The organism is Bacillus pinisoli, from assembly GCF_023036475.1.
In the GTDB taxonomy this organism is placed as follows: domain Bacteria; phylum Bacillota; class Bacilli; order Bacillales; family SA4; genus Bacillus_BS; species Bacillus_BS pinisoli.
In genome coordinates, this window is sequence record NZ_JAJQKI010000004.1 from 346,028 (window position 1) to 403,698 (window position 57,671).

The window sequence follows — 57,671 nt, forward strand, 5'->3', positions numbered from 1 at the left end:
ATCCCATTTTTCCTCGGGATGTGGAGAGCGATATACTTTAGTGCCTGAAATCTCTTGGTACTGCTCATTTTGCATAGCATACTTCGTTAACATTGCCATATCATAAGCAGTTGAGTAATGTTCTTCATGATCATCTAACCCATGTGGATTAGAGAATATCGTATTTTTCATTCCAATTTCTTCTGCTTTTTGATTCATCATATAAACAAAGCCGTCTATACTACCCCCAACATGTTCCGCAATGGCCACAGCTGCATCATTACCTGATCTCAGCATGAGTCCATAAACGAGGTCTTCAAGGGGAATTTTTTCTCCTGCAACTAAGTAAAGAGAAGAACCTTCCGTCCCTTCTGCATTTTTGCTTACTTTTACTTTTTCTTCCATTTTTCCTGATTCAATGGCTAGAATTGCCGTCATGATTTTCGTAATACTGGCAATTCTTCTCACCTCATGCTCCCGCTTCCCAAACAGAACTCTACCTGACTCCTGCTCAATTACAATCGCACTTCTAGCACTCACTCCAGGTGCCGCCAGCGCGTTATTTGCTGGTAAAATCATCACAAAAAAACACAAAATTAGTATGTATACGAGCGATGTTCGCAGCCTCATCTGTAATCCCCCCGCTTTTTTCCCTGTTTTTGTACAAGTTTATGCATGACCTGTCCAGTTATGATGAAAAGTTTAAAAGAAAGAGGGTTTTCATATATATTGTTGCTTGGGTCAATATTCATGGAAGAGGGTACTCGTATATATTGTTGCTTGGGTCAAAATTCATGGAACCGGATTTCACATATTAATATTAGTGATTATGCTTGAGAAGCTCGCTCGCCCAATCAAGCAGTGTCAGGAAGGCTAATATAGGGTTTTGTGCAGTTATTCTTGATTTGTGTGCAAATCCCTAGAGTTTCTGTACAATCCCCTAATCTAGCATCTACGCTGATCTGGTTTTATGCGTAACTACCTTCTTTTAAGGTTGGATCATATATTAATAGCTTTGTTCAACTAATAGATGCCTAAATTTTTGCTCAAAACCAAAAAACGCGACTGAGTCGCGCAAATTCCTTATCAAAATGGCTTCCACTTTAATTTTGAAGCTTGATCAAATCTATCTTCTACCTCATCCCAGTTTACAACATTCCACCAATTCTTGATGTACTCGTTACGGTCTGCTTGATATTGAAGATAATAAGCATGCTCCCATACGTCTAAAACTAGTAAAGGAATTGTATCCCACTGAGTCATCAACTGATGTTTCTCAGTCTGAAGAATTTCTAAGCGATGTGATCTTGGAGACCAGACGAGTAGTGTCCAACCAACACCCTCCACCTTACTCGCAGCTTCAGTAAAATGCTCTTTAAATCGATCAAAGCTTCCAAAATCCTTTTTTATTTGATTTAGCAAACCTCCAACTGGCAGGCCTCCACCATTTGGTTTCATAATAAACCAAAAAATGGAATGCAAATAATGCCCGGACCCATGAAAGGCAGCCTCTCTTTCCCAGTGCTTTAACAGGTCATAATTATTCGTATATCTCGCCTTTTCCATCATTTTTTCCGCTTTGTTTAGACCATCAACATAGCTTTGATGATGAGTATCATGATGAAGCTTCATAATCTCTTCTGATATATATGGTTCTAGTGCATCATATGGATAGGGGAGTGGTGGTAACACATGCTCGCCAATCGGAACACGTCTATTAACTACATTTCGTTCTGCACCAAATAGAACTTGTGCCTTCTGAAACAATGTCACAACCATTCCCTTGACTTCATCTATCCCCTCTGTTGAGACTTCACCCTCGGAACTTAAATCTTCTACTTTTGCGGTAAGGATAGAAAGCTCTTGATCTAGCTGTAAATAAGGCTCTGCGGTTAGATTAAACTCTACTAACAATCCTTTTAGTTGGACTGCCCACTGAGCTACCTCTTGAAAGTACTCCATATATTTTTGATGTTCCATTTTATCCCTCCTGTTACGTTCACCCACTATCATATGGCCCCTTTCATCCAAAAGTGCTACACGGACAAATGAAATCTACAGGCAGGAAATAAAGGATCTCCTTTTATATAGAGCTAGTAAACACAAAAAAAAGGATTGATTCCTGTTTATTCAGGAGTCAATCCTTAACTTTTTTATGATTGCATCATCTTTGTACGATAATCAGTTTCATAATATTCAAGCTCTTCTCTAACTTTTTGAAATTGACCCTCAAGCTTAGAGAATAAAACTGCTAAGGAAGCAGGAGCTTCGTCTGAGAATTTAATTGCATTTTTGCCTGTATAAGCTGAACGACTATTTTCAAACCAGACATCGTTTTTGGGTGAGAAAAACTCTTCAATACATTGATGATAGATCTTGTATAAGGTTTTCTCCGCAGCTGGCTTTCTGAAAGGAGTCGTATTTAGTACAACATGACAAGCATCAAGTCCTTCTTCACAAAAAACCACTAAACGTCTCAATCCAGATAAAAGCTGCTTATAATACTCTTCCTTATCTTCACTGCCTTCACTTTTTAGTGCATCAATCGTTACTCCGTTTAAATAATCTGAAACAACTGTTACCGTTTCATCAAGGAATGCCTCAACTTGCTCTATTTGACTTAATACTATATCGTTTCCCATTGTTGCTTTCCTCCAAATTATCCAATTTTTTTATTTATATGTAGAAATCTACGGTTGTTCAATAAACAAAAGTGGAGATTCCAATTGATAGCTTCCTTTATCAGCAAGAACCTGGAAGAGTTCTTTCACCTTATTGTAATCTATGTCTTTAAAGTATTGTGAGAACTCTTTTTGTGTATTTACGTATACTCTCTTCCTGTTGCGAAATCCTGGATTCTTCAATAAGCATACAAGAGCAACGATGTCTTTAAACAAAACATCTCTTCCTGATACTTGAAAAACAGGGTCTTCTGTAAAAGGAGTAAACTCTGGAAATACTTCATCAAAGTAACGGATATATAGGAGATGAAACGTTTTTTCTTCTCCATCTTCAACAAATGTTACTTCTGATTGATTAAAGAAGTCTTCAGAGGTATTAGGCTGTGCCTTTTCTAACTCAAACCCAGAACAATCAATAATTTGCATAGTCTCACCTTTCTATCTGCTGTTTGTTCCATCTTACCATAACTTTACGTTAGATCTTCAAAAGCTTCTGCAAATTTTTCAAAAAATAAGTCAGCTTCTTCTTGAACAAACTCATCTGAGGTCTGTTCAGGTAATTTTGGTAATTCCTCAATAGACTTCAATCCAAAATAATCTAAAAATTCTTTAGTTGTACCATATAAAATGGCACGACCTGTTCCTTCTACTCTTCCAACTTCTTTGATTAACAGCTTTCCAACAAGGGTCTGAATGGGTCTATCCGTTTTCACCCCTCGGATATCTTCAATCTCGGCTCTTGTGATTGGTTGCTTATAAGCCACAATGGCTAGTGTTTCAAGAGCAGCTTGTGAAAGAGTGTTGTTGGATGGATTTTCCATTAACTTTTTAAAATAAGGGGCATGTTCTTTCTTTGTTGCTAATTGATACGCACCAGCAATCTCAATTATGCGTATCCCTCTATCCTCTTGATCATATTCTTTTTTCATTTCAGTTAAAATATCTTCTACTGTGTCTGCATGGAGCTCAAGAACTAACGAAATTTGTTTAATACTTAGCCCTTCGTCCCCTGCTGCAAAGAGTAGGCCTTCAATAATCGCTTTCCATTTATGAATGTCCAATAGTAGATTCTCCTTTCTTTAGCGAAAGAAAAATGGCCGAAAAATTCTGTGTCTGTTCTATAAGAATCGTATCGGTTTTCATCAATTCAAGTAATGCTAGAAACGTAACAACAATATGTTCTTTATCCTCATAAGGAAAAAGGTCTAAAAAGTTCTTTCTTTCATTAACTTGTAATGAAGACAGCTCAGACATAATCTGTTCCATTCTTATTTCAATAGGTATTTCCTGACGAGTAATACGGGTTTGCAAAGGTCTCTGTAACTTCTTACGGCGAAGAAGCTTTTGGAATGCCCCAAGCATGTCATATATATTTACATCAAGATTAACCTTTTCTTCTTCTCCGCTTATAAATTCACTAAGATCACTAGGTGCTCTTGTAAACATTTGCCCACGTTCTTCTTCTAAATTCTTAAGGTCTTCCGCGGCTTCTTTATACTTACGATATTCAATTAATCGATTCATTAACTCATCACGAGGATCTTCTTCCATGTCAAATTCCATATCCTCGTCAAATAACTCCTCCTCTTGTTTAGGAAGGAGTAGTTTACTCTTTATTTCTAAAAGCGTGGCCGCCATCACTAAATACTCACTTGCAACATCCAGCTGCAATTCCTGCATGGCATATATGTATAATAAGTATTGCTCAGTAAGCTCAGCCATAGGTATATCATATACATCAATCTCATATCGATTTATTAAATGCAACAAAAGGTCTAATGGACCTTCAAATGCATCAAGCTTAACACTATATTGTTGCACGATCATCCCACCATTATTATCCTTTACACGCGTTTCTACGCGTAAAAATAAGCTATACTAAGTATAGACGATATTAAAAGCTAGTCCAATAAAATTTTATTAGAAAAACTTGGTTTTGTCCGTGTCATACCAAATATTCATGATACACTACTAATAAAGTTTTTTAAATTTAAGGTGAGGTGAAGGGATGTTTCCGCAAGCCTATATTAATTATTTGGTACACTTCCATGGAGATCGTGATTATTTCGAATGTCATGAGGAACTAGAAGAATATTGGAAAGAAGATGATAGGGATCATCGAAAGGATTATTGGGTAGCATTTATACAAGTGGCCGTCTCTTTATACCATCAAAGACGAAACAATTTCAAAGGGTCTTTACGAATGATGAATAATGCAAGAACGATCCTTCAAAATGAAAAGGAAAACGTCACAAAACTGGGCCTTCATTTTGAAAAGCTATTGTCCATTCTCGACCAAAGAATTGCTGCTATTGAGTTGGAACAACCATATGCAAGTATATCTCTTCCCATTACAAATCAGACTCTCTTGACATTGTGTCAAAAAGAATGCGAAAAAAGAGGACTAATTTGGAACTCTGCTAGTAATTTAAATGATGAGTATCTTGTCCATAAACATAAGCTTAGAGATCGTGCGGATGTCATACAAGAACGTCTGAAACAAAAAGAACTAAAGAAGAATCGGACACAATAAAAAGGCTGTCGAACGAATCGACAAGCCTTTTATTATTCTACATGATGAGTTTTATCATCTCTATCTTGGTCACATTTCTCAAAAAACGGTTTGGTATGTTCTGTCGGGACTATCGATTTATCTGGAAGCATTTCTTTCAATGCTCTTACCATCTTCTTTCCAATCCCTTGATGTCGGTGTGATGGATTGACACATATGTGATGAATTTCAAGATTTTGTTCGTCAATGAAGGATATCCCTATGATCCCGATAATATCGTCTTCTTTCCAAAGAAACAATTGCCAGTTCTCTTCGTTCTCATACTGTTTCATAGATATCTGGAGCTTTTTCAATTCCTTCTCTGTCGGCATAAAAGAAAGAAGACCCATTGCAATTTTCTCAAAATTTTTCTTATATCGAATTAGCATAGTAACCCCTCATTACTGAAATAACGTTCTAATGGATAGATTATAACAAAATTCTTCAGGAATTTGTTAATAAAAATCTATAACACCTAAAATCTATTATTACTTAAGTCCTATATCTTTAAACATTAAGCTTGAAATGAGCGTGCTAAATTAGCCATTTCGATAGCTGAAGCAGCTGCTTCCCAGCCTTTATTACCAGCTTTTGTCCCAGCTCTCTCTACAGCTTGCTCAATTGTATCTGTTGTTAAAACACCAAATATAACCGGTACACCTGATTGCATGGAAGTCGTAGCAACTCCTTTTGCTACTTCGTTACAAACATAGTCAAAATGTGGAGTAGATCCACGGATGACTGTACCTAGAGTAATGACAGCATCATACTTATTTGTTTCTACCATTTTTTTTGCGATTAAAGGAATTTCAAATGCACCTGGCACCCATGCAACATCTACATCTTCTTCATTAATACCATGTCTTCTTAACGCATCTTGCGCTCCACCAAGAAGCTTGCTTGTAATAAATTCATTAAAACGCCCTACAACAATTCCTACTTTTAAACCTGTACCTACTAAATGTCCTTCAAATACCTTACCCATCTATACTCATCTCCTGTTATCTATACTTTGTTTAGCTTTATAAAATTTAGAACAACACAGTTAAATTCATTATGTATGCTGTAATCATACATAATTCGCTATTGTGACGCAATCATAACGAGCTTTAAAAATGAAGCATATGTCCCAGTTTTTCATGCTTTGTCTTCAAATAGCTTTCATTTTCTTTCTTCGTTGGAAGCTGAATAGGAATTCGGTCCACTACCTCTAAGCCATATCCTTCTAGACCGGCGATTTTTCTTGGATTGTTCGTTAAAAGCTTCATTTTCTTGATCCCTAGATCCCTTAGTATTTGCGCGCCAATCCCATAATCACGCAAATCCGGAGCAAAGCCTAACTGCTCATTAGCTTCAACCGTATCATACCCTTTTTCTTGAAGCTTATAGGCACGCATTTTATTGATTAAACCAATGCCTCTTCCTTCTTGACGCATGTATAATAGAACACCGTTACCTTCCTTCTCGATTTGGGACAAAGCTGCATGAAGTTGTGGTCCACAATCACATCTAAACGAACCAAATACATCACCAGTTAAACACTCTGAATGAACACGTACTAAAACAGGCTCATCTTCAAGTATTTCACCTTTAACTAACGCTACATGTTCTTGACGGTCTACTACATTTGAATAACCAACTGCTTTAAAATCACCGAACTCACTTGGTAACTGTATTTCCACTTCTCTTGTGACTAGTTTTTCTTTCTTTCTTCGATAAGAAATTAAATCTTTGATGGTAATCATCTTTAAGTCGAACTCATCTGCTATAACTCGAAGATCTGGTACACGTGCCATTGTCCCGTCTTCTTTAATAATTTCACAAATTACACCAGCAGGTTCTGAACCACATAACCTAGCTAAATCAACAGCTGCCTCTGTATGCCCCGCTCTTCTGAGAACCCCTCCATCCTTTGCAATTAAAGGGAAAATATGTCCTGGTCGTTTAAAATCCCCTGCTCTTGCTTCTGGATCAATCAGTCGTTTAATGGTCTCTGAACGCTCATACGCGCTTATTCCTGTTGTCGTGGTCTTATAGTCAACACTTACCGTAAAAGCTGTGCCGTGAGGGTCCGTATTCTGCCCAACCATTGGTGCCAAGTCTAAGCGAAATGCAGTTTCTTGTGTAATCGGTGCACATACTAGTCCTCTACCATGTTTGATCATGAAGTTAATAACTTCTGGGCTTGCTTTGTCAGCTAAAGCGACAAAGTCACCTTCATTCTCCCTATCTTCGTCGTCACAGACAATGACCACATTTCCCTGCATTAATTCATATATAGCTTCTTCTATTCGGTCGAACATTTATGTCATCCCCAATCATCATAAAATTGTATTACAAATAGCCATGCTCTCGTAAGAAGCTCTCTGACACACCTTGGGATTTTGATTCTTTTTCTCTCAGCATGACAAACTGTTCAATATATTTTGCTAATATATCACATTCTAAATTAACGATTTCTCCTATACCTTTTCCACCTAATATGGTTTCCGCCATTGTATGTGGAATGAGCGATATGGTAAAGCTTTGATCGGTTGTTCCAAATACAGTGAGACTCGTACCATCTACACAAATGGATCCCTTAAGTAAAATAAAGCGTCTCAATTCTTCAGGTATTTCAATTTCGTAATAAACAGCGTTAGACACTCTCGTTTTTTTAATGATTTTGCCTATTCCATCTACGTGTCCAGAAACGAAATGGCCACCAAACCGTCCATTTGCTGCCATCGCTCTTTCTAGGTTAACGTGCGAACCCGCTTTTAAGGTTTGAAGTGAAGTAGCTCTAACCGTTTCAGGCATAATATCAACAGTAAATTTATTATTTGTAAAAGAGGTAACTGTTAAGCATACCCCGTTTACTGAAATACTATCTCCTAGATGAACATCGCTTACTACTTTTTGTGCCTGTATGGTCAGGACAATTGCTTCCCCATGTTGTACCATACGATCGACTGTACCAATTTCTTCAACTATTCCAGTAAACAAGTCATCACCCCTTTTCAATCGGCACTGAAATTATTTTTATATCTTGACCAAGTTGAGTAATAGATTTAAACGTCAAAGGATGGGCATCACTCATATTAATAATCCCTTCACCTCCGATAAAACCTGGAGCCTCTCGTCCACCTACTAGCTTAGGAGCGATGTATGTGACAACCTGGTTAAACGCTTTCTCCATTAAGAAGCTGCCATTCACTTCTGAACCACCTTCCACCAAAATAGATGTAATAGCGTGCTCTCCCAGTTTAGATAAAAGGTCTGTTATTGTTATTTTTTCACTTTCAAGTTCAATAAGCTTTACACCCTGATTTATATAGGCTTGTTTTTTCTCATCTGAATGATTCGATAAGGTAACAATCCACGTCTCTGCTATTTGATCAGTCACCACTTTTGCATCTAGCGGAGTTCTTAGATGGTGATCCAGGATTATCCTGATTGGATGTAAGCCACCAGCTTGTAATCTTGTGGTGAGACTTGGATTATCAGCGATAACTGTGTTCACTCCAACTAAAATGGCGTCATGAAGATGACGGTATTTGTGTACATCTTCTCTTGCCTCACTACCCGTAATCCATTTACTACTACCAGATACAGTAGCTGTTTTCCCATCTAATGTAGTAGCAGTTTTTAGGGTGACATATGGTTTTTTAGTTGAGATATAGTAGAAGAACATATCATAAAGTTCATTAGCTTCTTTCTCAAGAATGCCCACTTCAACATCTATTCCTGCGCGTCTTAATCTCTCAATTCCTTTCCCACCTACTAGGGGGTTAGGATCCTTCGTCGCAATAACCACTCTTTTTACATGATGATCAATCAGTAAATTAGCACAAGGTGGAGTCTTACCAAAATGACTACAAGGTTCTAACGTGACATAAACAGTCGAGTTTTCAGCATGAGTTCCTGCCATTTTAATGGCCTGAACTTCTGCATGCCCTTCCCCTGCTTTCAGATGTGCTCCCATCCCGACAATGCGTCCGTCTTTCACAATAACTGACCCCACAGGAGGATTTGGACTCGTTTGGCCTTTTACACTTTGAGCCAAGTTAAGGGCTATTCTCATGTAATCAAGATCATTCATTTAAGATCCTCCTTTCATGATGTGGACATTATAAAAGGCTCTTTTCTAAAACTTTGTTGCTTTTCAAGCCCATATCTCTAAAAACCTACCCTTTTTTGTTGGTAAAACCGAAGTGATCAGTGTTAGAAAAGAGCAACTCACTATATTTAAAGCACTGGTCACTGTACTACCTAGTAAAAATCCGGCTTCCTGAGATTTTTACGAAAGCAACAATCTTTACGAAAACAGCCTTATAAAAACAAAAAACCCTAGGACTACAATCCTAAGGGTGATGTATGTATATACGAATTAAGAGGAGATTGATGCGCAACCCTAATAACCCTAATTTGACTATAAAAATGTCGAAAAAGGGTATAAGGACAGAATTTTTCTAATAAGAAAAAAACGCCTCTTACGTATTCCTACATCCTTCTCCCATCCAGACTATACTGTCGGCTTTGGAATTTCACCAAATCAGCCAAATTATTGTTATAAAAAGGCTCACGGGCTCTGAATCATTAGATTCTTACCGCCGGTAGGGAATTTCACCCTGCCCCGAAGGATTGATATTACTTGATATATGTAATTTTCATTATTATACCATATATGAAAGGTGTATTGTCTAGTAAAGGAAATTGAAAGCTTTTTCTGTAGTCACCTGTTTTGTGATATTCCAAGTCTATAGTGTGAAATTATTGATTTTTTAATGGAATTAACTAAAGAAAACTGGAATAATAGAAAATTTCGTGGAATAAGTTAATTTTTTCGTGAAATACGTTTAACACGGATAACAAACAGGTTCAAACATGAAAAGATGTGGCTTTGACACCACACCTTTACCAATTTTAGCTTGAAAAGAAACAAAGTTTTAGAAAAAGCATTACTTATTATTGTTTTGACACACCCGTCGGTCCAACATGTCGAATATGCTCATTTTCTTTATTTGCTTTTTCATTTACTAATGCTTTTTGATCTACCTCATTTGACGTTTTCTCATTGCGTTTTGCCATAATAGAATCTCTCCTTTACATTGAAATCCTATATAGTTTTCTTCAGAAACAATAAAATATCCCCTCAAATCCATGAGGGGATAACTAGTAAGCTTACGCTTCTACTACTTTTACTTCTTTCATTTTGTCGCCTTGTTGAATGTCGTCAACAAACTCCATTCCTTCTACTACTTTTCCAAATACAGTATGAACACCGTTTAAGTGTGGTTGTGGTTCATATACGATAAAGAACTGACTTCCTCCAGTATCTTTACCAGCATGAGCCATTGAAAGAGAACCGCGTTCATGCTTATGTGGATTTCCTGCTGTTTCACACTTAATTGTGTAACCTGGTCCACCAGTTCCTCTACCTTCAGGGCAACCACCTTGTGCTACGAAACCAGGAATTACACGATGGAATGATAATCCATTATAAAACCCTTTATTAATTAGAGATTCAAAATTCTCTACTGTTCCAGGTGCTTCGTTTGGAAACAATTCAATTTTAACTTGTCCACCATTTTCTAAATCAATAACTGCATACTTACTCATATGTAGTAATCTCCTTTCAAAACTATGTATTCTTAAGTATTATAACTGTTCATACTAAAAAATGAAAATTTCTAGAAAGAATAACTATTTACTTTTACTCTAAAGTACAGTTTCCGCTTCTTTTAATAGAGAGAGTTACTCTTTACAAACAGTAATCACTTCAAATTTATCGTTTTAGATAGGATTACTATTAGTAATATCAGCTTAAAAAATAAATTTTCAGCAAAGAATCTTCTATTTTTACTAATTTGTAGAAAAATAAAGGTTTATATTTTTTGCAATTCAGTGTATATACTATATAGGCGCTATTATATGAAAAGGAGTGATTTCCTTGAAGAAGCATTTTTCAATCCTACTTGTGTTAGTATCTCTACTTACTCTTCCAATCGTTGCATTAGCAGATGCAGCTGTGGGAGATCAAATTGTCACATTAGGAGAAAGTTTAACGGAAGAACAAAAGCAAGCTCTATTAACTGAAATGGAAGCACCAGAAGATGTACAAATTGTCACTGTATCCAACGAAGAAGAGCATAATTATTTAGGAGAATATATACCAAAAGCCCAGATTGGGACAAAGGCCATTTCTTCATCAATCATTACCATTGCAGAACCTGAAGCAGGTTTGCAGGTTACAACCAATAATATTACGTGGGTAACAGAAGAGATGTATACCAATGCTCTTATCACTGCGGGTGTAAAGGATGCTACCATTTACATAACTGCACCTTTCCAAGTATCAGGTACAGCAGCTCTAACCGGCCTATTAAAAGCCTACGAGCTATCATCTGATCAGGCAATTCCTGAAGATGTAAAAAAAGTAGCTAATGAAGAGATGGTAAAGACAGCTGAGCTTGGAGATAAGCTGGGAACAGAAGAAGCGGCAGCATTAATGGCAAGAATTAAAGAAGAAATAGCAAAAAATGCGCCACAAACAGATGAAGAACTTCGTGCAATCATTGAAGCCGCAGCTGCTGAACTAGGACTAACTTTAACAGATGAAGATATCAACAGCTTAATTGCACTATTTAATAAAATGAAAGAGCTTAATATTGACTGGAATCAAGTCGGTGAACAGCTTAATATTGCGAAAGAAAAGCTAACTAACTTCTTACAATCAGAAGAAGGTCAAACCTTCCTAACGAAGCTACAAGAGTTTATTGTAAGTGTATTTGATGCCATTCGCGCATTGTTTAGTTAGGCTCTAGCCTATTTAAAAAGAAGAGGGGAATCCTCTTCTTTTTTTAGTTATTAGGGCAAGTTTTGACACTAATACTTGAATTCTTTTCTAAACTCACCCTTCCACTAAGGCCTGATAAACTAGTAATTCATCATGCAGCTCCACTAAAATAATGTACGGAGCATCCCCTTCCTCATACGTTTGACCATTCACAGAAAAAAGTTTTGTTCCCTTTGGAAGTTTGAAAGCATAGAAATTTCTAAACCACCATGTGTTCGTGGTTTGTTTTTTTATTATTCCTATTTTTTGAGATTTCTCATATTCGTTCTCTTTAACCCAATCGGCATTTGTAACATTGGAGAACACAATCCCGTCTAACAATAGGATATCCGCATTCGGATTGTTCTTTACTATTTCTTTTACCGTAAGATTTCCAAAACCGAAACTTAGATTAAAAGTGCCGGTTACCACTCCCAAAAACAACAAACTAAAAACTAAGATAATAACTATCGGTACTGCAGATCTTGTTTTCAAGCTTACTAGATTCTCCTTTGTAAAAGGCTCTTTTATATTACTTAAATTTCTATATTCTTGTATCTTCTCCTGCCTGTATTTTCGTAAACTTATGAGATATCGTTATTGTTGAACAAAAAAACATACCAATTCGTCTGAATTGATATGTTTTCTTTAGATCTTTGCTATCTATTTTTGCGTTAGTACCTGTTTTAAAGGAAGATCTAATTTAATTAAATCCTCATAGCTTTCTCTTTTTACAACCAGTTCCGCTTTGCCGTTCTCTACAAATACGACTGCCGGACGAGGAATACGGTTATAGTTATTCGCCATGGAATATCCATATGCACCTGTACAGAATACAGCTAGAATGTCATCGGCAGAAGCTTTCGGTAGATCTATGTCCCAAATTAACATATCACCTGATTCACAGCATTTCCCTGCAATAGATACTGTTTCTTCCTTTTCGTCTTTCATTCGGTTAGCCAGTACTGCCTCATATTTTGCTTCGTAGAGAGCTGGACGGATATTGTCACTCATTCCACCATCAACTGCTACATATTTTCTAACGTTAGGCACATTTTTCTGTGACCCTACCGTATAGAGCGTTGTACCAGCATCACCTACAAGAGAACGACCTGGCTCAATCCAGATTTCTGGCATATCTATATTTAATTCTTCTACTTTTTTCTTTACAGCTTCTACTATTTCAATTACATATTGCGACACTGGAATTGGGTCATCTTCAGCTGTATAACGAATGCCAAAGCCTCCACCAAGGTTGACTACCTTTGGAACATATTGCAGCTCTTTCTTCCAACTTTCCATCTTTTCGAACAGCTTTTCAGCGGCCATTACAAACCCTTTCGTTTCAAAGATTTGAGAACCGATGTGGGAATGAATACCAAGTAACTCTACAAACTCAAAGGTTTGAATAAGTTGGATGGCTTCGTCTGCTTGACCACTTTGAAGGTCAAAGCCAAACTTAGAATCTTCTTGACCTGTTAAAATATAGTCGTGAGTGTGTGCTTCAATACCCGGAGTCACACGAATTAAGATTTGTGTCTTCTTCTGTAACTGACGGCAAATGTCTTCTAGTAAGGATAGTTCATAGAAATTATCGACTACAAAACAACCGATTTCTGCATTTAATGCCATTTCAATTTCATATGGACTTTTATTATTTCCATGAAAGTGAATTCGCTCAGCAGGGAATCCAGCAGCTAAGGCGGTATACAATTCTCCACCAGATACAACGTCTAGACTTAAACCTTCCTCTTCTACAAGTTGGAACATAGCGATAGATGAGAAAGCCTTACTTGCGTAGGCAACCTGTGCTTTTATATTTAACTCTTCAAATGTTTTACGAAACCCACGAGCACGTTCTTTAATTAATGCTACATCGTACACATATAAAGGTGTCCCGAACTCTTTTGCGAGAGTAGCTGTATCTACCCCGCCAATTTCCAAGTGGCCTTTTTCATTTACTGCACTCGTTCCGTGTAGAAACATATCCTTCTCCTCATTCCTGTTCAATTTACGTATACTATATGTTATTAAAAAAAACAGTTAATAGCAATAGCTATTAACTGTTAAATACTTAGTTTGTTAAAACAAACTCTAACATAATTAAGTTACCTTCGCAATTATTGTGCTGGTGTTCTTCGCTTATTTTGCGGATGCACAATACTTGGTCGTAATTTTGAACCTGGAACGGAGGATCTTACTAAAATTTTTAGAAAAGCAATCGGTTCAAAAGGTAAGAATGGCCATAAGTACGGTGTATTTAATGACTTTATACTCGCTAGGAATAACAAGTGAATGGTCATACCTACTACAAGTCCAGGAACATGGAAAATCGCTACTAATATGAGCATAAAGAGTTTAGAGATTTTGTTAGCTATACTAAGCTCATAACTTGGTGTAGCAAATGAGCCTATCGCTGAAATTGCTACATACAAGATTACTTCCGGAACGAATAAACCAACATCAATAGCAATCTGTCCAATTAGGGCTGCCGCAATTAAACCCATTGCAGTAGAAAGTGGGGTCGGCGTATGAATGGCCGCCATTCTTAGAAACTCTATCCCTATCTCAGCCAAGAACAGCTGCACTACTACAGGAATATTGGTCAATTCGTTTGGACCGATAAAATCTAAAGGCTTTGGCAATAGATGTGGCTCTAGAACAAATAGAAACCATAATGGTAACAAGAATAATGAAGCAAATATTCCTAAGAATCGAACCCACCTTACAAATGTACCTACTGCCGGAGCTTGTCTATATTCTTCAGCATGTTGGACATGATGGAACATAGTGGTTGGTGTAATGATGACACTTGGAGAAGTATCAACAATAATGACAACATGACCTTCTAGTAAGTGTGCTGCTACGACATCTGGTCTTTCCGTATAACGGACTAACGGATATGGATTATAACCTTGTTTCACCATGAACTCTTCAACCGTCTTATCAGCCATGGTTAAGCCATCTGTATCAATTGACTTAATCTCTTTTTTTACAACCTCGACTAAACCTGGGTCTGCAACATCTTCAATATATCCAATACATATATCCGTTTTCGACCTTTCTCCTACTTGCATGATCTCATTACGGAGACGTTCATCACGTATTCTTCTTCTTATCAGCGCTGTATTGACAATAATGTTTTCTGTAAATCCGTCTCTGGACCCTCTTATTACTTTTTCTGTATCTGGTTCCTGAGGAGTACGTCCAGGGTAACTTCTCACATCGACAGTAAGCCCTTCATTCTCTCCTTCAACTAAGAACACAACAAGTCCAGATAATAATTTATCTACGACCTCATCAAGATTTTTAACTTTTTCAACCTGTTGGTGGTTAATATGGTTTTCAATCAACTTAAACGGATCTTTCCCATTACCTTTATCTGTTTCGTTTACGAATAACAACTCTCTCACTATTGAAAGGATAAAGCTGGTATCACATAGTCCGGTTAGAAAAAGTAAATATACTTCCGTATCAAGGATTTTTAATTTCCGGATACCAATATCAAAGCTAGTACCCATTCCAATCCGCTCTTTAAAATATCTTTCATTCTCCTCGAGTACGGGTGAAATAGGTTTCTTCTTCTGAGTTTGCTCCGTCATAAAATCCACTCCTTTCTAAAATAACTTCTACTGCTTTCAACGTAATGGGACAACCTTTCTTTACGTCATCTCGACCTGCCATTTTTCCTATATCACCTATACCGACAACAATAGGAACATCAAGTTGATCTAAACAGTAAACCGTGTCACCATTTATTCTCCCAACTTCCAGTTCTCGTAGTCCATATTTATCAATGCCAAACTCTGTTAATTCCCCGAATCGGTCAATACATACATCCACCTTTGTCCATTCAACTTGATGTGAATTTGAAGCCACAGCTATGACACCAAGTACTTCAATTTGTTTGTGGTTAGCTACATAAATAAGCGCCCGCTCTCCTGCACCTTCACCTATATATCCACAGTCATCAAATAGAACAAACACTGGATCATAAGGAGTTTCCAAAATTAACTCTACAAGTTTTTTACCCGTTAAAAGAGAGGGATTCCCTTGAGATTGTGAAATACACCGCCCCCCTACATGGTTAGACGCATACTGAACAGCTTTTAACGCATATTCATCTCCATCTGTCACTAGAATGACCCTTCTCTTTTTTTCCATAAATCCTTATCCTTTCGGTTTGAATAGTAAAGCAATGATAAATGCGAACAAAATGGCAGAAGAGATACCAGCAGAAGTTAACTCAAAAATGCCAATTCCAATCCCTATAAATCCGTGGTCCTCCGCTTGCTGCATTGCACCATGAAGGAGGGAGTGACCAAAGCTTGTAATCGGAACGGTTGCACCTGCACCAGCAAACTCAATTAAACGGTCATATAAACCAAATCCGTCTAAAACAGCTCCTGCTAAAACAAAATAACTCATGACATGCGCAGGTGTTAATTTGGCAAAGTCTAATAAAATTTGACCTACAACACAGATTAATCCCCCTACAACAAAGGCTGTAATATATTCCATTACTAAGCATCACCTTCTTGTACAGCTTCAAATACAACACCATGAGCAATGGTAGGGATGGTTTCTTTTTGCTGAATCATAACTGGACTTAGTAGTGCACCTGTCGCAACGACTAAAACTCTTTTATATTTACGTTCTCTTAGTTTATCTATTAAGTAACTGTACGTAACGACCGCTGAGCATGCACACCCGCTTCCACCAGCAAAGACCTCTTGTTCAGGTCGGTAAATCATCAACCCACAATCATTATGAAGACCTGAAATATTAATATCTTCTTCTTTTAAAAGCTCTTTTACAATGGGAGAACCAATGCCTGATAGATCTCCCGTTATGATTAAATCGTAGTCTTCTGGAGTCCGGTTTAAATCCTTTAAATGCTGTTGGATTGTGTCTGCTGCAGCAGGTGCCATGGCAGCCCCCATATCATATGGATTTTTCACACCGTAATCCACCACTCTTCCAATCGTTGCACTCGTAATCTTTACTGAGCTCGGTTCTTTTCCTACAAGGATCGCTCCTCCACCTGTCACTGTGAAGGTTGCGGTATCAGGCTTTTGCCCTCCATATTCTGTTGGGTTTCGGAATTGACGTTCTGCCGTTGCATTATGACTGCTCGTAGCGGCTAGTATCTTATTCGCATAACCACCATCTAACAGAGCAGAACCGACTGCCAATGTCTCCATGGAGGTGGAACAAGCTCCAAACATACATAAAAACGGAATACCTTGCTTCCTCGCGACATAATTAGCTGTAATATTCTGGTTTAATAAATCGCCTGCTAAAAATAAATCAATATCTTCTGGTTTCGTATCTACTTTAGTTAAACAGGCTTCAATAGCTTGTGACATGAGGTGTCGCTCCGCCATCTCCCAGTTCTCTTGCTCACAGTATAAATCCTTAAAGCAGTGATCAAAGTAATCACCTAATGGTCCGTCTGCTTCCATTGGACCAACGGCTGTACCTGTTGATTGTACATAAAGGGCGTTTTGAAATTTCCACGTTTGTCCACCAGTTAGTCTCATACATACCCTCCTTGCTTTCTCACTTTGATTTACACCAACTATATAGATAATTGAAAAGTCTATTCACTGTTAATTATTGCTCTCGAATATTTTAAGCTAGAATCTTACTTACATCGCTAGTGAATATAGTTAGAGGAAAATGACTTTTATTCCATAACGAATGATTCCAATCACATAAGCCCCTACTACTCCGAAGACAATGACACTCCCCGCTAATTTGAACATGTTAGTCGCAATTCCAAGCACTATTCCTTCACTTCGATGCTCAAGCGCAGCGCTTGTCATAGAATTCGCAAAGCCTGTAACTGGAACGGCGGAGCCTGCTCCGGCAAACTGTCCAATTCTGTCATAGACCCCAAAGCCTGTAAGTAAAGCAGATAGTAGAACAAGTGTGGCAATGGTAGGACTACCTGCCGTTTTCTCGGTAAAATTAAAATAATGAATAAAGAAGTTTTGAATCAATTGGCCAAGCATACATATTAATCCACCCACAAGAAACGCTTTGACACAATTTGAAATATAAGGAGGTTTCGGTTGAAAGTTTTTAATCTCTTTTAAATAATTCTTCTTAAGCTTTGACTCTGATGCCATTTTTGTTCGCTCCCTTCTATAAGTCAACGAAATAGATCCAATGGAATAAAGAGCCTAACACCTTTCCTAATACAATCGCCATGACTAATACTAAAATCTTTTCAAATACACCGATTCTTTTCATCAGAATCGGCAGTACATTAAGTACTTCCGTTAAAGCAGCTGCAAGCATTCCTACAAAAACACCACAAAGAAGTCCGATTGGAATGGACCAGTAACCAGTAATATGAAAGCTATGATCTCGAAGACTTAATCCCCCACCTGTAATGGCTCCAAACACAATTGCCCATTCATACGCTTGAATAAATCCAGTTGTTTTCGTCAATTGTGTTAATCTTGGAATGATTCCTAACACGGTTAAAAACGCGACCAACCCTGCTCCGACTGCAAGCCCCCCAGCAAGCCCTATTAAGAGTAAAAACATAAACTTAATGATCATGAAGTTTTTTGGTACTTTCTTTATTTTCATTCATTATCACGTAGCGGTCTAAATCCTGCTGGTAGTTGAACATCTCCACTTCTAGAGGGCTAGGTTCTTCATTAAGACGTTTTCTAAATAGGTGATTAAAAAACAACACCATTCCAAGACCAAGACCGATCGAGTATGGGATTTGCAAAAGCAACGGCTTTTTTACTGTTTCCCCCGTAATAATGTAATAAATTCTCTGATGAACCTCACGCATGCTAACGTCTTCATGAAAATTCATAATAGCTAACGCAGCACCAAAGAAAAGCAACAACCAAACAGCCACGAAGAAAACAGGTGAAAAATTCCGCTTTTTGTACTCAATTTCTACTATCGTTTGGGAGGCACCTGTAATCTGAATATCAACATGTGGAAATAAGGAATAAATTTTCTCAATCACAGTCATCACATCAATAATAACGATGTTTTTATCACTCATATTAATGTGATATACAATCTTGTCCTGAATGATCTTCTTTAACGAATCATTAGAAATAATTTGAGCAAGATCACCGATGGTAACCGTATGATTCGGCATAACCTTTATCTTGTGGCGCATCCTTATATATAGCGTTTCTTCCATCGATATCACATCCTACACAAGAATTTCCTTGTAACCAATAGTATGCTTGACCGGCGTCGCTCTAATGCTTGGGTAATTGTACCAACTCCAGGTGACAGGCACCACCCGAATTTTGTCGAAACCCACTTGGTGACAGGCACCACCCGAATTTTGTCGATTAAACACAAAAAAGACCGTGACGGGCTAAACGCCCATCCGGTCTTTCATTTGTTGTAGTATTTTCTTTTCAAGTCTAGATACTTGAACTTGTGATATACCTAATCTTGTTGCTACTTCAGATTGTGTTTGATCCTTATAGTAACGGAGAAAGACAATGAGTCTCTCGCGTTCGTCTAAGTCTCGAATGGCTTCCTGAAGTGCAATTTTATCAAACCAGCCGGTTTCTGTGTCATCAGCAATTTGGTCAAGAAGTGTGATAGGGTCTCCATCATTTTCATAAACCGTTTCATGAATAGAGGATGGTGCTCTACTTGCTTCTTGTGCGAGAACGACATCTTCAGGGGATATCTCTAAGCGTTCAGCAATTTCAGTAATGGTTGGTACTCTTCCGTGAATTTTCGAAAGCTCATCCTTAGCTTTTCGAATTTTATTTCCCATTTCCTTTAAAGATCTGCTTACCTTTACAGTACCATCATCTCTAATGAAACGCTGAATTTCACCGATAATCATTGGCACCGCGTATGTTGAAAACTTAACATCATAGGATAAGTCAAATTTATCAACCGACTTCAGTAAACCAATGCAACCAATTTGAAATAAATCATCGGGTTCGTATCCTCTGTTTAAGAAGCGTTGGACCACGGACCAGACTAGACGCATATTCTTTTGGACAATTAAGTCCCGAGCTCCCTGCTCGCCAAGCTGACTTCTTTTTATTAAATCCTTGACCTCATGATCCTTTAAGTATGCCTCGTTCTTTTCTTTTTTGACCTCCACATCCATATGCAGTTCTCCTTAGTTACAAAGCGCTTTGCTCTTCGTTAAATGCTTAGTTAAGCGGATGGTTGTACCATGTGTTTCATGAGATTCAAGTTCAAAATCGTCCATAAAGTTTTCCATTATGGTGAAGCCCATTCCAGAACGTTCAAGCTCTGGTTTTGTGGTAAACAACGGCTGACGTGCTTCTTCAATATCACAAATACCAATTCCGTTATCGCGGATTGTTAAATGTACGGTATGATCATCTAATACCACGGAAATGTAGACGATACCCTCTGGGTTATTTTCATAGCCATGAATAATTGCATTTGTAACAGCTTCTGAAACGACTGTTTTAATTTCCGTCAATTCATCCATCGTCGGATCTAATTGAGTAATAAACGCTGCCACGGTTACACGGGCAAATGACTCATTTTGACTTAGCGCAGAAAATTGAAGGTGCATTTCATTTCTCACGTTATGCCACCCCCAAAGTCTCAAGTGCAAACTGTTCATTTTCCTCAAGACGGATAATTTTAAACAAGCCTGACATATCAAATAATCGTTTCACTGCTGGTGATATTGCACATACAACCATTTCTCCACCAGCATTTTTAATTTGTTTATATCTACCCAGAATAACTCCTAGTCCAGAGCTATCCATGAATGATAGTTGCTCTAAATTTAAGACGATATGATTGATATTATTTTTTTCTAATGATGCTGTTACTTTTGCTCGCAATTCTTCCGCTGTATGGTGATCTAGTTCACCTGTTAGACGGATGCAAAGTACGCTATGTTTGATTTCTAAGTCAATCGAAAGACTCACTTTTATTCCTCCTTAATTTAGGCTAATGAGTCATTTCGATATTTACATTTAGAATTCCTTCAAGGTGACAAAACTAGTGCTTATTCGTCTAAATTAGTCAACATACTACCCTGTCTTCGTGAATAGACCGAAGGAGCGCTTGAATAATTGCCACCAATTAGCCATTTCTACATCTTCAGCAGCTAATATAGGACTTTCGACAATCGTTTTATCACTTCTCTTAATAATTAATGTACCTAGTTCGTCTCCTTTTGTAATAGGAGCTTTCACATTTTCATTAAGTACTACTTCTTGTGAAACATCATCAATGTTTTCGCCTTTTTTGGTTAACACAGAGATGCTCTCAGATGTTACGACATCCACATATTTCTGACTTCCTTTGCTCACCTTCGTTTTTCCAACCACAGCCGAACGATCTAACATTGGGTGTGTTTTATATTGACTAAAGGCGAAATCAAGCATTTTGGTTACTTGAGCATTACGATCTTTTGGAGTGGGAGCCCCCATTACAACCGCGATTACACGCATATCATCTTTTTTCGCTGTAGCAGTTAAGCAATATTTTGCTTCACTTGTGTAACCTGTCTTTAACCCATCTACTCCAGGATAAAATTTAACGAGTCGATTTGTATTGACTAACCAGAATTTCTTTTCCGTATCTTGACGGAGATAATCCTCATATAAGCTTGTAAACTTCGTTATTAGATCATACTTTAATAATTCCTTTGCCATAATGGCCATATCATGGGCCGTACTATAATGGTTTTCTGCTGGAAGACCAGTTGGATTCACAAAATTCGTGTTACCCAGTTCAAGCTCTTTCACCTTATCGTTCATCATCTTAACGAAAGCTTCCTCTGATCCTGCAATTCTTTCAGCCATTGCAACAGAAGCATCATTACCAGACGCGATTGCAATTCCTTTTAACATTTCTTCTACAGTCATTTCTTCGCCTGGTTCAAGGAAGATTTGAGAACCTCCCATTGAGGCAGCATATTCACTTGTTCTAATTTTTTCATCTAACGTAAGACTTCCACGATCAATTGCTTCCATAATTAGAATCATGGTCATTATTTTCGTCATACTTGCTGGCGGTAGCTTTTCATTACTGTTTTTGTCATAAAGAATTGTGCCAGTATCTCTTTCAATTAATATTGCTGATTTTGCCTTGTCTGCTAGTTCTACTTGTGATTCTTCAGCCATCGTTATTGCTGGAAATATCAATGATAAAGCTAATGACATGTATACGACGCGTTGTAAAATTGGTTTTATCATTTACAGAACCCCTCCATTCTTTATAGATGACATTTTTACCAATAAAAGGACATTTATACAACTTTATGAAAAAATAACCAGTTTTTTTATAAAGGTGACTTCCACGAGATTCCTGATAAACAAACCGTTTTTACTGATAAACCAATTAAAATTCCTGATATAGCTTGGAATTTACTGATATGCTTGAAAAATTCATGATAAAGTGTAAATTTTTCCAGATAAACATAAAAAAGGTAGAGTGATCATCACTTTACCTTTTTGCTCGCCCGAAGCTAACTACTATTTTATTTTTGATACAGGACGCTCGCGGCGCTTCTCGCCTGCGGGGTCTCGCATCCCTCCACTACAATCAACTGTTCAAAAAAATCAACACTATTCTTTAACACAGCTATGTTTTATAAGCATTTCTGCTAATAAAGCGGCTCTATAAGGAAGGTTAGAAATAGATACGTGTTCACTTTCTTGATGAGCCCCTCCCCCTAAAGGACCTAACCCATCAATAGTGGGGATACCGATACCAGCTGTTAAATTACCATCACTAGCACCACCAGAGGCTCCTTCTTCTAATTCATATCCATGTACACGAGCGATCTCACGGAGTTCTTCATATAGTTGTATTACTTGCTCCGTTCTCTCTAGTGGAAACCTCTCCATTGAACCAGCAACCTCCACTTTGGTACCTGTTATATAATGAGGTCGATTTAGAATAGCATGTTGAAGCTTCTCCGCTTGTTCCTTCTTCGTTATGCGTACATCAATTTCTGCATAAGCTTCTTTTGCTATTACATTTGATCTTGTTCCTCCGTGAATAACGCCAATATTTATGGAAATTCCTTCTTCTTGGTTAGACAGCTTTTTTAAGTCAATAATTTGGTGGGCTAACTCCTCAATCGCACTTGCTCCATCCCAAGCATTGATTCCAGCGTGAGCAGCAATCCCCTCTACTTTCATCGTAAATTTACCCACCCCTTTTCTTGCTGTCTTGACAGCACCATTAGGTTCTATACTAGATTCTGGAATAAATACGACCTTACTTTTTTGTGCTTCTTCCAAAATTAATCCTTTTGATTCATTACTTCCAATCTCTTCATCTGTTGTTACTAATAAGACGATATTACAATTCCCTTTAACGTTTAGTTCCTTTACAGCTTTTATCGCCCAAAGGGAGATTGTTAGTCCACCCTTCATATCAAAAACGCCAGGACCATATAAAAAATCTCCTTCTTCCTTTAAAGGAAGCACACCTTCATCCCAAACTGTATCCAAATGACCGATGATTAGTATCTGTTCCGAATTTTCATGATTTCCATATGTAAATTTGTACTGATTTCCGACTGTTTCTTTTTCAATTATGGTAATGTCTCCACCAATAAGTTGCGTAAATTCACGTTTTAGTTCTTTTCCACACAGGTCAACTAATTGCTTGTTCAGAGAAGGTGATTCCGCTTTTGTAAGTCGTATAAGCGTATCTTTTATATTTGTTTTATTTGCTTTTAAATAATCTAATACTTGTGACAAAACGATACTCCCTTTCTTCCATTAATCTCTATATTTCTCTCACGGTCTGTATCAACCAAGGAGGAATAAATACTTAAAATATGGTAAATGAAAAAGAATCTTACGGTCAAGTGAATTAAGAAATTTCAGAAAATAACATATAAAAATATACCTCCCTTTATTTCCTAGAGAGGTATATTACAAATTGTTGTTCATTTCAGTACGAAAGACGCTCACTTAACACAGGCTAGAGATTAGGAGGGTATTTTCAGTGTTCTCCTGTGGTGTCTCCCTTACAAATCCTTAAAAATGCATTATACTAAGCATCTATCGTCTCGTAAATAAGAGTTGGAGCAGCAACAGGGTGATCAACTAGCTTGATCGCAGTACGAATGCTCTCCATAATTTCTTGAATGTCTTCTTGGTTACTATGGATTGTTACGAGTGAATCCCCTACTTGAACACGGTCACCTATTTTTTTATTTAACTCGAGACCTACTGCTAAATCAATCTCCGACTCTTTAGTTGCGCGTCCAGCCCCTAATTTCATCGCGGCAGTGCCTATTTCATCCGCAATTATTTCTGACACATACCCTTCTTTATCGGCAGTTAGCTCGATAATATAGGTGGCAGTCGGAAGTTTTGTGGGATCATCTACAACGGTTTCATCGCCACCTTGGTTTCGTAAAAATGTCTTAAACGAAGCGAGTGCTTGGCCTGATTGCATGGATTGAATAAGTAATTCTCTAGCTTCTTCAATTGTACTAGCTTTCTCTGCAAGACAAACCATTTGACTACCCAGTACAAGACACAACTCCTCTAAGTCCTTTGGCCCTTTACCTTGTAATGTATCAATGGCTTCTTTTACTTCTAACGCGTTTCCTATAGCAAATCCTAGTGGCTGACTCATATCTGAAATGATGGCCATTGTTTTACGACCTACATTATTACCGATCTCAACCATTGCCTTAGCTAAGACCTTGGCATCTTCTAGATCTTTCATAAATGCCCCAGCCCCAGTTTTGACATCGAGTACGATAGCATCTGCACCTGCAGCAATTTTTTTACTCATGATTGAGCTCGCAATAAGAGGTACAGTGTTAACAGTAGCTGTAACATCTCGAAGAGCGTATAGCTTTTTATCCGCAGGGGTCAAATTACCACTTTGACCGATTACAGCTAGCTTATGCTGATTGACTAAAGATACAAATTGCTCATTTGTGATTTCCACATTAAAGCCTTCTACCGCTTCAAGTTTGTCAATGGTTCCCCCAGTATGCCCAAGGCCTCTACCAGACATTTTTGCAACCGGCACACCGACTGAAGCAACTAATGGGCCTAATACAAGAGTGGTCGTATCACCGACACCTCCCGTACTATGCTTATCCACTTTAATTCCCTCAATCATGGACAAATCAATTTGATCTCCAGATTCAACCATTGCCATCGTTAAGTCCGCACGCTCTTGGCTTGTCATATCTTTAAAATAGACGGCCATCGCAAATGCACTCATCTGGTAATCTGGTATATCACCTTTTGTATAGCCTTGGATAATAAAATGAATTTCTTCTTTCGTTAAAGCGATTCCATCACGCTTTTTCTGTATTAAGTCTACCATTCTCATTCTTCATCATCCTTTAGGTTCATTATCTACCCGAATCTTTGGAAAGTTTGGGTTTGCAAAGGTTCTCTCACCTAAATTTCTTAAGTAAATTCGAAAAAGAAAGGGTCACCGAAGACCCTTCCAATTGTTATACTGCTGCAAGAAATTCTTTTACAAGCTGAATAAATTTCGGCTTTGTACGGTTTGCTACTTCTACTACTTGTTCATGTGTTAATGGCTCTAACTCTTCTCCGATTGCCATATCTGTAATACAAGAAATTCCTAGTACTTTTACGCCCATATGACTAGCGACAATGACTTCTGGTACCGTTGACATTCCAATCGTATCAGCACCAAGGTTACGAAGCATAATGAGTTCTGCAGGTGTCATATAAGTTGGCCCTGTAATACCCGCATAAACGCCTTGTTGCACTTTAATAGAAAGGTTGTTTGCTACTTCCTTTGCTTTTTCAATGTATTCTTTTGTATATGCACGGCTCATATCTGGGAAACGTGGTCCTAGTTCAGATTCGTTAGGTCCAATTAAAGGGTTTTGTCCTGTCATATTTAAGTGATCCTCAATAAGCATCAAATCACCTGGTTCGAACTCTTTATTCATACCACCACAAGCATTTGTCACTACGATTGAATGAACACCTAACCCTTTCATTACACGCACTGGGAATGTAACTTCTTGCATGGAATATCCCTCGTAGAAATGAAATCTACCTTGCATCGCAATAACAGCTTTACCTTTTAACTTACCGATTACAAGCTTTCCAGCATGACCTTCAACTGTTGAGACTGGGAAATTAGGAATTTGCTCATAGTCAATTTTTACAGCATCTTCTATTTCATCTGCCAATTCACCTAATCCAGAACCAAGGATTAGACCGAATTCAGGCTTTACTTTTGCTTGTTCTTCTATGTATGCTACTGCTTCGTTCATTTTTACTAATACGTTATCCATTATTGATTTCCTCCCATTTCCTTTACAACCTCTTTCACAAGTGAAAGGAAGCTTGCTTTTGCCATAGCTGTTGTTTCCATAACTTCATCATGCGTAAGTGGTTGATCTAAAATCCCTGCTGCCATATTTGAGATACATGAAATGCCAAGAACTCGTAATCCTGAATGTCTTGCTACAATTACTTCTGGTACTGTTGACATCCCTACAGCATCTCCACCAAGTTTACGAATCATTCTAATTTCTGCAGGCGTTTCATATGATGGCCCTGTATTTCCAAGATAGACACCTTGTTGTAAATCAACACCAATACGTCCTGCTACCGTTTTAGCCAGTTCTTGAAGTTTTGGACAGTAAGCATTAGACATATCTGGGAAACGAACACCAAAGGCTGGATCATTTTTACCAATCAATGGGTTTTGACTCATATTATTAATATGATCTGTAATTAGCATTAAGTCTCCAGGCTTAAATGCCGTATTAACCCCTCCTGCAGCATTCGTGACAATGACCATTTCTACGCCTATTTCTTTCATAACTCTTACAGGAAACGTTACTTTATTTAGACTGTAGCCTTCATAAAAATGAAAGCGCCCTTGCATAGCTACTACCTGAACACCTTCAAGCTCACCTATCACTAACTGCCCTGCGTGCCCCTCTACAGTGGAAACTGGGAATTCTGGTATTTCGTGATAAGGAATCTGAACAGGATTTGAAATTTCGTCCGCTAACACACCTAGACCAGACCCTAAAATTAATCCAATTTTCGGTGTAGCTTGCATTTTCTCCTTTATATACTGAGCAGATTTTTCAATAATTGCTTTTTCCATATTATGACCCCTTTTTTAATTCTTTTAAAAAGCTTTTTCCGAATTCCGGCATTGTTACTTGGAAATTTTCTGATATAGTCGCACCCACATCTGCAAATGTAGACCTTATACTTAGTTCTTCTGTTTGACTAAATGAAGGACTGTAGACTAATAACGGAACATACTCCCTTGTGTGATCTGTACCTTGATGTGTAGGGTCGTTACCATGATCTGCAGTAATAATGAGTAAATCGTCTTCGTTTAAGTTATTTAATACTTCTGGAAGTCGAGTGTCATACTCTTCTAGTGCCTGACCGTACCCAGCAGGATCTCGTCGGTGACCATAAATGGCATCAAAATCAACAAGATTTAAAAAGCTTAAACCAGTAAATTCAGCCTTAGTCGTATTAACCAATTGATCCATCCCGTCCATATTCGATTTCGTTCGAATGGACTGTGTCACTCCCTCACCATCATATATATCAGAGATTTTCCCGATAGCAATCACATCTAGCTTTTGATCTGCTAATTCATTCATGACCGTTCTTCCAAAAGGCTTTAGGGCATAATCGTGACGGTTCGTTGTTCTTTTAAAGTCTCCAGGTTCACCAATAAACGGTCTTGCGATAATTCGTCCGACCATGTATTTTTCATCTAGTGTAATTTTTCTTGCAAATTCGCAAATTTTATATTGTTCCTCAATCGGAATAATTTCTTCATGAGCCGCTATTTGTAAAACGGAATCAGCTGAGGTATATACAATAAGTGCACCTGTATCCATATGTTCTTTACCAAGTTCATCTAATATTTCAGTTCCTGAAGCCGGTTTATTCCCTATTATTTTTCTACCTGTAAACTCTTCTAGCTGTTGGATAAGTTCAGATGGAAAGCCGTCTGGAAAAGTTTTGAATGGCGTTTCAATATGTAACCCCATAAGCTCCCAGTGACCAGTCATCGTATCCTTACCATTTGAAGCTTCTTGCATCTTCGTATAGTAGGCAAGAGGTTGCTCCGCCTTATCAATTCCCTTTATTTCTCGAATATTACTTAAGCCAAGCTTTGCCATATGTGGCATATGTAATCCGTTCATGTGCTCTGCAATATGACCTAAGGTATCAGAACCAACGTCATCATATTCCTTCGCATCTGGGGCTTCCCCAATCCCTACAGAATCCATCACAATTAAAAAAATACGTTTAAAAGGATATTTGGTTGACAAACCCTTCCCTCCTTAAATCAATCATTTATCTTTAATATACCACTAATTACTATACTTAATCGTCCACCTTTTTATTAATTGTCAGAGGTCAGACAACTTAAAGTATACCGTTAGTGCTCTTTGGCATCAATCTATAATTTTATGAAACTATAAAAACCTAGAAAAGAAACAAACTCTTTTCTAGGCTCTTGGATGAAATGTTTTATAAATATCTTTCATTCTAGCTTTTGTCACATGCGTATAAATCTGAGTGGTCGATATATCTGCATGCCCCAGCATCTCTTGAACAGCTCGTAAGTCTGCTCCATTTTCAAGTAAATGGGTAGCAAAAGAGTGTCTTAGTGTATGTGGGGTGAGCTCTTTTTTTATATTCGCATCTTTAGTCAATTTCTTAAGTATTTTCCAAAATCCTTGTCGAGACATTCGATTACCATGATGATTTAAAAACAGGGCATCTGTCGTCTTTTTACCAACTAACTCTTTTCTCCCTGTATTTATATAGAGTTCAAGTGCTTCTGTAGCAGCTCGTCCAATCGGGATAATTCGCTCTTTATTTCCTTTACCGATGCACCTTAAAAAGCCCATCGTTAAATGAATATCTCCCAAATCCAACCCCATTAATTCTGAGACTCGGATCCCCGTAGCATATAGTACTTCAAGCATTGCTTTATCTCTTAAACCAAAAGCTGTCTCACGTTTTGGTGATTCTAGTAAAATCTCAACCTCCGTCATGGATAGCACTTTTGGTAGCGCTCGTTCCGGCTGTGGGGTGTCAATATGAACAGTAGGGTCATGAGATACAGCTTTATCTCTTAATAAGAATTGATGAAAAGACCGAATGGATGCGATGTGCCTAGCTAGAGTTCTAGAAGACAACCCCATCTCCTTCATCTGTTTCAAAAAGCCCAAAATATGAGTTCTTGTGACAGTCTCTAGACTGCCAAGTTTCTCTTTCTCTATTAAATAATGCAAGTACTTCTTCAAGTCACGCTCATAGGATTGTATAGTGTTCGTTGCCAATCCACGCTCTACCGTTAAATAATGTAGGAAATCCTGTAATTGATCATTCAACTTCTTCTACTCCCCGAAGTGATAAAATAGCCATAATCGATCAACTAAACTTTTATTAGAATCTGAAACCATGGCTGTCACTTTAATGGCGGATCCTTCAGGTTCATCATATCGATGGTAACTCTGATATTCTTCATTAATCCACATAAGTCCATAATAAAATAAAATCGTACAGCCAGTAAATAAAATAAAAACCTTCATTGTATTTAAAGCCAATTTAAGCCATCCAGTCATGAGTTTTCCCCCTAAGACACTATTCCTATTCGAAAAATACATTCTTCATTAGAAGGTATATGCCAGATGGGACAATCTTTATACGTTAAAAAGAAAAAAACCCTTCATATTTTGAAAGGTTATTCCTCTACGGGTTCTTCTTCTTTACCGTTGCATCGATGACAGATCCCGTGGAATGTCAATCGATGATCTTTAATTTTAAAGTTCCAATCACGCTCTACAATTTCTTCAACGTCTCCAAGAAGATCCTCTTGAATTTCATCAACGGCTCCACACTCTATACACACAAGATGGTGATGAAAGTGTGCTGCTCCTTCTTGTCTGAGATCATATCTAGAAACTCCATCTCCAAAATTAATTTTATCTACAACCTTTAACTCTGTTAAAAGCTCTAAAGTACGATACACAGTTGCTAATCCAATTTCAGGAGATTTTTCCTTAACGAGGAGGTAGACATCTTCAGCACTCAAATGGTCTTCCTCATGTTCAAGAAGCACTCTAACTGTGGCCTCTCGTTGAGGAGTAAGTTTATAACTTGAAGAGTGTAGATGCTTCTTTATACGATCAATGCGATTTTCCATGTAATTTTCCCTCCCTCGCCATTCACTATCTAATTATAGCAAAAGTAAGGGAACTGTCAAAATAAAATCATTATCATATAATATAAATAAATATTGTTAATTAATAATTATTATTTATTAATAATATTTACAACTTGCTTCATGAGTAACGGTGAACTGTATGCTTCAAATGCTGATGCGAGAGCAACAAGACAACAAATTATAACTGCAACACCAGTGTAACGGGTAAAAATCTGCATAAACGGTAAACTGCCTCTTTTTGAAATGATCTGTCCAATTAATCGTAGTGAGAATGAAACAGCTATCGTTCCTATTATGATAAAGGCTGGGATAATAATTAGGTTTTGAGGAAGCACTGAAACGAATGATAGTAAAAATCCCTTAAACCCTAGTTGATTGACTAAAAAACCAACTGTAAATCCAACAACAATTCCTTTTAAAAATAGCAATATTAATATGATTGGTAAACCGATTATTGAGATTCCTAATATCCACATTAACCCGATGTATTTAATATGATGTGAATAACTCTGGAGAAAGAGATCATGTGCATTTGCAAATTCACCTTGTACAACCTGTCCAAAAAAACGGCTGAGATACATATATAGATCTGTTTTCTGAGTTACACTTAAACTGTTAACAACGATGGCGCCAAATACAATCCCCATCATAAATAATATCGTAATAAAAAGATAAATAGATGAATGTTCTTTTATATGAATAGATATCGTATGTTTCCATGATTGGTTCTTCATCGTAATCCCCCTATTAAAAGTTCTAATGGTCCATATTTGATTTTATGAATCATTTTCAAATCTATGACAATTTACTAGAAGAAAAATATTCCAGATAACAAAGGGGTTATGGTATACTCCTAAAAATGATCTTGTGAGGTGTGATGATGAAACCTATTTTACTAGACTTCCCTTCTGAATTTACCACTGAAAGACTTCTTATTAGAATGCCTTTACCCGGTGACGGAAAAGCGGTTCACCATGCAATTAAAAATTCTCGCAATGAACTAGAGCCTTGGCTACCTTTTGCAAGGAATGAACAAACGGAAGAACAACTAGAAGAAAACATACGCGAAGCTCATGCGAAGTTTCTGTTAAGAAAAGATTTGCGTTTCCATGTTTACCACAGAGAAACTGGGGAGTTTATCGCTTCGACCGGGTTACACCGCATCAATTGGGATGTACCTAAATTCGAGATTGGTTATTGGATTGATAGTCGTTACAGCGGAAAAGGCTATGTAACAGAAACTGTAGAGGGGCTTACTCAATTCGCTTTTGAAAAACTAGGCGCGCGTCGAGTGGAAATTAGGATGGATACTCGAAATATTAAAAGTAAGGCTGTACCCGAAAGGCTTGGGTTCACATTAGAAGGTATATTACGTCAGGATGATCTGGCTGTAGACGGATCTGGCGTTCGAGACACTTACGTGTATTCTAAGATACGATTAACTTGAATGAAAGATTGTTCAAGTAGATAAACCCAAACTCACTAGTTTGGGTTTATTTCTCTTATAAGTTTAACGTGAGACCGAACTGTTCAAGAATTCCTTTAAGCGAATTTGATACTCTTCTTCAGCAACGGTATATGCCTCTGTATGACCGGCACCTTCGACAATCCAAAGTTCCTTCTTATCTGTAACCGCTCCATCATATAACTCATACGCCATGCTTGTTGGAACCAATTGATCGATATCACCATGAATGATAAAAAGCGGTAATCTATTCTTCTTTACACTCTCTAATGCTGAAGCCTCTTCAAATGAATACCCTGCTCTTATTTTTGTTACAAGACTGGTGACTTCCATAATTGGAAAAGGAGGAAGATGATATAAATAGCGTAATTGATGAGATAACTCATCCATCACAGAGGTGTAGCCGCTATCTGCAATAATTCCTTTTACCTGCTCAGGAAGCGTTTCACCGCTTGTCATTAAGACGGTAGCAGCACCCATTGAGAATCCATGAAGAAAAATTTGATTCTCATTCTCTTGGTCTATTAGATAATTTACCCAACTTACATAATCCTTTCGATCATGCCAGCCATACCCAATATAATCTCCTTCACTATCTCCATGACCTCTTGCATCTGGCTTTAATACATCAAAGCCCAGTTCGTAATAATACTTCGTTACTCCAGGCATTTGTTCACTGCTTCCTTTATATCCATGTGCGAGGATTACCGCTTTTCCATTTGAATGTTCATTTTTTAAGAAACGTCCCTTTAATCGCAAACCATCATACGTTGTTATTTCAACTATTTCAAAGTCTTGATTGTTGGTCCACTCCATGACTTCAAGAAGCTTTGCTTGTTTTTCGTCCGTTTCCATCAAACTTGCGGCAGTCACACTTTCTCCTCCACCATGAAGTGCTGGCCCTTCCTTACTACGATTTATTGCAATATGATAAAAATAGTTACCAGCGATTATGAGTAACACTGTCATTACTACAAGAGTCACCGCACTTACTTTAATGATTTTATTTCGCAAGACCCTTCATTCCCCTTTACTCTATATATATAAATAATAGTTTACCAGAAAACCATCCCTATCACGGAAAAACCTTCTAATCTTTTATTTCTATTTATATCCAATGAACAAACCAATACGCCCTAGCAAAGCGGATTTTCCAAAAAGAAAAAAGCCCAAATCCCCCTAAAGATTTGAGCCTTTGATTCTTATTGTTCTACCTTACCATAACGTCCACCGCCACCGGACTGCAAGAGTAGTGTTCCTTTTCTTGCCTTAATAATGAATTCAGCAACGGCTGAAGGAACAATTTCATGTAATGCAGCTTCTGGAGCCTCGTGTATAATTGCCATCTCTGTTTTAAAATAGTTTCTTAATTTTTCTAATGTTTTCGGACCTAATCCCGGAATAAACTCTAGTGGGACTTGATGGATGTATGGTGGTCGATTTTTATACGTACCTTCAAATGATTTTAATTCTACTAATCGATCGTAGACCCCTTTTACTATCTTGGAGCTTCCGCAAGATGGGCAAGGCTCCTCTGACCTTTCAAGTAAGGTTAAGCACTGATCACAAGTTGTCCGATGATATTTACCAAGCTTAGGATCTAACCCATAGTTGGCTACAATTTCTCTTCCATCCTTACGATGAAGAGCTTTTCTTAACTCCTCAAAGGTAGGCTGTACCATTCGAATAATTTGGTGTTCACGTCCAATTTTTGGAAGCGAGTGCGCATCTGAATTCGTTACGTAACTATAAGAATGAAGTTCCTCGATTTGGTCTGCCATCATTGTGTCAGAGCTTAAGCCTAATTCAACAGCATCAATTAATTCAGGATTAAATACTTCCTTAAGAGTCGAGTGAACGCCCTTACCATAAAGACTTTTATATGGGGTAAAAATATGGGCCGGAATAAACAGCCCATCTAATTGACGAACCTTCGTCTGAAGTTCCACCGCTTGTACGTACATTCGTTGAGAGCTCAGGGTAATGTTTTTCATACGCTGGCTCATCCAAGCTGAAAATTCTTTCATCTTAGCTATAGTTGGTATAAACGCGAGTACATGGATGGGTCCCTTACAGTTTTCATCATAGATTTCAATCTCTGTCCCTAGAATAAGTGTCACATGTTGAAAACGCAAGCCACCTTCTTCTAGTTCTACCACTTCACCTTTTTGAATAAATGTTTCGAGTTCATGGAGAACTTCAGGTACATGACAATCTATAACCCCAATCATATCCAAGCCTTTTCTTTCAGTTGATTCTATTAAGATATTTTCAATTGTTAAAGAACGGGCTCCCGTAATCTTTACCGGTTTACCCGTAGCTGTCCCACCAATGTGAATATGTAAATCTACATAATACTCTTCCATTTATTTACGTTCCATCGCCTTTTTTAGTTCTAAATATTGTACGGCATAAGCTGTTTTTGCGTCATATATTTTTTTCTCTTCAATATATTGTCTTGCTTCTTCTAAAGTTAATGCTATAACCTCAACAAATTCATCTTCATCTAATTCTAGCTTATTTCCCTTTTCTGAGAGACCTTCAGCTACATATAGGTGTACAATCTCGTCAGCAAAACCAGGAGAAGTATAAAAGGAGATGAGATGCGTTAAATTCTTACATGTAAAGCCAGTCTCCTCTTCTAACTCTCTTCTTGCTGTCAACTCTGGCTGTTCGCCTTTTTCAAGCTTCCCTGCAGGAATTTCTATTAACTCTCTTTCTAGCGCTTTACGAAATTGTCTAACCATAATAATTTTTCCATCTTCCGTTATAGGAATAACGGCAACAGCACCAGGATGCTTAATTATTTCTCTCGTACTCTGTTTACCATTTGGTAAAAGTACCTCTTCAAATACTAGATCTATTACTCTTCCTTCAAACAAGGTTTTGGATGAAAGAGTCTTTTCTTCAAAGGATTCCATTTGATTCTCTCCTCGTTCTAACTAATTTTTATCCTTCATACATTTTAACATAACGAAATGGGGGAATTAAAAATGAAAATTCATATACACAAACAAGGTATATACATGGCAGGTAAAGCCTGGGAAATCCAGCAAAAACTGAAAGAGTATAGTCAATCCTATGAAACCGTCTCTGAATGGATACATGATGAGAAGAAAAATCCGAGGAAACATAATGTCATTCTCTTTCCGTTACAGAATAGGTAGATTATAGGTCATGTCATCTAGCAAGGCTTCTTATCACTAAATTTTCTTCAAGGATTAACACCTACTTGAAAACCCTCCTGTTTCCCCACTATTCGTCTTTTGCTAAAATATAGGAAGAATTAAACTTAGGAGGGCAAACATTGAAAAAACGTTATGTTGGCACATCTGACCTATTGGTTAGTGAGGTTGGATTAGGTTGTATGTCTTTAGGAACGGATGTTGAGAAAGCAAAATCTATTATTGATGAAGCCCTTGAGCTTGGGGTTAATTATCTAGACACGGCTGATCTATATGACCGTGGATTGAACGAGGAAATTGTAGGAAGGGCTATTAAACATACGAGAAGTAATGTGATCTTAGCTACGAAGGTTGGTAATCGTTGGATGGACGGGGAAGAACGCTGGAGTTGGGATCCTAGTAAAAAATATATAAAAGAAGCGGTTAAGAAAAGCCTAAATCGACTTCAAACAGATTACATTGACCTCTATCAGCTTCATGGGGGGACAATGGAGGATCCAATTGATGAAACGATAGAAGCGTTTGAGGAGTTAAAAGCTGAAGGGATCATTCGCTATTATGGAATCTCTTCAATTCGACCAAATGTTATAAAAGAGTATGTAGCTAAATCATCCATTGTGAGTGTCATGATGCAATATAGTATCTTGGATAGACGACCTGAAGAAGAAATTCTGGACTACCTGGCTGAGCATTCAGTTAGTGTAATGGCTAGAGGCCCACTTGCAAAAGGTGTATTGACTGATTCTTGGGCTTCAAAAACGCCTGAGAATGGATATCTTCAATTTACAGAAGGTGATCTTACAAAGAGCATAACTACTTTAAAAGACGCATTACCTGAACGATCTTTTCAAGAGTATGCTCTGCATTATTGTCTAGACCACAAAGCAGTAGCTGCTGTTATTCCCGGAGCAAGCAGTATAAGTCAGATTAGAGAGAATGTCAGAGCTGTAGAATCTCAAAGCATTACTAAACAAGAGATAGAGATCATTCAATCTAACTTTCCTGCCCAAGTATACCAACAGCATAGGTGAGTACAGAGAAAGTTAAGTTATGCTGGTAGAAATTGAATCACACTTTTAAGACTTACTTAACACTTTGAAAAAAACTGAATAACTATGACTCCGGTGGCAGTGGACTACTTTATAGTCTAGGAATCTAAATAGTTGTCTATAAAATCCTGTGTAGATAGAACAGTAGCAAATTCTTGGTGTACGGTTGCAAGAGAATAATGATGTATCGTATCTGCGTCCACATAATGGCCTCTATGATCAGTTTGTTCAAAAGCAGCCGTTGCATCTGATAATAAAAAGGTTTTAAAGCCTAAATTTGCACTCATCCTCGTAGTCGTTGATACACAGTGGGGAGTCGTTAAACCCGTGATGACTACTTCCGTCATTTTTTTTATGTTTAGATAGTCTTCTAATGATGTCCCTATAAAAGCACTATTGACCTGTTTTGTGAATATCTTCTCGTTTTCCAGCGGTTTCACTATATTTTTTATTTGAGTTGATTCATTTTCAAAATAGAAGAGAGAATGAGGATTTTCAGAGATATGCTGGATATAGATAACCTCAGACCCTCTCTTTCTCCATTCCGATAATAAACGTTTAATATTGGTTTCGGCCTCAGGATTATTTCTCTTGCCCCATGTTGGGTCAAGAAAAACGTCCTGAACGTCAATAATTATTAGTGCTCTATTCATTAACCTTCCCCCTTTAGAATTGGACAGCAAACAACATTTCTACGTCTTCTTACCAATTTCCCTCTACAATTAGGACATATATTAGACATTTCATGCGTGCATTGATCACAAAAAGTGCACGCATGAACACAAATATAAGCATCGTCATTTAAAGGGATTTTACTTTTCTCGCACGAGTCTTCATTAATACTCCCTTCTCCCCTCCTGTGATTAACTTATTTCTATTTTATTAGATATTGAAACGGTCGCATATGCTTCTCTTAAGGATTTAGGGTTGGTATACTTAAAGAAAACAGGAAAATAAACAAGTAAACCTGAAAATTAAAGGTGTGAGTTGAGAATGGATAGCATTAACCGAAAAATAATCGATATCTTACAAGTAGACGGTAGAATATCGATGACTGAGTTAGGAAAGAAAATTGCTTTGTCTGTGCCTGCTGTCACGGAGAGGGTAAAAAAGTTAGAAGAACAAGGGGTCATAGAAGGCTATAGGGCACAAATCAACTCCAACAAAATAAATAAGTCAGTGAAAGCCTTCATCTTAGTAAAAACACATAGATGTAAAGCCTTTAGAGAATTTTGTAAGGAGAACCCACACGTCATTGAATGTCATCGATTAACTGGAGAATATAGCTATTTAGTTAAAGTGGTCACTGAAACAAATGATTTTTTAGAGGAATTCATAGATGCAACTATGGAGTATGGGGAGCCTTATACGATGATTAATCTTTCTTCACCGATCCAGAATAAAGTTATATAGTTATCAATTAAACTATTATCTAGATGAAAAAAACTGGTTAAATAAACATCCATTGAAAAATGCCAATCAGATAAAGTACTGATTGACATTAAACAATGGCTTTTTTATTTTTGTGGATTTTTCAACTAAGCTCTTTTCTAACAATGATCACTTCGGTCTTATAGTAGTAGAAGGGATGTTTATCATAAAAGGCTGTTTTCGTATAGATTGTTGCTATCGTAAAAAGTCTGTGCTTTATATCTAGAATAGTTGCTCTTTTCTAACCTTTAATAAATCAGTTTAATCATACTTAATATGACAAAATTGATGAAATATAAGATTGAAAAGCAACAAAGTTTTAGATAAGAGCCTTAAACTAAGCAATTCTAACTAAGGGAAGTGTAATTTTAACTGTCGTTCCCTTATTTTCCTCGCTCTCAAACACAATTGTACCTTTGTGGGATTCAATTATTCGAAAGCTAACCATTAGACCAAGCCCTGTCCCCTTTTCTTTCAAGGTATAGAACGGTTCCCCCAGTCTAGGTAAAATATCTTTTGGTATACCAACCCCTGTGTCTTTTAACATAATTTCAATCTGATCATCCGACTTCTTTTTTACATATACAAAAAGTTGTCCACCATTAGGCATGGCTTCCATCGCATTTTTGATTAGATTAATAAATACTTGTTTTATTTGGTTACCTTCACAGATTAAAGAAGCTTGGCCGATCTCGTATGTCTCGTTAATGTCAATTTTATGCAATAATGCTTGGGGTTTTGAAAAAGATACCACTTGGTTCAATAGTTTAATCATATCCTGTTCACGAAAATGAACGGCTTGAGGCTTAGCTACTGCCATAAATTCATTGGTAATCATTTCAATACGATCTAATTCTGAGAGCATCAAATCGATATAACTCTTCTGGGCGAGTCCCTCCTGCGAATCTATTAACTGTGTAAAACCTTTTAACGTTGTAAGTGGGTTTCTTATTTCATGAGCGAGTCCAGCAGCTAATTCTCCTACGACTGCGAGCTTTTCTGATTTTTGAAGCAGCTCTTCCGTCCTCTTTAGCTGGCTAATATCAATACAAGACCCAATTACCTCACATACTTCTTCGTTTCTCTTAATTGGTTTTAGTGTAATGACACAGATTCTATTCTTGATGGTAACCTCAAAAGAAACATCCTGTCCTTTCCAAGCACATTCATATTTCGAATGTAAAACTTGTTTGATCTCTGCTATTTCGATTAGTTCTTTTAACCCTTTACCAACTACACAGTCTGGATCTAGGTCTAGTTCATACAATAGTTCCCCATCACAGAGAGTATGGATAAAATCATCATTAAATTTATAGTACTTAAATATTATGCCTTGTTGTTTCCGAACGGTCTCTTTTAATTCTTGTTCCGCTTCTAGTAATTTGGTTTCTACTTGCTTTTGATTGGTAAGGTCTCTAGAAATCGCTGCCATTTGAACGATTTCCCCAAATTCATTTCTTACTGGTGAAATGGTCATATTGATAAGAATCTTTCGACCGTCTTTTCTTTGTCTTATTGTTTCATACGCAATTAAGCTTTTACCTTGGGATACTTCTGCCACAACTTTATCAATGTTGTCCCTTAATTCTGGCATTAAATCTCTAAATAGTCTTCCTTTTATCTCTTCTTCCTTCCATCCATAGACAGACTCAAAGCCTTGATTGACACTTAATATTCTACCTTCCAAATTCAAAATCGTAATACTATCCGGTGTATGATTAAAAACCGAATGTAGAACCTCTTGTGTATTTTTTAATGTTCTTTCCGTTTCAGCATTCTGATGGAACGAAACTTGCATCCTTGAGAAAAAGTAGCCTTTTAAAATATAGGCATAACCAAATGCTTTAATGATATGACCTAACACGACATACAAATCGGAAATGCTCGAATAAATGGTTAATGTCATCTCACTAATAAGAAGGAATGCTAATGCAAATAATATATCGAAATCCGCTTGTTCTCTTGTTCTAATCAATTTTCTAGCTTTATATAGTAAGGCAATGCCAAGTAATAAACTACAAAAATATTCTAGGAAGTTTTTAATTGGTGTAGGCCCAGTATTGGCGATGATGAGGACAGGTAATTGCTTTTCGTAAGTATATATAATGGTAGTGATGGTTACTAAATAGATAATACTAATAATAGTAAGAATTTTTCGTTTTAAGAACGTAATTTTATGATCGGTAGACAAAATCAGTGAGAGGATCCCAATAGAAGCAGTTAAACGTGCAGTCATCCAAAACCAAGCCGTTTTTTCTATTGAACTCTCCGTAATAAAAAAAGGCATTCCAGGATATGTCATTAAATGAAAGAAATCAAGTGTGCCAACTGATAAAAAGATAAATGGAAGCCACAAAAGTGTCTGTTTCTTCGTGTCATCAAAGGCTTTCCATCCATACATACTAATAGCAAAACACACGAGCACACTAAATATCTCAAGAATTGTATGAATAAAAAGATGATTGCGAGAGTCATAGAAGTTAGTTAGAAAATCATTAAATAAGTAGACAAGTAAAATAAGCAGAAAAGAAATCTTTAATAGGTAAACAGCAAATCTATAAGTCTTAGGAGACGTTAGCATAGACACCAACCTAACAATTAATGGATTAATTACATATTTCTTCAATATTTACACTTAGTTGAATTTTATCGAACTTTGCAGGTTATAGCAATGATTTTACTAGTTCTTGGCATGAGCAATGCTTTGTAGGAAGAAACAAACATAAACCTTCATTAAATAAGAAATACTATTTCCGATTCAGAAATGGAGGAATACTTATGAAAATGCCCTTAACTTCTTTAACAAGTGGTATGGGAATAGAGGTACTTCCTGACCTTTATTTCTTTCCAATCCAAATTGTAAATATTTGCTTCATTGGAAAAGCAAATCAACAAGAATTTGTATTAGTAGATGCAGGAATGCCTGATTGTCATGAAATGATTTTTGAAGAAGCAGAGAACCGATTTGGACCTGGTGCCAAACCATCAGCTATTATTCTTACTCACGGTCATTTTGATCATATCGGAGCTTTAGAAGAGCTTCTAAACAAGTGGGATGTGCCCGTATATGCACATCAAGCGGAAGAGCCGTTTCTAACAGGACAGGAGAATTATCCTCCACCTAATACCGGAGCAGAGGGACTAGTGTCTAAATTATCTCCATTATTCCCGCGTAACAGTATTAACATAAGCAAAAATCTTCAAATTCTGCCACAGGATGGTTCTATTCCCGTACTTCCGGATTGGAAGGTCATTCATACACCTGGGCACACTCCTGGACATATCTCTTTATATCGTGAACATGATGAGGTGTTGATTGCCGGCGATGCGTTCGTGACCGTCGAACAAGAATCATTATACGAAGTTCTCACACAAAAACAAGAAATGCACGGTCCACCGGCTTACTTTACAATGGATTGGCAAGCTGCATCTAAAAGTGTGAAAAAGCTAGCTGCACTTAAACCTAAAACAGCGATTACTGGGCATGGACTGCCAATGACTGGAAACAATCTTATGGAAGGTCTTACCACACTTGCAGCAAACTTCGATGAAACTGAAATTCCGGAAAATCGGAAATAAGTTAGGAAGAACAGAATAGTACATAAGAAAGGCATTGTTTACATGCCTTTCTTATAAATTTCAGTTTCAAAAAAAGTGTCTAAGTTATAAAGGCTTAGTCATGCATTTATTATCCTCAAAATCAAACTTTCTATAAAAATCTTGTGCATCTAATATCCATGAAAATACGGCTTTATCAGTAACTACTCTTGCAAACCCAATTAATTTACCTTTCTTCTCATACACACCAAATGAAAGTGAATGTTGTATGCTTTTCTCCATTATCTCTTTTGTTCTAGTAGAAGCCCAATAAGTTTTTGAGAGTAAGCTATACACATCTCCTACATCAATTAATTCTTTTTTGTCACTAATCATAAATCCATCTTTATAGAACTCCAATAACATCCCTCTTTTCCTAGTATGAATAGCTTCTACTCTTATTTAAATTGAAAAAACTCTATTCTTTCCTCACCTGAGAACATATTCTTAACTTTATATTGATTATTTTCAACTTCATCTCCACCAATAATAATTACATTTTCTACCTTTTCTTTGTTAGCTTTCTCAAGAGCTTTTCCTAATTTTTTATTGCTCAACTCACATTCAACTTTAAATCCTCCTCTTCTAAGACTCGTTGCTACTAGTAAGGCTTCCTTGGGAGTACCTAATGGAATAATATAGAAATCTAGGTTATTACTATTTTGACAATCTTTTTCAGATGAACGGATTGCGGTATACATAACATCCAAACCGAATGAAATTCCTACTGTAGAGAAGTTTTCATTTGTGCCAATTAACCCACCAATTGCTTGATCATATCTTCCGCCACTGCCAATACTCGATTTAATCTTTTGATTTGATAAGAATATTTCATAAATGGTACCCGTGTATATCTCTAAACCTCTTGCTAAAAATGGACTAAAGACACAAGGCTTATCTACTCCTAAAAATTCTAAATAAGACTCCAACTCTTTTAATTCAGCTAACCCTTCCCTAACCTTTTCATTTTGAGAGGAATAAAGTTCAAAGTAGCTGAGTCTTGTATTTTCTTCATCGGTCAAAAACCGTTTCACTGAAATAATGGTTGAGTCTTGTAACGGTTGATCATAAAGCTCCGAGATAACAGTATCTACTCCTACTTTTTCAAGCTTATCTAGAATTAAGATAACTTTATTCATATTCTCTGATCCAATACCAAACAGTTCAAGCATACCTGTAAGTAGTTTGCGATTGTTATATTGTATGGTTACCTTTAAATCAAGCTTACTGAATGCATCTAGTGCCATTACCATTAATTCCGCCTCGGCTAACTGAGAATCTACTCCCACAATATCTACATCACATTGAGTAAATTCACGAAATCTCCCCGTTTTGATAGGTCCATCTCTAAATACTTTTCCGATTTCATATCTCTTAAAAGGCATTCTAAGGGTCGGATTCATGGCGACCACTTTGGCAAAAGGTATAGTGAGGTCATATCGTAATGCCAGTTCTCTCTCTCCTCTATCAGATAATTTGTACATTTCTTCTAGTATTTCAGCACCGCCTCCATACTTTGAAGCGAGTAATTCAGTGTAATTTAATATGGGTGTCTCTAATGGCTGACATCCGTATTGGATAAAGACGTCTTCTAGAGTTCTTCTAATGTTTCTTCTTATTATTTCATCATCTGGTAAATAATCTAGTGTACCTCTTACATTTTGATAATCCATCTTTTTCATCTTTCTTACCTCCAGTATTTTAGTGAATAAGTCTTTGTTTTAGGTTTGGTTCAATGTAAATTTCAAGTCATTCCTTCGTGTTTCTCTATCCTCAAAGAAATTGGTCCAATCGCCACATAAGTTTAGAAAAGATTCTAAAATAAAAAACCGCACCTGATGTAAGTATTAAACTTAATCAAATACGGTTTATTGATAAATAGCCTTCCTATTTGCGATTGTTAAAAATCGAATAGCAAGGCTACTTTTTATGATGATGTAGTTGTGAAAATAGTAATATAGTCGTCATTAATGGACGCATTGTACCCACCTCTAATTTTCATTAAATGTAGCATATTGCCATTATTTATGCAATATACTTTCTTCTTTTCATCCAAACGCAACTTGTAAAATTTTATATATACTTCACTAATCCCAATAATTAAAGATAATCTCTCCTACTGTTTTTGGCTGCCAATACACTAGTTGTTCCAATTCTCTTTGATGAAGCGTGTTTGCGTTTTTCACTATAATTCTTTTAGCTTTTTTGGTAAATTCTACTGTTTCACTCAATTGACTGACACTTAATATTAGATAATATTCTTTAAGTACTTCTGATAGTTCTGGATGTTCAATAAAGGGAAAGCTACAAACATCTATTGGACGAGAGGAAGTAAAAGCAAGATAAGGATAATGGCTATTTAGCAAGATATGAACATTTTCTTCTTTAAATTTAATTCATATTAAAGACCAGTACGTTAGAACCAAATAGAGAATAACATATTGAATTAAATTCTATCCCGTCTATTAATGGGGATGGCTGAAAACCAGTAACCCCTGCACTTAGATTAAGCATTCCCTCTCCTCCTATTTCATTCCTTACACAAAGACTGGAAATATACTATAAACGCTAATAAAATAATATTCTAAGTCCGTCACAATCTGCAAAACAATAAAAACGGCAAGCATCCCTAGTTCTACCGTTTCTTTTTCTAAGGAACTGCATGTTTTTTTTGAAAGTTTTAGCAATGCTCAACTTCTTTCGAACAAGCCTTCCTCCATTCATAGGCTATCAAAAAAAACAGCCAAATTGATTCATTTGACTGTTCTTTCGTGTGTATATTGTTGTTTACTTATATTTGCTCCAGTCCAAGCTACTTTCATTTAAGAGCTCTTCAAAGGATTTATTCTTCTCACGAAGACGTGCTTCTTCTTTTTTTCTCGCCAACTCTTCCTCTTTCTTCGTCTGTTCTTCTGCTAGTAGCATTTTTTGCTTTTCCTTAAGTTGTTGAAAGAGGTCTCCATTTAGTCTTTCTTTTAGTAAAACCTTATCATCGTCTTTTTTAACCGGTCTTGTTGGTTGTTTTTTCTTTGCCATTACCTTCACCCTTTCAGATGAATTTATTATAGCAAATTCTATTAATATGCGTTAAGTCTTACATTGTCATCAATAAGTAAATCAGGCTCTGTCATCTTCTTAATATCCTCTACAGAGTATCCTTCTGCCACTTCAATTAGCTGCAAGCCTCTTTCTGTAACATCAATAACTGCACGATCGGTAATAATTCGATTGACAACAGATTTTCCTGTAAGTGGTAAAGAGCACTCTTTTAGAATTTTTGGTGCGCCATCTCGATTTACATGTTCCATGATAACGATTGTTTTTTGTGCACCATGAACTAAATCCATAGCGCCTCCCATTCCTTTAATCATTTTGCCCGGAATCATCCAGTTAGCAAGGTCCCCTTTTTCCGATACTTCCATGCCACCTAATATGGCAACATGAATGTGACCACCTCGTATCATCGCAAACGATTCTGCACTATCAAAATAGGCAGCTCCTGGAATGGCCGTTACCGTTTCTTTTCCTGCATTAATTAAATCTGGATCCACCTCGTTTTCTGAGGGATAAGGTCCTATACCGAGTAAACCATTCTCAGATTGAAGTACCACTTTTTTATTTACAGAGATAAAATTCGCAACTAGTGTTGGCATTCCAATACCTAGATTTACATAACTACCGTCCTGAATTTCCTGCTCAGCACGTTTGGCAATCTTTTCACGTGTGTTTAGTTGTTCCCGTGTCATCGTAAGCCCCCCTATTTCCTAACCGTTAAACGCTCAATACGTTTTTGTTGTGTACCTACGACCAAACGTTGAACATAAATACTAGGAGTATGAATACGATTAGGATTGAGATCTCCTGTTTCCACCAGCTCTTCCACTTCTGCAATCGTTACTCTCCCAGCAGCAGCCATAATCGGATTAAAGTTTTGGGCAGTTTTGTTGTAGACTAGATTCCCCATTTTATCAGCTTTCAAGGCTCTAACTAAACTAAAGTCCGCTATTAAAGCTTCTTCTAGTAAGTACTCTTTTCCGTTAAACTCTCGGACTTCTTTGCCTTCAGCAATTGATGTACCAACCCCTGCTGGTGTATAAAATGCAGGAATTCCAGCTCCTCCAGCACGAATTTTTTCGGCAAGTGTTCCTTGAGGTACTAATTCTACTTCAATTTCACCCGAAAGTACTTGCCTTTCAAATTCTTTATTTTCTCCTACATAAGACCCAATCACTTTTTTGATTTGCTTGTTTCTTAAAAGTAGTCCTAATCCCCAATCATCCACACCACAATTATTTGAAATCACCGTTAAATCTCTTACATTAGATTCAACCAATGCAAGGATTAGATTCTCTGGAATACCTACTAATCCGAATCCCCCTACCATAAGAGTAGATCCGTCTTTAATGTCCTTTACGGCCTCATCAAAAGAAGAATGGATTTGCTTCAATGACTTCACCTCTCCACGTCTTTAAGATTGTACGTTCTCAACGACAGTTGCTACACCTTGGCCGCCACCAATACATAAAGTAGCTAAGCCCGTTTTGGCATTTCGTTTTTTCATCTCATGAATGAGTGTGACAAGAACTCTCGTACCACTTGCTCCAATTGGATGTCCAAGTGCAATGGCTCCTCCGTTTACATTCAAGATGTCTTTATTAAACTGCAACTCTCTATGAACGGCGATAGATTGAGCGGCAAATGCTTCATTTGCTTCAATTAAATTCATATCTTCTAAAGTTAACTGCAGTTTATCTAATACTTTCTTTACGGCTGGAACTGGTCCAATTCCCATTGTTGATGGATCCACCCCTGCTGAGGCATTCCCTTTTATCGTAACCAATGGCGTTAGTCCCAGTTCTTCTGCTTTTTGTTTACTCATAACTACAACAGCAGCAGCACCATCATTAATACCTGAAGCATTCCCTGCTGTTACACTACCATCTTTCTTAAAAGCAGGTCGTAACCCAGCAAGTTTCTCTTGTGATGTGTTTGGCTTAGGATATTCATCCGTATCGACTATAGTACTACCTTTACGAGTTTTAATTTCCACTGGAACAATTTCATCTTTAAATCTTCCAGCTTGTATAGCCGCTTGCGCTTTCTCCTGACTTAATGCTGCAAATTCATCTTGTTCTTCTCTCGTAATCTCATATTGAGTACATAGGTTTTCCGCTGTTACCCCCATGTGATAATCGTTAAAGGCACACCATAGACCATCCTGAATCATGCTATCTTTTAAGGTTTGATTGCCCATTTTAAATCCATCTCTTGCTCCTTCAAGTAAATAAGGGGCCTGACTCATATTTTCCATTCCACCAGCTACTATAATGTCAGCATCGCCTGTAAGGATTGCTTGTGTTGCTAAATGAATAGCCTTTAAGCCAGAACCGCAAACCTTATTAATGGTTAATGAGGATGTCTCAATAGGTAGTCCTGCCTCTAGTGCAGCCTGTCTGGCAGGGTTTTGACCTAAACCAGCTTGTAATACATTCCCCATTATCACTTCATCAACCTGATTTTCAGCAATACCCGCTCTATTTAATGCTTCTTTGATTACAATCGATCCTAGCGTCGTCGCCTTTACAGAGGATAATGCTCCATTAAAGCTTCCAATTGGGGTGCGTACTGCGCTAACAATTACAACTTCTTTGTTCATCATTTTATTTCCTCCTATGTACAATGAATACTTGAATTATTAAAGGAAGCGTTTACAATAATATCACAAACACTTTTCTATAGATAATACTTCTCTAAAAATGACAAAATTCCTTTTATTTTATTCGTTAAAAGATCGTTTACGAAATAGAATAAGAGATAGCTAGACTTGGGAATGGAGGAAAAAAATGAACTTACCGAAAAAAGTAACCATAATTGAGGTTGGCCCTAGAGATGGACTTCAAAATGATCCTAGTATTGTTCCGACTGACATTAAGCTCTCTTTTATTAATGCTTTAAAAGCAGCTGGTCTTAAAGAAATGGAGATTACCTCTTTTGTGTCTCCAAAATGGGTTCCCCAAATGAGTGATGCTTCAAATATCGTTAAAGCAACCTATGATCAATCTAGAAACATCGTCCTTACTCCTAACCGTAAAGGAGTTGACCGTGCGCTTCAGGAAGGTTGTAAGTCAGTTGCCGTTTTTGTCGGGGTAAGTAATACCTTTAATCTTAAAAACATAAATAAATCAACAGCTGAGAGCCTAAAAGAACTACAACCGATTATCGCTGAACTGAAAGAAAAGAAAATATTTGTGCGTGCCTGTATTTCCACTTCTTTTTACTGTCCATACGAAGGAAAAATACAAATGGACGATGTTGTTGCGTTATGTTCATCCTTTGTTGAATACGGAGTTGATGAATTAAGCGTTGCTGATACGATTGGAATGGCGAATCCACAAGAAAGCTTTTATTTGTTCTCCAAACTAAAAGAATTGTTTCCAGACACCCTTCTTACTGCTCACTTTCATGATACAAGAGGGATGGCTGTGGCAAATGTCTTTGCGGCACTCCAAGCTGGTGTAGATCGATTTGATACGTCTGCTGGTGGACTAGGCGGATGCCCTTTTGCAAAAGGAGCTACTGGAAATGTGGCAACTGAGGATGTCGTTTTTATGCTTGAACAAATGGGTATTTCAACTGGTGTGGACTTAACTAGGTTAAAGGAAGCGGTCCAACTTATAAAATCACATATTTCTAGATCCATTGATAGTAAATATTTTTCTCTTTCAGAATCGTAATATCTTTACTTTGTCCTTACATAATTCAACCTCTTTTGGCTACTTTAATAAACAGTTAAGCAAAGGGTGGTGAAAACATATGACAAAGTCTAAACAAAACGGACAAAAAGGAAAACCTTCAAATGAAGGAATCAACACAAAAAATGTAATGGCGAAAGAGGAAATGGAAAAGGCCATTCATCCAACCGGCAGACAAAACTCTCCTCAATAAACTGATTACGCTTGCAAGCACATCTTCTGGTGTGCTTTTTCTCGTTCATATTTGATACACTATAGTTGAACTTTCGTTTTCAGGGGGAAAAGATGAGAAAATTAATAACAGCAATCATTATACTTTTAACCTATACCATCTCTATAGGGTTATTTTTTAGTAATCGAATTATGTATATCAAGAAAAAAGAAGAAAAGTTTATACTAGACCGCGAACTTAAGGAACAACGGTTTATTTTATCCGATTATGAGAGCTTAGAAAAAGAAGAAATTATCATTCCCTCCTCTTTTGGTTATGACATTAAAGGAACCATCATTCCGAGTAAAAAAGAGTCTAGGAAGTTTATGATTATTTGTCATGGTGTGACGATGAATCGTATTAATTCCATTAAGTACATGTATCTCTTTCATCACCGTGATTTTAATGTCATCATGTATGATCATCGTCGACACGGTGAATCTGGAGGAACCACCACGAGCATGGGGCATTATGAAAAATATGATTTACAGACAGTCGTTCATTGGACTAAAGAACAGTTCGGGAACAACATAACGTTAGGAATTCATGGCGAATCAATGGGTGCTGTCACCACATTACTTTACGCAGGGATGCTGGAGGATGGTGCTGACTTTTACATTGCAGATTGTCCGTTTTCAGACCTTGAAGAACAGTTAACTTACCTCATAAGGAAAGATTTCAAGTTACCAAAACAAGCCGTTCTTCCTTTTGGGAATACATTTCTAAAATGGCGAGATAAATATGCCATCAAAGATGTATCACCCATATCATGTGTTCAAAACATTCAAAACCCTGTCTTGTTTATTCATAGTAAGGATGATGATTATATTCTTCCAACGATGTCTAGACAGCTCTATCAGAAAAAGAACGGCCCTAAAAAGCTTGTCATTGCACCGAAAGGATCCCATGCGTATTCCTATGGTGATAACCCAGAGCTGTATGAAAAAGTAATAGATGACTTCTTGCATGATTTCATTTAAGTAAACCTTCAAAAAAAGTTTTAAAAAAGAGTTTTATATTAAACTAATAGTAAGCTTGGCTATCGGAAGCCAAGCTTTTTATTATGAAGTAAGTCATACATTTAAACTATCTTCCATCATTAGTGTAGGTTATCCACATGTAACAGAACCCCATAATTCGCATATTTTAACAGCAGGAATTCAAAAGTAGAGGTGATTTTTGAATGTCTGCAATCTCCGGAAAAGACTATATAAACCGTATTGACCGGTTAAGAGCAAATGTATGGGTAAACGGCGAACAAGTAACCGGTAATATTTCCGAACATCCCTCCTTTAAAGGAATTATGAATAGCCAAGCTCGGTTATATGACCTCCAGACGAACCCAGATTTTAGAGATAAGATGACGTTCTCATCCCCCTTAACTTCTCATCCGGTTGGTGCCTCTTATTTACTACCTAAATCTAAAGAGGATTTAGAGTTTAGACGTATCATGATAAAAGAGTGGGCAAAGCAATCAGCTGGGCTTATGGGTAGATCCCCTGATTATATGAATACAGCAATGACAGCCTTTGCTGCTGGGAAGGAATTATTCGGGGAATATAATTCCACTTGGGAACAAAATGTGTGGAATTTTTACGAGATGGCTCGGGAACAGGACTTATCGTTTACACACACCTTCGTTAATCCACAAGTGAATCGATCTTCCTTTTACTTCACTGAGTTTGAGGAAGATAGTATAGCAGCACAAGTGGTCGATCAGCATGAAGAAGGAATTGTTGTAAAAGGAGCAAGATTACTTGCTACCCAAGGCGGAATTACGGATGAGATGATGGTGTTTCCTTCTGGCGGTACGTTAACAAGTGATTCGCTAGCGTATGCCTTCTCCATACCAAGTAATGCTAAAGGATTAAAGTTTATTTGTCGGGAGCCCTATTCTTATAGAAATTCAACTTTCGATCACCCGTTGGCTTCTAAATATGATGAGATTGATACAATCGTAGTCTTTGATGACGTAGTTGTACCTTGGAACCGCGTGTTTTTCCATCATAACAAGGAACTTCCGCAAAGATTATACACAGAGAGCAGTTTCTTCCCTCTCGTTCTCCATCAGGTTGTGATTAGAAGATTAACGAAATTGGAATTTTTACTAGGTCTTGCTCTTTTACTCGTTGAGACCATCCAGATTCAAGAGTACGAGCATGTTCAAGGAAAGATTTGTGAGATGATTACTAGTCTTGAGACCGTAAAGGCACTGCTTGAGTCATCAGAGTTACACAGTTCCCCTGATAAGTATGGTACTTGGGTCCCTTCTTATCATCCTCTTTATGTTGCAGCCACCATTTTCCCAACCATCTATCCTAGAATGACAGAAATCATTCAACTATTAGGAGCAAGCGGATTGGCTTCTTTGCCAACTGAGGAAGACTTTGATTCAGAGGTGAAGCCAGACTTAGATTTATATCTTCGTTCAGCAACTTTACCAGCAAAAGAGCGTGTTCAGCTTTTTCGACTTGCCTGGGATTATTGTATGAGTGCCTTTGGCTCTAGACAAACCTTATATGAAAGATTCTTCTTTGGAGATCCTATTAGATTGCAAGGGAACTTATTTAGAAAATATGACCGAGAACCGTATACGAAACTTGTTCAAGACTTCTTAACTAATCAGAAAGACTAAGATAGACTAGCACCCATTTCTTCATTTACTGTGTATTTGTCCATACCAAATTCGTTTACGCTCATATAGTAATAGTGGTAATACAAACTACTTCGTATTACAACTAACTAAATGAAAAAGGAGCGTGTTACAATGGGTTACGGTTATGGATACGGTGGCTACGGTTACGGTGGCTATGGTTACGGTGGTTATGGTGCAGGTAAAGGCTTTGCGTTAATCGTAGTATTATTTATTCTTTTAATTATCGTTGGCGCTGCTTACGTTAACTAATTTGCTTTAAAGTAGTAACCGTCATGATGTTTGTCTCCTTTATTGACCAGCTTCCCGCCTGAAGCTGGTTCTTTTTTATTTTCCTTCAATACTTCCTGTTCACTACAATCGCTGTAAAAAATCTTTATTCACAATTTGTATTTTATTACAATAACCTATAACATAAGTAGTTGAAGTAGAGATTAACTGGAGGGTTTTATCTTGTCAAAAGCACAAATAAAAGTAAACAATAATGGATCTTTTCGAGTAACAGGAGATGTCGAATTAGTGGACGCTGACGGTAATGTTTTTAAAACAAATCCTACGTTTTCATTATGTCGCTGTGGCCAATCATCTAAGATGCCGTTTTGTGATGGTAGTCATAAAGGACAATTTGAATCAGTTGTAAAAGCCGATCAGGAATAAATTGTTTTAACCAGCAGCACTGGGAGCTAGTGCTGTTTTTTTATTGGTTCTTTTCTTAACGTTCGATACGACACATTTTCTTAACATGAATTGAATTTTCCAGTTTCTTTCTAAAACGTACAATATTCTTCTTCTCAATGAATATAGATGGTGTAAGACAAACCTTTTAGAAAGGACGCCAATTCATTGAGAAAATCATTTCATTTCACTTTCTTTTCCTGCTTATTATTAGTTGGTTGCGAAAATAACCTAACAGAACCCTTACAATCAGCAAGTCATGTGTACATAGAAGGCTCACCAGAAATAAAATCATTTAGCAAAGAGTTGTGGTCTGTCACAGTCGATACAACTATACAAGACTTATCCCTCCTAACATATAAGAAAGATAGACCGATAGAATTCAATCCACTGCAAACTTTCGCCCACACCTATACAAATATAGAAGGAGTTTTAACTTTTCGTGGAAACCATACGAGAACGGCCCCTTCTTATGGGACAATCTCTTCTCCTCCGAAATCATTGGAAAAAGCTTGGGAATTTCAAACAAGCTATAGTCCTGATTGGGGAGGTGGCGCTGGGTGGACCGGTCAGCCTGCTTTAATCAAATGGGAAGATGACGTAAAACAAATAATGAATCTTAAAGAGGAGTTTAAAGCGAAAGAAGATTTTGTAGAGGTCATTTACGCCTCTTTAGATGGACATATTTATTTTTTTGATTTGGAAACCGGGGTTCAAAGCCGGTCTCCTCTTACCATCAACAACCCAATAAAAGGCAGTGTTTCTATTGATCCTAGAGGTTACCCACTTTTATATGTCGGTCAAGGCATTCCACAAACCGGTCATCATGAAATAGGCTACCGGATTTTCAGTTTAATCGATGGATCTCTCTTGCATTTTATTAAAGGTTCCGATGGCTTTGCTTACCGTTCATGGGGTGCTTTTGATGGAGCCCCTCTCATCAATAAGGATACGGATTCTATGTTTATAGGTGGAGAAAATGGAATTTTTTACTCCACTCTTCTCAATACTCGGTTTGATCAAGAAGCTGCTACCATCTCTGTTCAGCCTGAGACGATTAAGTACCGCTACAAAATAAACGGAAATCCTTCACAAGGAATTGAGAATTCTGTTGCTGCCTATAAAAACTTGCTATATTTTGCTGATAACGGTGGTAGCATCCAGGCACTAGACTTACGCAGCATGGAACCAATTTGGGCACTCCCTGCTACCGATGATACAGATGCTAGTATTGTTGTGGAGGAAACGAATAATGTCCCTTTTCTTTATACCGGTACAGAAGTGGATAAACAAGGTACCAGAGGTAACAGCATGCTGCGCAAAATTAATGGGTTAACTGGAGAGGTTGTGTGGCATAAAGACATTCCAGCCCTTAGTCAATTAGGCGCCCGTCCGGTCAATGGAGGACTCTTAGCAACTCCTATTATCGGTTCAAACAGTATATCAAACATAGTGATTTTTACAATTTGCCGCTATCAGTCAATGGAACGTGGCATTATGTTGGCTCTTGATAAAGAAACTGGTGAAGAAGTATGGAGTTTTGACATGCCACACTATGCATGGTCATCACCTGTTCCTATTTATACTGACCAAGGCGAAGCCTTTATTGTGCAGAGTGACTCAGTCGGAAACATCTATATTATTAATGGAAGCAATGGAGAAGTTATGGATACAACTAACTTTAATTCTAATATAGAGGCATCTCCAGCTATTTACAATAATATGATGGTTGTCGCTAACCGTGGTGGACAGATTGGCGCGTTTTATATTAGGTAGGTACTTGATGGAATTCAATTTGATATTGTAAATAAATAAAAACCATGGCTTCCCATGGTTTGGTATATGAATAGAATGTCTATTATAACTTTTGTTCAATCGATACTTCCTTGCCTTCTTGGTGCTTTTTGTTCGCATTTTCGGTGCTCGTTTCGGCAATTCCGATAAAAATAGCAACCGCCACAAACCCAATTAGTAGTTTTCCAATTCTTTCTCTCATTCACTCACCTCCTAGTTTGATTCTAGTATAAGAGGTGAGTGATTTTCAAATATTAACCATCAGAATAATAGATTCCATACTTTTCTACTAGTTTGATAGAAGTTTTTTGATGACTTAACCATTTTATAGTCTCTTTTCGCATACTTTGTTGTTTTAATGGCGTTAGTATAAGTAACTAGTCGTTCTATTGTGCTATAAATATTAAAAATGTGTTTAAAAGCAACAATTCTTACGAAAAGAGATTAAAGCACAAGCACATAACTATTACCAAGAGTATATTTTCACGAAAATATCCGTTATTCCAGCTTTTTCATCTATATTTCCACGAAAAATTTGGAAATTCCATATTTTTATGCCTTTTTCCACACTTTCACCTCATTATTCCATGAAAGTAAGAAATGCTATAGTTTCACTAAGCGAATTAGCAAACAGCTTTGCCAGCGTCCTAATCCGATAAGGCGCTGTCATGCCATGGCCCATCCGACAATCCCGTTACACAAAAGGGGCAGACTACGGTTACATTTAAACATAAAATTCTCCTCTAGCAATTGGAACGACTTTTCCCCCTACATTAATCTCAATACTTTCCTCTCGTTGCGCTGCTCTTAAATATAAGTGGCCAAGTCTACCAATTTCACGTCCTTGCTCTACACGTATATTAATCTCGTTTGAGTTAAAGTAACGATGCTTAACTAAATAACCTGCAAGACAGCCGTTGGCACTTCCTGTTGCCGGTTCCTCGGACACACCATAGTAGTCTCCAAAGTTTCTAACGTTAATTTGATTGCTTGGCTGATACGTTTCTGGACAAAATGCATGGATAAGTTTGGCATCCATACTATTTACTAGCGCAAAGTACTTTTCTCTATTAATGGCGCATTTCTCCAATGCTTCTAAATTCTTAAGGGGCACAATCATGGTTGGTAAACCTGTGGAAACCTCTTGAATGGGAAAACGTCGATCTAGATCGTCTAGCTCAATATTTAGGACTTCAAGTATTTTCTCTGGCGTATGTTCCCTTATAAAACTAGGTTCAAGTTGTCTCATCCATAACATACTTGTTCCCTCTTGTTCTTCAATTGTGATTGGAATGGTACCAGCTTTTACAAGCAATTTTATATTATTTACTTTCTCTTTTAATAATACCTGATTAATGATATAGGCAGTGCCGAGACTAGGATGACCCGCAAAGGGAACCTCTTCAACTGGCGTAAATATTCGCAACTTACATAAGTCATGAGTGACAGATTGGATAAAGGATACTTCTGCGTAGTTCACTTCTTTTGCGATATTTAGCATCTCTTCGTCTGTTAATGTTTCGGCGTTTAGAAAAACCGCCAATTGATTTCCTTCATATTTTTGTTCAGCAAAGACATCTACTATGTAATATGGAATGGTGTTCATCTGCCTGATCCCCTTTTAGTTTCTGGTGAAAGTTCTTATCTTTTTATATTACCTACACTGTAGTAAATAGTAAAAAGCCGACATTCATTTTCGTGAATTTTCTTTTACAATAGAACCACAACAACAGATAATTCCTGTTATAAAGCAGCTAACAACCATCGTCATTGATAAAAATTGAAAGGCTATGACGGTAGAAAGAAAGGTCCACAGTAGCCATAAGAACGACCCTTTAATTTTCACCATTTACTTTCTCAGCCTTCCAATAATAATCACTAATGGCATCAGCTAAAGCCTCCACAGCATGGGTTAGCTCCTCCATATTATTATCTACTCCCCCCATTTCCACAATTAATGAATGAGGCGTAAGATCTTGATTATAGACCCCGTTCACGTCTGAGCCTTGTTTTCCAATTAATCCTCTGCTCAGCCCTGGATACTTCTCTTCTAAGTATTGATGGAGCTTTAACGCAAAGGCTGCATTTTGTTCAAAGTCTGGATTTTCCTCCCCTATAACAAATGCTACTTTTGCATATGGGACGTTGTTAATGGACACCGTTGTCTGATCCTTTCGCAAGGCATCACGATGGATATCTAAATAATAAGCTGGTTTTTCTACCCCTCCCATTGCACTTTTCACAATTTCCCTTGATACTGTGTAGGCTCTTGAGGTCGTCCACCCTCGTTCCTTTAGTACACTTCCCATATTCGTCTTATCAACTATTGTATTGATCCCATTTTCCTCTAGCTTATTTCCTAGTAGTTCACCGATTAGGATAATATTTGTTTTAGAATCACTAGCCCTGCTCGCATTTTCCATGTTCTCTAATCCCAATAAGGGAAAATACGATTCATAGCTATGAGTATGGTATATAAAGATAGCCTCCTTTGAATGAGGGGTAACTGGCGTTTTAACCTTCTCCTCATTCAGTATCGCCAATTCCTCCTGGGCCATTTCTCTCTCCGTAAGTAATACCTCCATCGGCGGTGAGGATTCTATCGGCAAATTGGTAAAATTCGTGCCATCTCCTGCCACAAGAATATGTGCGTGATACGTTTGCAATCCAGGAAGCTCTGCACCTAATAAGCTTCTTATATCATCAAACCTTATATTGGTCGCAAGCTCCGCGCCTAAGCCCAGCATAGAAGGCTCCTCCCGTCCAGGCATCACACTGGAGAAATACTGATATTCACTACTAATCAAACTAAATAACTGTTCTCCACTTAGAGAAGGACCATTCCTTCCTAACTGATTAAAAGATAAAGATGGCTGATTCGCTATAACCAACGGAGCAACCAGTGAAAACAATAATGGCCTAACAAATAGCCAAACCATGCTTCTCGCTCTACTCGCTTTTAGTTGAATATACATATCGCCCTCCTAATCCCCTTTTTACCAATATATCTGCTCCACAATCAAATAGAACCCATATATTTACAAGCATTTTTCATCCCTTTAAAGCATCGGGGGCCAGGCCCCCAATGCTTTAAAGGGATGAAGGACATTTAGGTCTTATAGGACATGTAGGACGTGTATAAGTTTTCTTTATATACACAAGCTATTATCCACACAGGACAGTTAGTAATGTGGAATGTGCTTATTTATACTTTCTTATAGGAAGGAGTGCAATTTAATGGTAAGAAGGTTTTTAACTATTATGTTGGCTATTTTCTTAGCTACTTCTATGGTTGCTTGTGATGATGCACCTGGAGAAGATGAAATTGGTGATGGCGAAATTAATGATGAGGAATAAGAGCTGCATTTGATGTAGCTTCTTTTTATTGAATACAACTTCTGGGAGTTTTAAGAAGCCCATAACTTTTACGTACCCTTGAATTTTGGTCTAAAGTATTTGTACACAAAATAACCGACTCCTTCCATTTGAGTCGGTGAATTTAATTTATTTATTGTTAAAACTGACTTTAATACTAAAAACCCGTATGTAAATGTTTTTGAAAAGAGCAACTCTCTAGATGTAAGATAGATTGCATTTTACTACCCAGTAAAATCTAACTTTTATGATTTTTACGAATGCAACAATCTATTTGACTTTGAAACAGCCTATTTAGATCACACTGGGGAGCCCGGCGGATAATAATAAGGTGGAACCTTTAGCCAACCGCGTTTTTTGGCAAGAGTCTTTAGAGTTCCTCCAAAAGTTGACCATTCTAAATAAAATTCCAGCCACATTTTGCCGACGTCATCACGAATGGCATCTGCTTGACCTTTGGTTGACATCGTTAAGCCCACTATCAACTTCGCCATAATCCCATTTACAATTTCATCATCTGTCAATTTTACGCCTAGTGGGATATCATTACAATCCGATTTGGGCTTCGCTGAAGTTACATCAGGTAATGGAATACCTTCGTTCTGCATAAACGCACTTAATCTTTTTACATGCTTCTTGCAAAGACGCTTAGCGTCTTCTAGCATTTCTCTTACTTCATCATCTGTTGTTGTATTTAATGCGGCTTCTTCATATCTAATATACTCTTCAACCGCTGTCATGTATGTCCAACAGTCTCCAGCTTCAATAATATGCAAAGGCGCTTTCGGCTCATTTGTATCATCTATTGCTACTTTCAGCATATTTACCATTGCTTCAATTGGATTTGCCACCTTTACACCTCCTTGACGTTAATGTTCTTCAAAAAATCAGGAGATATGTATGGTAGTTAAATACATCCCCTCTCTTTTTGCTTGTCTTGGAGGTTGATAAATGGCTATGTTCGATTATTAATTTATTATTACAGGTACGCTGTCATGTACTTTGCATTAAGTTTCCGAAACACTCTTAACTATTACATTCCCAATTTTAACATCGACCTATCAATTTCCTGATCCAATCTTTCAATCAGGAGCAGTTCTTTTTGACGATCTATTTTTGAATAATGATGTTGATCACCTGGTTTTTTATCTTTTTCATCCGCTAAGTGGACAATTTGCTGTAAAGAGTTTAGCTTGAAATTCCCTTCTGGAAGAGCAGAATCTGTGTGGTATAAAATAGCGTGAGCAAT

Annotated in this window: 69 protein-coding genes and 1 riboswitch (2 of these 70 running past the window's edge); of the genes, 15 read left to right on the top strand and 54 right to left on the bottom strand. The window is 37.4% G+C overall.

The genetic code is table 11. From position 1 onward, the window contains the following. The 6 genes from LT143_RS08640 to LT143_RS08665 all read right to left on the bottom strand — a co-directional run. On the bottom strand, positions 1–609 hold the 5' portion of the coding sequence (locus tag LT143_RS08640) for a D-alanyl-D-alanine carboxypeptidase family protein (RefSeq protein ID WP_246942312.1). 549 nt of this gene lie to the left of the window's left edge; 609 of the gene's 1,158 nt are visible here — the first part of the coding sequence; the start codon lies at positions 607–609; the stop codon falls past the left edge of the window. A gap of 456 nt (positions 610–1,065) precedes the next feature. Next, positions 1,066–1,959 (bottom strand): superoxide dismutase, encoded by an 894-nt coding sequence (locus LT143_RS08645; protein ID WP_246942315.1) that lies wholly within the window; start codon positions 1,957–1,959, stop codon positions 1,066–1,068. A 173-nt stretch (positions 1,960–2,132) separates the two neighbouring features. After that, on the bottom strand, positions 2,133–2,621 hold the full coding sequence (locus tag LT143_RS08650; protein ID WP_246942317.1) for a YpuI family protein: 489 nt from the start codon (positions 2,619–2,621) through the stop codon (positions 2,133–2,135). A gap of 48 nt (positions 2,622–2,669) precedes the next feature. Continuing rightward, positions 2,670–3,086 (bottom strand): hypothetical protein, encoded by a 417-nt coding sequence (locus tag LT143_RS08655; protein WP_246942319.1) that lies wholly within the window; start codon positions 3,084–3,086, stop codon positions 2,670–2,672. Positions 3,087–3,130: 44 nt separating this feature from the next. Next, complete coding sequence (gene scpB / locus LT143_RS08660) at positions 3,131–3,721, bottom strand: SMC-Scp complex subunit ScpB (protein WP_246942321.1); 591 nt, start codon at positions 3,719–3,721, stop codon at positions 3,131–3,133. Beyond that, positions 3,708–4,487: a segregation/condensation protein A gene (locus LT143_RS08665; protein WP_272495734.1), complete on the bottom strand. Its 780-nt coding sequence runs from the start codon at positions 4,485–4,487 to the stop codon at positions 3,708–3,710. Before LT143_RS08665 ends, scpB begins: the two co-directional genes overlap by 14 nt. Before the next feature lie 181 nt (positions 4,488–4,668). On the opposite strand from LT143_RS08665, the gene LT143_RS08670 reads away from it, so the two are divergent. Continuing rightward, positions 4,669–5,193: a DUF309 domain-containing protein gene (locus LT143_RS08670; protein ID WP_246942325.1), complete on the top strand. Its 525-nt coding sequence runs from the start codon at positions 4,669–4,671 to the stop codon at positions 5,191–5,193. 32 nt (positions 5,194–5,225) lie between these two features. Here LT143_RS08670 and LT143_RS08675 read toward each other — a convergent pair whose 3' ends face one another. The 7 genes from LT143_RS08675 to LT143_RS08700 all read right to left on the bottom strand — a co-directional run bounded on the left by LT143_RS08675 (position 5,226) and on the right by LT143_RS08700 (position 10,812). Beyond that, positions 5,226–5,600, bottom strand: coding sequence for a GNAT family N-acetyltransferase (locus LT143_RS08675; protein ID WP_246942327.1), 375 nt, complete (start codon positions 5,598–5,600; stop codon positions 5,226–5,228). Positions 5,601–5,725: 125 nt separating this feature from the next. Continuing rightward, entirely contained in the window at positions 5,726–6,196 is a 471-nt protein-coding gene (gene ribH, locus LT143_RS08680; RefSeq protein WP_246942329.1) for a 6,7-dimethyl-8-ribityllumazine synthase, read from the bottom strand. A 124-nt stretch (positions 6,197–6,320) separates the two neighbouring features. Then, complete coding sequence (locus LT143_RS08685; RefSeq protein WP_246942331.1) at positions 6,321–7,514, bottom strand: bifunctional 3,4-dihydroxy-2-butanone-4-phosphate synthase/GTP cyclohydrolase II; 1,194 nt, start codon at positions 7,512–7,514, stop codon at positions 6,321–6,323. 31 nt (positions 7,515–7,545) lie between these two features. Beyond that, positions 7,546–8,196: a riboflavin synthase gene (gene ribE, locus LT143_RS08690; RefSeq protein ID WP_246942333.1), complete on the bottom strand. Its 651-nt coding sequence runs from the start codon at positions 8,194–8,196 to the stop codon at positions 7,546–7,548. Positions 8,197–8,200: 4 nt separating this feature from the next. Further along, complete coding sequence (ribD, locus tag LT143_RS08695; RefSeq protein ID WP_246942335.1) at positions 8,201–9,292, bottom strand: bifunctional diaminohydroxyphosphoribosylaminopyrimidine deaminase/5-amino-6-(5-phosphoribosylamino)uracil reductase RibD; 1,092 nt, start codon at positions 9,290–9,292, stop codon at positions 8,201–8,203. Positions 9,293–9,694: 402 nt separating this feature from the next. After that, positions 9,695–9,838: riboswitch (FMN riboswitch) on the bottom strand. Positions 9,839–10,158: 320 nt separating this feature from the next. Next, positions 10,159–10,281, bottom strand: coding sequence for a hypothetical protein (locus tag LT143_RS20400; protein ID WP_272495735.1), 123 nt, complete (start codon positions 10,279–10,281; stop codon positions 10,159–10,161). A 93-nt stretch (positions 10,282–10,374) separates the two neighbouring features. Beyond that, positions 10,375–10,812, bottom strand: a complete 438-nt coding sequence (locus tag LT143_RS08700; protein ID WP_246942337.1) for a peptidylprolyl isomerase — start codon at positions 10,810–10,812, stop codon at positions 10,375–10,377. Positions 10,813–11,143: 331 nt separating this feature from the next. Between LT143_RS08700 and LT143_RS08705 the strand changes: the two genes are divergently transcribed. Continuing rightward, complete coding sequence (locus LT143_RS08705; RefSeq protein ID WP_246942339.1) at positions 11,144–12,010, top strand: DUF1002 domain-containing protein; 867 nt, start codon at positions 11,144–11,146, stop codon at positions 12,008–12,010. A gap of 93 nt (positions 12,011–12,103) precedes the next feature. Here the strand turns inward: LT143_RS08705 and LT143_RS08710 are convergent, their stop codons facing one another. From LT143_RS08710 to spoIIM, 22 genes are all read right to left on the bottom strand, one after another. Continuing rightward, complete coding sequence (locus LT143_RS08710) at positions 12,104–12,523, bottom strand: hypothetical protein (protein ID WP_246942341.1); 420 nt, start codon at positions 12,521–12,523, stop codon at positions 12,104–12,106. A 168-nt stretch (positions 12,524–12,691) separates the two neighbouring features. After that, positions 12,692–14,014 (bottom strand): diaminopimelate decarboxylase, encoded by a 1,323-nt coding sequence (gene lysA / locus LT143_RS08715; RefSeq protein WP_246942343.1) that lies wholly within the window; start codon positions 14,012–14,014, stop codon positions 12,692–12,694. Positions 14,015–14,148: 134 nt separating this feature from the next. Further along, positions 14,149–15,630, bottom strand: coding sequence for a spore germination protein (locus tag LT143_RS08720; protein ID WP_246942345.1), 1,482 nt, complete (start codon positions 15,628–15,630; stop codon positions 14,149–14,151). Then, on the bottom strand, positions 15,575–16,192 hold the full coding sequence (gene spoVAEA / locus LT143_RS08725) for a stage V sporulation protein SpoVABEA (protein WP_246942347.1): 618 nt from the start codon (positions 16,190–16,192) through the stop codon (positions 15,575–15,577). The genes LT143_RS08720 and spoVAEA overlap by 56 nt, the downstream gene beginning before the upstream one ends. A 6-nt stretch (positions 16,193–16,198) precedes the next feature. Then, complete coding sequence (gene spoVAE / locus LT143_RS08730) at positions 16,199–16,549, bottom strand: stage V sporulation protein AE (RefSeq protein WP_246942349.1); 351 nt, start codon at positions 16,547–16,549, stop codon at positions 16,199–16,201. A gap of 2 nt (positions 16,550–16,551) precedes the next feature. After that, positions 16,552–17,571 (bottom strand): stage V sporulation protein AD, encoded by a 1,020-nt coding sequence (gene spoVAD / locus LT143_RS08735; protein WP_246942351.1) that lies wholly within the window; start codon positions 17,569–17,571, stop codon positions 16,552–16,554. A gap of 129 nt (positions 17,572–17,700) precedes the next feature. After that, positions 17,701–18,162, bottom strand: a complete 462-nt coding sequence (spoVAC, locus tag LT143_RS08740) for a stage V sporulation protein AC (RefSeq protein ID WP_246942353.1) — start codon at positions 18,160–18,162, stop codon at positions 17,701–17,703. Positions 18,163–18,178: 16 nt separating this feature from the next. Continuing rightward, positions 18,179–18,601 (bottom strand): stage V sporulation protein AB, encoded by a 423-nt coding sequence (locus LT143_RS08745; RefSeq protein WP_246942355.1) that lies wholly within the window; start codon positions 18,599–18,601, stop codon positions 18,179–18,181. Further along, the gene (locus LT143_RS08750) at positions 18,591–19,211 is read right to left on the bottom strand and encodes a stage V sporulation protein AA (protein WP_246942357.1); all 621 of its coding nucleotides are present in this window, start codon (positions 19,209–19,211) and stop codon (positions 18,591–18,593) included. Before LT143_RS08750 ends, LT143_RS08745 begins: the two co-directional genes overlap by 11 nt. A 183-nt stretch (positions 19,212–19,394) precedes the next feature. Further along, the gene (gene sigF / locus LT143_RS08755; protein WP_246942359.1) at positions 19,395–20,153 is read right to left on the bottom strand and encodes an RNA polymerase sporulation sigma factor SigF; all 759 of its coding nucleotides are present in this window, start codon (positions 20,151–20,153) and stop codon (positions 19,395–19,397) included. Between the two features lie 12 nt (positions 20,154–20,165). Continuing rightward, a complete protein-coding gene (gene spoIIAB / locus LT143_RS08760) occupies positions 20,166–20,606 on the bottom strand; it encodes an anti-sigma F factor (protein ID WP_246942361.1) in 441 nt (146 codons plus the stop codon). Between the two features lies 1 nt (position 20,607). Next, positions 20,608–20,958: an anti-sigma F factor antagonist gene (spoIIAA, locus tag LT143_RS08765; RefSeq protein ID WP_246942363.1), complete on the bottom strand. Its 351-nt coding sequence runs from the start codon at positions 20,956–20,958 to the stop codon at positions 20,608–20,610. Positions 20,959–21,063: 105 nt separating this feature from the next. Next, positions 21,064–22,230 (bottom strand): D-alanyl-D-alanine carboxypeptidase family protein, encoded by a 1,167-nt coding sequence (locus tag LT143_RS08770; RefSeq protein WP_418909820.1) that lies wholly within the window; start codon positions 22,228–22,230, stop codon positions 21,064–21,066. A 375-nt stretch (positions 22,231–22,605) separates the two neighbouring features. Beyond that, positions 22,606–23,751: a M20 family metallopeptidase gene (locus LT143_RS08775; protein ID WP_246942365.1), complete on the bottom strand. Its 1,146-nt coding sequence runs from the start codon at positions 23,749–23,751 to the stop codon at positions 22,606–22,608. Positions 23,752–24,049: 298 nt separating this feature from the next. Then, positions 24,050–25,354, bottom strand: coding sequence for a pyrimidine-nucleoside phosphorylase (locus tag LT143_RS08780; RefSeq protein WP_246942367.1), 1,305 nt, complete (start codon positions 25,352–25,354; stop codon positions 24,050–24,052). 127 nt (positions 25,355–25,481) lie between these two features. Beyond that, complete coding sequence (locus LT143_RS08785; RefSeq protein WP_246942369.1) at positions 25,482–26,303, bottom strand: purine-nucleoside phosphorylase; 822 nt, start codon at positions 26,301–26,303, stop codon at positions 25,482–25,484. Continuing rightward, a complete protein-coding gene (locus tag LT143_RS08790) occupies positions 26,303–27,130 on the bottom strand; it encodes a purine-nucleoside phosphorylase (protein ID WP_246942371.1) in 828 nt (275 codons plus the stop codon). Before LT143_RS08790 ends, LT143_RS08785 begins: the two co-directional genes overlap by 1 nt. Position 27,131: 1 nt before the next feature. Next, positions 27,132–28,328, bottom strand: coding sequence for a phosphopentomutase (deoB, locus tag LT143_RS08795; RefSeq protein WP_272495736.1), 1,197 nt, complete (start codon positions 28,326–28,328; stop codon positions 27,132–27,134). A 180-nt stretch (positions 28,329–28,508) separates the two neighbouring features. Next, entirely contained in the window at positions 28,509–29,399 is an 891-nt protein-coding gene (gene xerD, locus LT143_RS08800; RefSeq protein ID WP_246942373.1) for a site-specific tyrosine recombinase XerD, read from the bottom strand. Positions 29,400–29,405: 6 nt separating this feature from the next. Next, entirely contained in the window at positions 29,406–29,633 is a 228-nt protein-coding gene (locus LT143_RS08805; protein ID WP_246942375.1) for a YqzK family protein, read from the bottom strand. A 119-nt stretch (positions 29,634–29,752) separates the two neighbouring features. Then, a complete protein-coding gene (gene fur / locus LT143_RS08810; protein WP_246942376.1) occupies positions 29,753–30,214 on the bottom strand; it encodes a ferric iron uptake transcriptional regulator in 462 nt (153 codons plus the stop codon). Between the two features lie 110 nt (positions 30,215–30,324). Then, a complete protein-coding gene (gene spoIIM, locus LT143_RS08815; protein ID WP_246942378.1) occupies positions 30,325–30,969 on the bottom strand; it encodes a stage II sporulation protein M in 645 nt (214 codons plus the stop codon). Positions 30,970–31,115: 146 nt separating this feature from the next. On the opposite strand from spoIIM, the gene LT143_RS08820 reads away from it, so the two are divergent. Next, entirely contained in the window at positions 31,116–31,682 is a 567-nt protein-coding gene (locus LT143_RS08820; protein ID WP_246942381.1) for a GNAT family N-acetyltransferase, read from the top strand. A gap of 63 nt (positions 31,683–31,745) precedes the next feature. On the opposite strand, the gene LT143_RS08825 is transcribed toward LT143_RS08820, so the two are convergent. The 3 genes from LT143_RS08825 to LT143_RS08835 all read right to left on the bottom strand — a co-directional run bounded on the left by LT143_RS08825 (position 31,746) and on the right by LT143_RS08835 (position 34,621). After that, on the bottom strand, positions 31,746–32,714 hold the full coding sequence (locus LT143_RS08825; RefSeq protein ID WP_246942382.1) for an alpha/beta hydrolase: 969 nt from the start codon (positions 32,712–32,714) through the stop codon (positions 31,746–31,748). Between the two features lie 188 nt (positions 32,715–32,902). Beyond that, entirely contained in the window at positions 32,903–34,066 is a 1,164-nt protein-coding gene (locus LT143_RS08830; RefSeq protein WP_246942384.1) for an endonuclease Q family protein, read from the bottom strand. Next, the gene (locus tag LT143_RS08835; RefSeq protein WP_246942386.1) at positions 34,067–34,621 is read right to left on the bottom strand and encodes an NUDIX hydrolase; all 555 of its coding nucleotides are present in this window, start codon (positions 34,619–34,621) and stop codon (positions 34,067–34,069) included. Positions 34,622–34,693: 72 nt separating this feature from the next. Between LT143_RS08835 and mciZ the strand changes: the two genes are divergently transcribed. Together mciZ and LT143_RS08845 are read left to right on the top strand one after the other, a co-directional pair. After that, complete coding sequence (gene mciZ, locus LT143_RS08840) at positions 34,694–34,867, top strand: Z-ring formation inhibitor MciZ (RefSeq protein WP_246942388.1); 174 nt, start codon at positions 34,694–34,696, stop codon at positions 34,865–34,867. A 140-nt stretch (positions 34,868–35,007) separates the two neighbouring features. Further along, positions 35,008–35,916, top strand: a complete 909-nt coding sequence (locus LT143_RS08845; protein WP_246942390.1) for an aldo/keto reductase — start codon at positions 35,008–35,010, stop codon at positions 35,914–35,916. Positions 35,917–36,032: 116 nt separating this feature from the next. Here the strand turns inward: LT143_RS08845 and LT143_RS08850 are convergent, their stop codons facing one another. Together LT143_RS08850 and LT143_RS08855 are read right to left on the bottom strand one after the other, a co-directional pair. Beyond that, complete coding sequence (locus tag LT143_RS08850) at positions 36,033–36,587, bottom strand: cysteine hydrolase family protein (protein WP_246942392.1); 555 nt, start codon at positions 36,585–36,587, stop codon at positions 36,033–36,035. After that, complete coding sequence (locus tag LT143_RS08855) at positions 36,587–36,775, bottom strand: DUF1272 domain-containing protein (RefSeq protein ID WP_246942504.1); 189 nt, start codon at positions 36,773–36,775, stop codon at positions 36,587–36,589. The genes LT143_RS08850 and LT143_RS08855 overlap by 1 nt, the downstream gene beginning before the upstream one ends. A gap of 152 nt (positions 36,776–36,927) precedes the next feature. On the opposite strand from LT143_RS08855, the gene LT143_RS08860 reads away from it, so the two are divergent. Beyond that, complete coding sequence (locus LT143_RS08860) at positions 36,928–37,347, top strand: Lrp/AsnC family transcriptional regulator (protein WP_246942394.1); 420 nt, start codon at positions 36,928–36,930, stop codon at positions 37,345–37,347. A 355-nt stretch (positions 37,348–37,702) separates the two neighbouring features. Here LT143_RS08860 and LT143_RS08865 read toward each other — a convergent pair whose 3' ends face one another. After that, positions 37,703–39,946 (bottom strand): MASE3 domain-containing protein, encoded by a 2,244-nt coding sequence (locus LT143_RS08865; RefSeq protein WP_246942506.1) that lies wholly within the window; start codon positions 39,944–39,946, stop codon positions 37,703–37,705. A 197-nt stretch (positions 39,947–40,143) separates the two neighbouring features. Between LT143_RS08865 and LT143_RS08870 the strand changes: the two genes are divergently transcribed. Next, on the top strand, positions 40,144–40,944 hold the full coding sequence (locus LT143_RS08870; RefSeq protein WP_246942396.1) for an MBL fold metallo-hydrolase: 801 nt from the start codon (positions 40,144–40,146) through the stop codon (positions 40,942–40,944). Positions 40,945–41,028: 84 nt separating this feature from the next. Here the strand turns inward: LT143_RS08870 and LT143_RS08875 are convergent, their stop codons facing one another. From LT143_RS08875 to LT143_RS08905, 8 genes are all read right to left on the bottom strand, one after another. Further along, the gene (locus tag LT143_RS08875) at positions 41,029–41,322 is read right to left on the bottom strand and encodes a hypothetical protein (RefSeq protein ID WP_418909818.1); all 294 of its coding nucleotides are present in this window, start codon (positions 41,320–41,322) and stop codon (positions 41,029–41,031) included. A 38-nt stretch (positions 41,323–41,360) separates the two neighbouring features. Further along, positions 41,361–42,644, bottom strand: a complete 1,284-nt coding sequence (locus tag LT143_RS08880; protein ID WP_246942401.1) for a histidine--tRNA ligase — start codon at positions 42,642–42,644, stop codon at positions 41,361–41,363. 405 nt (positions 42,645–43,049) lie between these two features. Beyond that, the gene (locus tag LT143_RS08885; RefSeq protein ID WP_246942403.1) at positions 43,050–43,328 is read right to left on the bottom strand and encodes a hypothetical protein; all 279 of its coding nucleotides are present in this window, start codon (positions 43,326–43,328) and stop codon (positions 43,050–43,052) included. A 25-nt stretch (positions 43,329–43,353) separates the two neighbouring features. Continuing rightward, on the bottom strand, positions 43,354–43,476 hold the full coding sequence (locus LT143_RS20405; protein ID WP_272495737.1) for a hypothetical protein: 123 nt from the start codon (positions 43,474–43,476) through the stop codon (positions 43,354–43,356). A 273-nt stretch (positions 43,477–43,749) separates the two neighbouring features. After that, positions 43,750–43,998, bottom strand: a complete 249-nt coding sequence (locus LT143_RS08890) for a YqkE family protein (RefSeq protein WP_246942405.1) — start codon at positions 43,996–43,998, stop codon at positions 43,750–43,752. A gap of 41 nt (positions 43,999–44,039) precedes the next feature. Further along, a complete protein-coding gene (locus tag LT143_RS08895; protein WP_246942407.1) occupies positions 44,040–44,708 on the bottom strand; it encodes a CoA transferase subunit B in 669 nt (222 codons plus the stop codon). 11 nt (positions 44,709–44,719) lie between these two features. Beyond that, complete coding sequence (locus LT143_RS08900) at positions 44,720–45,409, bottom strand: CoA transferase subunit A (protein WP_246942410.1); 690 nt, start codon at positions 45,407–45,409, stop codon at positions 44,720–44,722. Positions 45,410–45,430: 21 nt separating this feature from the next. Beyond that, a complete protein-coding gene (locus LT143_RS08905) occupies positions 45,431–46,621 on the bottom strand; it encodes an acetyl-CoA C-acetyltransferase (RefSeq protein ID WP_246942412.1) in 1,191 nt (396 codons plus the stop codon). A gap of 184 nt (positions 46,622–46,805) precedes the next feature. Between LT143_RS08905 and LT143_RS08910 the strand changes: the two genes are divergently transcribed. From LT143_RS08910 to LT143_RS08935, 8 genes are all read left to right on the top strand, one after another. Further along, on the top strand, positions 46,806–47,696 hold the full coding sequence (locus LT143_RS08910; protein ID WP_246942414.1) for a hydroxymethylglutaryl-CoA lyase: 891 nt from the start codon (positions 46,806–46,808) through the stop codon (positions 47,694–47,696). A gap of 79 nt (positions 47,697–47,775) precedes the next feature. Beyond that, a complete protein-coding gene (locus tag LT143_RS20410) occupies positions 47,776–47,907 on the top strand; it encodes a hypothetical protein (protein ID WP_272495738.1) in 132 nt (43 codons plus the stop codon). Positions 47,908–47,999: 92 nt separating this feature from the next. After that, positions 48,000–48,905: an alpha/beta hydrolase gene (locus LT143_RS08915; RefSeq protein ID WP_246942416.1), complete on the top strand. Its 906-nt coding sequence runs from the start codon at positions 48,000–48,002 to the stop codon at positions 48,903–48,905. 55 nt (positions 48,906–48,960) lie between these two features. Further along, positions 48,961–49,095, top strand: a complete 135-nt coding sequence (locus tag LT143_RS20415) for a hypothetical protein (protein ID WP_272495739.1) — start codon at positions 48,961–48,963, stop codon at positions 49,093–49,095. Between the two features lie 13 nt (positions 49,096–49,108). Further along, positions 49,109–50,560 carry a 4-hydroxyphenylacetate 3-monooxygenase, oxygenase component gene (gene hpaB / locus LT143_RS08920; RefSeq protein ID WP_246942418.1) on the top strand — a complete coding sequence of 484 codons (1,452 nt, stop codon included), beginning with the start codon at positions 49,109–49,111 and terminating at the stop codon, positions 50,558–50,560. Between the two features lie 132 nt (positions 50,561–50,692). Next, positions 50,693–50,830, top strand: a complete 138-nt coding sequence (locus tag LT143_RS08925; RefSeq protein WP_246942508.1) for a YjcZ family sporulation protein — start codon at positions 50,693–50,695, stop codon at positions 50,828–50,830. Positions 50,831–51,031: 201 nt separating this feature from the next. Further along, positions 51,032–51,235 (top strand): CDGSH iron-sulfur domain-containing protein, encoded by a 204-nt coding sequence (locus LT143_RS08930; RefSeq protein WP_246942420.1) that lies wholly within the window; start codon positions 51,032–51,034, stop codon positions 51,233–51,235. Positions 51,236–51,421: 186 nt separating this feature from the next. After that, positions 51,422–53,029, top strand: a complete 1,608-nt coding sequence (locus tag LT143_RS08935) for an outer membrane protein assembly factor BamB family protein (protein WP_246942422.1) — start codon at positions 51,422–51,424, stop codon at positions 53,027–53,029. A gap of 82 nt (positions 53,030–53,111) precedes the next feature. On the opposite strand, the gene LT143_RS08940 is transcribed toward LT143_RS08935, so the two are convergent. The 5 genes from LT143_RS08940 to LT143_RS08960 form a co-directional block, all read right to left on the bottom strand. Further along, the gene (locus LT143_RS08940; RefSeq protein WP_246942425.1) at positions 53,112–53,249 is read right to left on the bottom strand and encodes a hypothetical protein; all 138 of its coding nucleotides are present in this window, start codon (positions 53,247–53,249) and stop codon (positions 53,112–53,114) included. Positions 53,250–53,771: 522 nt separating this feature from the next. Continuing rightward, on the bottom strand, positions 53,772–54,653 hold the full coding sequence (locus tag LT143_RS08945; protein ID WP_246942427.1) for a PhzF family phenazine biosynthesis protein: 882 nt from the start codon (positions 54,651–54,653) through the stop codon (positions 53,772–53,774). A 229-nt stretch (positions 54,654–54,882) separates the two neighbouring features. Further along, complete coding sequence (spoIIP, locus tag LT143_RS08950) at positions 54,883–56,022, bottom strand: stage II sporulation protein P (protein WP_246942429.1); 1,140 nt, start codon at positions 56,020–56,022, stop codon at positions 54,883–54,885. A gap of 699 nt (positions 56,023–56,721) precedes the next feature. Then, positions 56,722–57,273, bottom strand: a complete 552-nt coding sequence (locus LT143_RS08955) for a DUF3231 family protein (RefSeq protein ID WP_246942431.1) — start codon at positions 57,271–57,273, stop codon at positions 56,722–56,724. Between the two features lie 182 nt (positions 57,274–57,455). Further along, a protein-coding gene (locus LT143_RS08960) for an HD domain-containing protein (RefSeq protein WP_246942433.1) crosses the window boundary here: on the bottom strand, positions 57,456–57,671 show its end. It continues 312 nt past the right edge of the window; only the last 216 of its 528 coding nucleotides appear in the window; the start codon falls outside the window, past its right edge; its stop codon occupies positions 57,456–57,458.

Bases quoted from the DNA above. Each gene is read 5' to 3' on its own strand.
- LT143_RS08805 (WP_246942375.1), bottom strand. From the start codon at position 29,633: ATGACTGGATGGCTTAAATTGGCTTTAAATACAATGAAGGTTTTTATT.
- LT143_RS08860 (WP_246942394.1), top strand. From the start codon at position 36,928: ATGGATAGCATTAACCGAAAAATAATCGATATCTTACAAGTAGACGGT.
- LT143_RS08650 (WP_246942317.1), bottom strand. From the start codon at position 2,621: ATGGGAAACGATATAGTATTAAGTCAAATAGAGCAAGTTGAGGCATTC.
- LT143_RS08895 (WP_246942407.1), bottom strand. From the start codon at position 44,708: ATGACACGGGAACAACTAAACACACGTGAAAAGATTGCCAAACGTGCT.
- LT143_RS08890 (WP_246942405.1), bottom strand. From the start codon at position 43,998: ATGGCAAAGAAAAAACAACCAACAAGACCGGTTAAAAAAGACGATGAT.
- LT143_RS08830 (WP_246942384.1), bottom strand. From the start codon at position 34,066: ATGGAAGAGTATTATGTAGATTTACATATTCACATTGGTGGGACAGCT.
- spoIIP (WP_246942429.1), bottom strand. From the start codon at position 56,022: ATGTATATTCAACTAAAAGCGAGTAGAGCGAGAAGCATGGTTTGGCTA.
- spoVAD (WP_246942351.1), bottom strand. From the start codon at position 17,571: ATGAGACTAACTGGTGGACAAACGTGGAAATTTCAAAACGCCCTTTAT.
- LT143_RS08880 (WP_246942401.1), bottom strand. From the start codon at position 42,644: ATGAAAAAGATGGATTATCAAAATGTAAGAGGTACACTAGATTATTTA.
- lysA (WP_246942343.1), bottom strand. From the start codon at position 14,014: ATGTTTCTACACGGAACGAGTGCAGTAAATGAAAAAGGCCACTTGGAA.
- ribH (WP_246942329.1), bottom strand. From the start codon at position 6,196: ATGGGTAAGGTATTTGAAGGACATTTAGTAGGTACAGGTTTAAAAGTA.
- spoIIM (WP_246942378.1), bottom strand. From the start codon at position 30,969: ATGAAGAACCAATCATGGAAACATACGATATCTATTCATATAAAAGAA.
- LT143_RS08720 (WP_246942345.1), bottom strand. From the start codon at position 15,630: ATGACGGAGCAAACTCAGAAGAAGAAACCTATTTCACCCGTACTCGAG.
- LT143_RS08865 (WP_246942506.1), bottom strand. From the start codon at position 39,946: ATGCTAACGTCTCCTAAGACTTATAGATTTGCTGTTTACCTATTAAAG.
- LT143_RS08655 (WP_246942319.1), bottom strand. From the start codon at position 3,086: ATGCAAATTATTGATTGTTCTGGGTTTGAGTTAGAAAAGGCACAGCCT.
- spoVAC (WP_246942353.1), bottom strand. From the start codon at position 18,162: ATGGCATCAGAGTCAAAGCTTAAGAAGAATTATTTAAAAGAGATTAAA.
- LT143_RS08670 (WP_246942325.1), top strand. From the start codon at position 4,669: ATGTTTCCGCAAGCCTATATTAATTATTTGGTACACTTCCATGGAGAT.
- LT143_RS08925 (WP_246942508.1), top strand. From the start codon at position 50,693: ATGGGTTACGGTTATGGATACGGTGGCTACGGTTACGGTGGCTATGGT.
- spoVAEA (WP_246942347.1), bottom strand. From the start codon at position 16,192: ATGGAAAAAAAGAGAAGGGTCATTCTAGTGACAGATGGAGATGAATAT.
- LT143_RS20400 (WP_272495735.1), bottom strand. From the start codon at position 10,281: ATGGCAAAACGCAATGAGAAAACGTCAAATGAGGTAGATCAAAAAGCA.
- LT143_RS08940 (WP_246942425.1), bottom strand. From the start codon at position 53,249: ATGAGAGAAAGAATTGGAAAACTACTAATTGGGTTTGTGGCGGTTGCT.
- LT143_RS08785 (WP_246942369.1), bottom strand. From the start codon at position 26,303: ATGGATAACGTATTAGTAAAAATGAACGAAGCAGTAGCATACATAGAA.
- sigF (WP_246942359.1), bottom strand. From the start codon at position 20,153: ATGGATGTGGAGGTCAAAAAAGAAAAGAACGAGGCATACTTAAAGGAT.
- LT143_RS08645 (WP_246942315.1), bottom strand. From the start codon at position 1,959: ATGGAACATCAAAAATATATGGAGTACTTTCAAGAGGTAGCTCAGTGG.
- LT143_RS08905 (WP_246942412.1), bottom strand. From the start codon at position 46,621: ATGATGAACAAAGAAGTTGTAATTGTTAGCGCAGTACGCACCCCAATT.
- mciZ (WP_246942388.1), top strand. From the start codon at position 34,694: ATGAAAATTCATATACACAAACAAGGTATATACATGGCAGGTAAAGCC.
- LT143_RS08915 (WP_246942416.1), top strand. From the start codon at position 48,000: ATGAGAAAATTAATAACAGCAATCATTATACTTTTAACCTATACCATC.
- spoVAE (WP_246942349.1), bottom strand. From the start codon at position 16,549: ATGGAATATATTACAGCCTTTGTTGTAGGGGGATTAATCTGTGTTGTA.
- LT143_RS20405 (WP_272495737.1), bottom strand. From the start codon at position 43,476: ATGCTTAATCTAAGTGCAGGGGTTACTGGTTTTCAGCCATCCCCATTA.
- LT143_RS08745 (WP_246942355.1), bottom strand. From the start codon at position 18,601: ATGATCATTAAGTTTATGTTTTTACTCTTAATAGGGCTTGCTGGGGGG.
- LT143_RS08790 (WP_246942371.1), bottom strand. From the start codon at position 27,130: ATGGAAAAAGCAATTATTGAAAAATCTGCTCAGTATATAAAGGAGAAA.
- LT143_RS20410 (WP_272495738.1), top strand. From the start codon at position 47,776: ATGACAAAGTCTAAACAAAACGGACAAAAAGGAAAACCTTCAAATGAA.
- hpaB (WP_246942418.1), top strand. From the start codon at position 49,109: ATGTCTGCAATCTCCGGAAAAGACTATATAAACCGTATTGACCGGTTA.
- LT143_RS08835 (WP_246942386.1), bottom strand. From the start codon at position 34,621: ATGGAATCCTTTGAAGAAAAGACTCTTTCATCCAAAACCTTGTTTGAA.
- fur (WP_246942376.1), bottom strand. From the start codon at position 30,214: ATGGAAAATCGCATTGATCGTATAAAGAAGCATCTACACTCTTCAAGT.
- LT143_RS08750 (WP_246942357.1), bottom strand. From the start codon at position 19,211: ATGGAAGAAACGCTATATATAAGGATGCGCCACAAGATAAAGGTTATG.
- LT143_RS08780 (WP_246942367.1), bottom strand. From the start codon at position 25,354: ATGAGAATGGTAGACTTAATACAGAAAAAGCGTGATGGAATCGCTTTA.
- LT143_RS08675 (WP_246942327.1), bottom strand. From the start codon at position 5,600: ATGCTAATTCGATATAAGAAAAATTTTGAGAAAATTGCAATGGGTCTT.
- ribD (WP_246942335.1), bottom strand. From the start codon at position 9,292: ATGAATGATCTTGATTACATGAGAATAGCCCTTAACTTGGCTCAAAGT.
- LT143_RS08700 (WP_246942337.1), bottom strand. From the start codon at position 10,812: ATGAGTAAGTATGCAGTTATTGATTTAGAAAATGGTGGACAAGTTAAA.
- LT143_RS08850 (WP_246942392.1), bottom strand. From the start codon at position 36,587: ATGAATAGAGCACTAATAATTATTGACGTTCAGGACGTTTTTCTTGAC.
- LT143_RS08945 (WP_246942427.1), bottom strand. From the start codon at position 54,653: ATGAACACCATTCCATATTACATAGTAGATGTCTTTGCTGAACAAAAA.
- LT143_RS08665 (WP_272495734.1), bottom strand. From the start codon at position 4,487: ATGATCGTGCAACAATATAGTGTTAAGCTTGATGCATTTGAAGGTCCA.
- LT143_RS08910 (WP_246942414.1), top strand. From the start codon at position 46,806: ATGAACTTACCGAAAAAAGTAACCATAATTGAGGTTGGCCCTAGAGAT.
- LT143_RS08685 (WP_246942331.1), bottom strand. From the start codon at position 7,514: ATGTTCGACCGAATAGAAGAAGCTATATATGAATTAATGCAGGGAAAT.
- LT143_RS08820 (WP_246942381.1), top strand. From the start codon at position 31,116: ATGAAACCTATTTTACTAGACTTCCCTTCTGAATTTACCACTGAAAGA.
- LT143_RS08870 (WP_246942396.1), top strand. From the start codon at position 40,144: ATGAAAATGCCCTTAACTTCTTTAACAAGTGGTATGGGAATAGAGGTA.